51 protein-coding genes and 2 tRNA genes (1 of these 53 cut by a window edge) are annotated in these 56957 nt (G+C 63.9%); 17 read left to right on the top strand and 36 right to left on the bottom strand.

What is annotated here, in order from left to right; all coding sequences use genetic code 11:
• Positions 1 to 51 precede the first annotated feature (51 nt).
• The 8 genes from RMN99_RS07725 to RMN99_RS07690 form a co-directional block, all read right to left on the bottom strand.
• Positions 52 to 837, bottom strand: a complete 786-nt coding sequence (locus tag RMN99_RS07725) for a phosphoadenylyl-sulfate reductase (protein ID WP_309622723.1) — start codon at positions 835 to 837, stop codon at positions 52 to 54.
• Complete coding sequence (locus tag RMN99_RS07720) at positions 830 to 1258, bottom strand: DUF934 domain-containing protein (RefSeq protein ID WP_309622722.1); 429 nt, start codon at positions 1256 to 1258, stop codon at positions 830 to 832. Before RMN99_RS07720 ends, RMN99_RS07725 begins: the two co-directional genes overlap by 8 nt.
• The gene (locus tag RMN99_RS07715; RefSeq protein ID WP_309622721.1) at positions 1251 to 2879 is read right to left on the bottom strand and encodes a nitrite/sulfite reductase; all 1629 of its coding nucleotides are present in this window, start codon (positions 2877 to 2879) and stop codon (positions 1251 to 1253) included. The genes RMN99_RS07720 and RMN99_RS07715 overlap by 8 nt, the downstream gene beginning before the upstream one ends.
• Positions 2879 to 3175 carry a DUF2849 domain-containing protein gene (locus RMN99_RS07710; protein ID WP_309622720.1) on the bottom strand — a complete coding sequence of 99 codons (297 nt, stop codon included), beginning with the start codon at positions 3173 to 3175 and terminating at the stop codon, positions 2879 to 2881. Before RMN99_RS07710 ends, RMN99_RS07715 begins: the two co-directional genes overlap by 1 nt.
• On the bottom strand, positions 3172 to 3945 hold the full coding sequence (cobA, locus tag RMN99_RS07705) for a uroporphyrinogen-III C-methyltransferase (RefSeq protein ID WP_309622719.1): 774 nt from the start codon (positions 3943 to 3945) through the stop codon (positions 3172 to 3174). The genes RMN99_RS07710 and cobA overlap by 4 nt, the downstream gene beginning before the upstream one ends.
• A gap of 62 nt (positions 3946 to 4007) precedes the next feature.
• Positions 4008 to 5219 (bottom strand): cystathionine beta-lyase, encoded by a 1212-nt coding sequence (gene metC / locus RMN99_RS07700; protein WP_309622718.1) that lies wholly within the window; start codon positions 5217 to 5219, stop codon positions 4008 to 4010.
• A gap of 137 nt (positions 5220 to 5356) precedes the next feature.
• Positions 5357 to 6196 carry a 3-mercaptopyruvate sulfurtransferase gene (gene sseA, locus RMN99_RS07695; protein ID WP_309622717.1) on the bottom strand — a complete coding sequence of 280 codons (840 nt, stop codon included), beginning with the start codon at positions 6194 to 6196 and terminating at the stop codon, positions 5357 to 5359.
• A 112-nt stretch (positions 6197 to 6308) separates the two neighbouring features.
• Positions 6309 to 7511: a hypothetical protein gene (locus RMN99_RS07690; RefSeq protein ID WP_309622716.1), complete on the bottom strand. Its 1203-nt coding sequence runs from the start codon at positions 7509 to 7511 to the stop codon at positions 6309 to 6311.
• Positions 7512 to 7632: 121 nt separating this feature from the next.
• On the opposite strand from RMN99_RS07690, the gene queF reads away from it, so the two are divergent.
• Positions 7633 to 8082 (top strand): preQ(1) synthase, encoded by a 450-nt coding sequence (gene queF / locus RMN99_RS07685; protein WP_409035242.1) that lies wholly within the window; start codon positions 7633 to 7635, stop codon positions 8080 to 8082.
• Here queF and RMN99_RS07680 read toward each other — a convergent pair.
• The 10 genes from RMN99_RS07680 to RMN99_RS07635 form a co-directional block, all read right to left on the bottom strand.
• A complete protein-coding gene (locus RMN99_RS07680; RefSeq protein WP_309622714.1) occupies positions 8079 to 9182 on the bottom strand; it encodes a class V aminotransferase in 1104 nt (367 codons plus the stop codon). The two genes, queF and RMN99_RS07680, sit on opposite strands and share 4 nt — an antisense overlap.
• Positions 9179 to 9973: a tryptophan 2,3-dioxygenase gene (locus tag RMN99_RS07675; RefSeq protein ID WP_309622713.1), complete on the bottom strand. Its 795-nt coding sequence runs from the start codon at positions 9971 to 9973 to the stop codon at positions 9179 to 9181. Before RMN99_RS07675 ends, RMN99_RS07680 begins: the two co-directional genes overlap by 4 nt.
• A 317-nt stretch (positions 9974 to 10290) precedes the next feature.
• Positions 10291 to 11988: a DUF885 domain-containing protein gene (locus RMN99_RS07670; RefSeq protein ID WP_309622712.1), complete on the bottom strand. Its 1698-nt coding sequence runs from the start codon at positions 11986 to 11988 to the stop codon at positions 10291 to 10293.
• 79 nt (positions 11989 to 12067) lie between these two features.
• Positions 12068 to 13222 carry an acyl-CoA dehydrogenase family protein gene (locus RMN99_RS07665; RefSeq protein WP_309622711.1) on the bottom strand — a complete coding sequence of 385 codons (1155 nt, stop codon included), beginning with the start codon at positions 13220 to 13222 and terminating at the stop codon, positions 12068 to 12070.
• Positions 13219 to 14208 carry an acyl-CoA dehydrogenase family protein gene (locus tag RMN99_RS07660; protein ID WP_309622710.1) on the bottom strand — a complete coding sequence of 330 codons (990 nt, stop codon included), beginning with the start codon at positions 14206 to 14208 and terminating at the stop codon, positions 13219 to 13221. Before RMN99_RS07660 ends, RMN99_RS07665 begins: the two co-directional genes overlap by 4 nt.
• Positions 14209 to 14372: 164 nt before the next feature.
• Positions 14373 to 14825, bottom strand: a complete 453-nt coding sequence (locus RMN99_RS07655; RefSeq protein WP_309622709.1) for a hypothetical protein — start codon at positions 14823 to 14825, stop codon at positions 14373 to 14375.
• Positions 14822 to 15496, bottom strand: a complete 675-nt coding sequence (locus RMN99_RS07650; protein WP_309622708.1) for a hypothetical protein — start codon at positions 15494 to 15496, stop codon at positions 14822 to 14824. Before RMN99_RS07650 ends, RMN99_RS07655 begins: the two co-directional genes overlap by 4 nt.
• Before the next feature lie 191 nt (positions 15497 to 15687).
• A tRNA-Thr gene (locus RMN99_RS07645) sits at positions 15688 to 15763 on the bottom strand.
• A gap of 66 nt (positions 15764 to 15829) precedes the next feature.
• Positions 15830 to 16978, bottom strand: a complete 1149-nt coding sequence (locus tag RMN99_RS07640) for an alpha-hydroxy acid oxidase (protein WP_309622707.1) — start codon at positions 16976 to 16978, stop codon at positions 15830 to 15832.
• A complete protein-coding gene (locus tag RMN99_RS07635; RefSeq protein WP_309622706.1) occupies positions 16978 to 17847 on the bottom strand; it encodes a neutral zinc metallopeptidase in 870 nt (289 codons plus the stop codon). The genes RMN99_RS07640 and RMN99_RS07635 overlap by 1 nt, the downstream gene beginning before the upstream one ends.
• Before the next feature lie 82 nt (positions 17848 to 17929).
• Between RMN99_RS07635 and RMN99_RS07630 the strand changes: the two genes are divergently transcribed.
• The 5 genes from RMN99_RS07630 (at position 17930) to RMN99_RS07610 (ending at position 23566) form a co-directional block, all read left to right on the top strand.
• Positions 17930 to 18685: a 3-hydroxybutyrate dehydrogenase gene (locus RMN99_RS07630; protein ID WP_309622705.1), complete on the top strand. Its 756-nt coding sequence runs from the start codon at positions 17930 to 17932 to the stop codon at positions 18683 to 18685.
• A gap of 90 nt (positions 18686 to 18775) precedes the next feature.
• Positions 18776 to 20284, top strand: a complete 1509-nt coding sequence (locus RMN99_RS07625; RefSeq protein WP_309622704.1) for a M20/M25/M40 family metallo-hydrolase — start codon at positions 18776 to 18778, stop codon at positions 20282 to 20284.
• Positions 20285 to 20386: 102 nt separating this feature from the next.
• The gene (gene guaB / locus RMN99_RS07620) at positions 20387 to 21841 is read left to right on the top strand and encodes an IMP dehydrogenase (protein WP_309622738.1); all 1455 of its coding nucleotides are present in this window, start codon (positions 20387 to 20389) and stop codon (positions 21839 to 21841) included.
• Between the two features lie 7 nt (positions 21842 to 21848).
• Positions 21849 to 23018, top strand: a complete 1170-nt coding sequence (locus tag RMN99_RS07615; RefSeq protein ID WP_309622703.1) for an RsmB/NOP family class I SAM-dependent RNA methyltransferase — start codon at positions 21849 to 21851, stop codon at positions 23016 to 23018.
• Between the two features lie 38 nt (positions 23019 to 23056).
• Positions 23057 to 23566, top strand: coding sequence for a tetratricopeptide repeat protein (locus tag RMN99_RS07610; RefSeq protein WP_309622702.1), 510 nt, complete (start codon positions 23057 to 23059; stop codon positions 23564 to 23566).
• Between the two features lie 22 nt (positions 23567 to 23588).
• On the opposite strand, the gene RMN99_RS07605 is transcribed toward RMN99_RS07610, so the two are convergent.
• Positions 23589 to 24089, bottom strand: a complete 501-nt coding sequence (locus tag RMN99_RS07605) for an RNA pyrophosphohydrolase (protein WP_309622701.1) — start codon at positions 24087 to 24089, stop codon at positions 23589 to 23591.
• Between the two features lie 10 nt (positions 24090 to 24099).
• Entirely contained in the window at positions 24100 to 25044 is a 945-nt protein-coding gene (locus RMN99_RS07600) for an alpha/beta hydrolase (RefSeq protein ID WP_309622700.1), read from the bottom strand.
• A gap of 192 nt (positions 25045 to 25236) precedes the next feature.
• On the opposite strand from RMN99_RS07600, the gene RMN99_RS07595 reads away from it, so the two are divergent.
• The 3 genes from RMN99_RS07595 to RMN99_RS07585 all read left to right on the top strand — a co-directional run bounded on the left by RMN99_RS07595 (position 25237) and on the right by RMN99_RS07585 (position 30075).
• Positions 25237 to 27186 carry a 2-oxoacid:acceptor oxidoreductase subunit alpha gene (locus RMN99_RS07595; RefSeq protein WP_309622699.1) on the top strand — a complete coding sequence of 650 codons (1950 nt, stop codon included), beginning with the start codon at positions 25237 to 25239 and terminating at the stop codon, positions 27184 to 27186.
• A gap of 381 nt (positions 27187 to 27567) precedes the next feature.
• Positions 27568 to 28620 (top strand): 2-oxoacid:ferredoxin oxidoreductase subunit beta, encoded by a 1053-nt coding sequence (locus RMN99_RS07590; protein WP_309622698.1) that lies wholly within the window; start codon positions 27568 to 27570, stop codon positions 28618 to 28620.
• Positions 28621 to 28698: 78 nt separating this feature from the next.
• Positions 28699 to 30075, top strand: a complete 1377-nt coding sequence (locus tag RMN99_RS07585; protein WP_309622697.1) for a deoxyribodipyrimidine photo-lyase — start codon at positions 28699 to 28701, stop codon at positions 30073 to 30075.
• A 99-nt stretch (positions 30076 to 30174) separates the two neighbouring features.
• Here RMN99_RS07585 and RMN99_RS07580 read toward each other — a convergent pair.
• The 5 genes from RMN99_RS07580 to infA all read right to left on the bottom strand — a co-directional run bounded on the left by RMN99_RS07580 (position 30175) and on the right by infA (position 32292).
• Positions 30175 to 30250 (bottom strand) — tRNA-Phe (locus tag RMN99_RS07580).
• A 105-nt stretch (positions 30251 to 30355) separates the two neighbouring features.
• Complete coding sequence (yacG, locus tag RMN99_RS07575) at positions 30356 to 30520, bottom strand: DNA gyrase inhibitor YacG (RefSeq protein WP_309622696.1); 165 nt, start codon at positions 30518 to 30520, stop codon at positions 30356 to 30358.
• A complete protein-coding gene (locus RMN99_RS07570) occupies positions 30517 to 31476 on the bottom strand; it encodes a ribonuclease (RefSeq protein WP_309622695.1) in 960 nt (319 codons plus the stop codon). The genes yacG and RMN99_RS07570 overlap by 4 nt, the downstream gene beginning before the upstream one ends.
• Positions 31469 to 32044 (bottom strand): nucleoside triphosphate pyrophosphatase, encoded by a 576-nt coding sequence (locus RMN99_RS07565; protein ID WP_309622694.1) that lies wholly within the window; start codon positions 32042 to 32044, stop codon positions 31469 to 31471. The genes RMN99_RS07570 and RMN99_RS07565 overlap by 8 nt, the downstream gene beginning before the upstream one ends.
• On the bottom strand, positions 32041 to 32292 hold the full coding sequence (gene infA, locus RMN99_RS07560) for a translation initiation factor IF-1 (protein WP_309622693.1): 252 nt from the start codon (positions 32290 to 32292) through the stop codon (positions 32041 to 32043). Before infA ends, RMN99_RS07565 begins: the two co-directional genes overlap by 4 nt.
• Positions 32293 to 32497: 205 nt before the next feature.
• Here infA and RMN99_RS07555 point away from each other — a divergent pair, with 205 nt between their 5' ends.
• Positions 32498 to 35074, top strand: a complete 2577-nt coding sequence (locus RMN99_RS07555; protein ID WP_309622692.1) for a TonB-dependent receptor — start codon at positions 32498 to 32500, stop codon at positions 35072 to 35074.
• Between the two features lie 42 nt (positions 35075 to 35116).
• Here RMN99_RS07555 and RMN99_RS07550 read toward each other — a convergent pair whose 3' ends face one another.
• The 4 genes from RMN99_RS07550 to RMN99_RS07535 form a co-directional block, all read right to left on the bottom strand.
• Positions 35117 to 35554 (bottom strand): MAPEG family protein, encoded by a 438-nt coding sequence (locus tag RMN99_RS07550; protein WP_309622691.1) that lies wholly within the window; start codon positions 35552 to 35554, stop codon positions 35117 to 35119.
• A 15-nt stretch (positions 35555 to 35569) separates the two neighbouring features.
• Positions 35570 to 36001 carry an MAPEG family protein gene (locus RMN99_RS07545; RefSeq protein ID WP_309622690.1) on the bottom strand — a complete coding sequence of 144 codons (432 nt, stop codon included), beginning with the start codon at positions 35999 to 36001 and terminating at the stop codon, positions 35570 to 35572.
• Positions 36002 to 36012: 11 nt separating this feature from the next.
• The gene (locus tag RMN99_RS07540) at positions 36013 to 36444 is read right to left on the bottom strand and encodes an MAPEG family protein (RefSeq protein ID WP_309622689.1); all 432 of its coding nucleotides are present in this window, start codon (positions 36442 to 36444) and stop codon (positions 36013 to 36015) included.
• 72 nt (positions 36445 to 36516) lie between these two features.
• Positions 36517 to 37509, bottom strand: coding sequence for a pyridoxal-phosphate dependent enzyme (locus RMN99_RS07535; protein WP_309622688.1), 993 nt, complete (start codon positions 37507 to 37509; stop codon positions 36517 to 36519).
• 47 nt (positions 37510 to 37556) lie between these two features.
• Between RMN99_RS07535 and RMN99_RS07530 the strand changes: the two genes are divergently transcribed.
• The 5 genes from RMN99_RS07530 to RMN99_RS07510 all read left to right on the top strand — a co-directional run bounded on the left by RMN99_RS07530 (position 37557) and on the right by RMN99_RS07510 (position 43117).
• A complete protein-coding gene (locus RMN99_RS07530; RefSeq protein WP_309622687.1) occupies positions 37557 to 38768 on the top strand; it encodes a saccharopine dehydrogenase family protein in 1212 nt (403 codons plus the stop codon).
• 61 nt (positions 38769 to 38829) lie between these two features.
• Positions 38830 to 39219 carry a GxxExxY protein gene (locus RMN99_RS07525; protein WP_309622686.1) on the top strand — a complete coding sequence of 130 codons (390 nt, stop codon included), beginning with the start codon at positions 38830 to 38832 and terminating at the stop codon, positions 39217 to 39219.
• A 58-nt stretch (positions 39220 to 39277) separates the two neighbouring features.
• Positions 39278 to 40495 carry a carboxynorspermidine decarboxylase gene (locus tag RMN99_RS07520; RefSeq protein ID WP_309622685.1) on the top strand — a complete coding sequence of 406 codons (1218 nt, stop codon included), beginning with the start codon at positions 39278 to 39280 and terminating at the stop codon, positions 40493 to 40495.
• A 34-nt stretch (positions 40496 to 40529) separates the two neighbouring features.
• On the top strand, positions 40530 to 41774 hold the full coding sequence (locus tag RMN99_RS07515) for a serine hydrolase (RefSeq protein WP_309622684.1): 1245 nt from the start codon (positions 40530 to 40532) through the stop codon (positions 41772 to 41774).
• A gap of 152 nt (positions 41775 to 41926) precedes the next feature.
• Positions 41927 to 43117 carry a type III PLP-dependent enzyme gene (locus tag RMN99_RS07510; RefSeq protein WP_309622683.1) on the top strand — a complete coding sequence of 397 codons (1191 nt, stop codon included), beginning with the start codon at positions 41927 to 41929 and terminating at the stop codon, positions 43115 to 43117.
• A gap of 55 nt (positions 43118 to 43172) precedes the next feature.
• Here RMN99_RS07510 and RMN99_RS07505 read toward each other — a convergent pair whose 3' ends face one another.
• The 3 genes from RMN99_RS07505 to RMN99_RS07495 form a co-directional block, all read right to left on the bottom strand.
• The gene (locus tag RMN99_RS07505) at positions 43173 to 44498 is read right to left on the bottom strand and encodes an HlyD family type I secretion periplasmic adaptor subunit (protein ID WP_309622682.1); all 1326 of its coding nucleotides are present in this window, start codon (positions 44496 to 44498) and stop codon (positions 43173 to 43175) included.
• Positions 44495 to 46234 (bottom strand): type I secretion system permease/ATPase, encoded by a 1740-nt coding sequence (locus tag RMN99_RS07500; RefSeq protein WP_309622681.1) that lies wholly within the window; start codon positions 46232 to 46234, stop codon positions 44495 to 44497. Before RMN99_RS07500 ends, RMN99_RS07505 begins: the two co-directional genes overlap by 4 nt.
• A 102-nt stretch (positions 46235 to 46336) precedes the next feature.
• Positions 46337 to 49756, bottom strand: a complete 3420-nt coding sequence (locus RMN99_RS07495; protein WP_309622680.1) for an SdrD B-like domain-containing protein — start codon at positions 49754 to 49756, stop codon at positions 46337 to 46339.
• A gap of 444 nt (positions 49757 to 50200) precedes the next feature.
• On the opposite strand from RMN99_RS07495, the gene RMN99_RS07490 reads away from it, so the two are divergent.
• Positions 50201 to 51544 carry a TolC family protein gene (locus RMN99_RS07490; protein ID WP_309622679.1) on the top strand — a complete coding sequence of 448 codons (1344 nt, stop codon included), beginning with the start codon at positions 50201 to 50203 and terminating at the stop codon, positions 51542 to 51544.
• Positions 51541 to 52515, top strand: coding sequence for a cell wall hydrolase (locus RMN99_RS07485; protein WP_309622678.1), 975 nt, complete (start codon positions 51541 to 51543; stop codon positions 52513 to 52515). The genes RMN99_RS07490 and RMN99_RS07485 overlap by 4 nt, the downstream gene beginning before the upstream one ends.
• A gap of 84 nt (positions 52516 to 52599) precedes the next feature.
• On the opposite strand, the gene RMN99_RS07480 is transcribed toward RMN99_RS07485, so the two are convergent.
• The 4 genes from RMN99_RS07480 to murI form a co-directional block, all read right to left on the bottom strand.
• Positions 52600 to 54105: a DUF2853 family protein gene (locus RMN99_RS07480; protein ID WP_309622677.1), complete on the bottom strand. Its 1506-nt coding sequence runs from the start codon at positions 54103 to 54105 to the stop codon at positions 52600 to 52602.
• 133 nt (positions 54106 to 54238) lie between these two features.
• Positions 54239 to 55453: a 5-aminolevulinate synthase gene (gene hemA, locus RMN99_RS07475; protein ID WP_309622676.1), complete on the bottom strand. Its 1215-nt coding sequence runs from the start codon at positions 55451 to 55453 to the stop codon at positions 54239 to 54241.
• Positions 55454 to 55565: 112 nt separating this feature from the next.
• The gene (locus RMN99_RS07470) at positions 55566 to 56489 is read right to left on the bottom strand and encodes an MBL fold metallo-hydrolase (protein WP_309622675.1); all 924 of its coding nucleotides are present in this window, start codon (positions 56487 to 56489) and stop codon (positions 55566 to 55568) included.
• Positions 56486 to 56957 carry the 3' portion of a glutamate racemase gene (murI, locus tag RMN99_RS07465; RefSeq protein ID WP_309622674.1) on the bottom strand. Its footprint extends 323 nt past the window's final position, so the window shows 472 of its 795 coding nt (coding positions 324-795); the start codon falls outside the window, past its right edge; it ends in the stop codon at positions 56486 to 56488. The genes RMN99_RS07470 and murI overlap by 4 nt, the downstream gene beginning before the upstream one ends.

Genomic DNA, 56957 nt, shown 5'->3' with positions numbered 1-56957 from the left:
GTAACCCAGCCATGGCGCTGACCCGCATTGCGGTTGCCGCCGTGGCTGGATTTACAGGTAGGGTTCGTATCCGGGCGGCAATTTCTGCGCCACGCCATCGGCGTGGATGCCGCATTCGGTCTTGTCCCAGCCCTTCCAGCGGCCCGAGCGCGGGTCTTCACCTGGCGTAACCATGGTGGTGCAGGGCGAGCATCCGATCGAAGGATAGCCCTGCGCCACCAGCGGGTGTGCGGGCAGACCGGTGGCGGCGAAATAGCTGGCGATCTGGTCGCTGGTCCAGTCGGCCAAGGGGTTGACCTTGAGCCGGCCGGCCTGATCGGTCAGGTCGATCTCGAAGCGCGGCAACCCGGCGCGGGCCGCGTTCTGGAAGCCTTTGCGTCCGGTGAAAGTGGCGTCGAATCCAGCCAGCGCCTTGGCCAGCGGCTGAACCTTGCGAATCTCGCAGCAGCCATCGGGATCATAGGACCAGCGCAGGCCGGTCTCATCGCGCTTGGCCAGCGCCTGCGCATCGGGGGTCAGGTTGATCACGTTGGTCAGCCCCAGCCGCTGCGCCAGTTCGTCGCGGTAGGCCAGCGTCTCGGGGAAATGCTTGCCGGTTTCAAGGAACAGCACCGGCACGTTGCGATCGATATCGGCCAGCAGGTGCAGCAGCACCGCGCTTTCCGCGCCGAAGCTGGACACCGCGGCGATCCGCCCCGCCAGTCCTTCAGCCATTACTGCCGCCAGCATGTCGCGGGTCGATACACTGGCGAAGCGCGCATTGAGCGCGTCCGCATCGGCCTGTGTGAAACGCGCCGCGGTGTCGATCCGGTCGATCCGGCGGGCGGCTTCAGCCATGCCGCTTGGCCCAGATCGGGGCGCGGCCATCGGTGGTTGGCTGGTAAACTTCAGCAAAGCGCGCAAAGGCGTTTTCCGCATCAACCGGATTGACCGGCGGATCGGGCGCAAATGCATCGAACCCGCAGCGCCGCAGCAGCGCCAGGTGATCGACCGGCAATTCGCCCACGGCGCGCAGTTCGCCTGTATAGCCGGCCTCACGCAACACCCGCGCCGAGGAGAACCCGCGCCCATCGGTAAAGACCGGGAAGTTGACCTCGATCAGCTTGAGCCGATCAAGATAGGGCAGCAGATCGCGCGCGTCATCGCCGGGTTCGAGCCGGACTGCGGTGGCATTGGTCTGCGAACCAAACACGTCGACCGTTACGCCGGGATCAGCGACCGGCTCATCTTCGCGGAAGCGAAACTGGACGTCACCCATAGATCGCCTCCTTGAACGGGGCCATGCCGACACGGCGGTAGGTATCGATGAAGCGCTCCTCGCCCTGCTTGTTGACCAGGTAGACTTGCGTGGCGGTCTCGATCGCATCGACGATCCCGTCCTCGGAAAAGCCGGGGCCGGTGATCGTGCCGAGCGAGGTATCGTCGCCCTCGCATCCGCCGAGCAGCAGCTGGTAATTCTCGGTGCCTTTGCGATCGACCCCGAGGATGCCGATGTGGCCCGCGTGGTGGTGCCCGCAGGCGTTGATGCAGCCCGATATCTTGAGTTTGAGCTCGCCGATCTCGGCGCGGCGCGGGGCGAGCCGCGCGCTGAGCTTCTGCGCCACCGGGATCGAGCGGGCGTTGGCGAGGCTGCAATAGTCGAGCCCCGGGCAGGCGATGATATCGTCGATCGCATCAAGGTTTGGGGTGCCCAGGCCATTTGCCTCCAAAGCCTGCCACACTGTGTAGAGATCGGCCTTGCGGACATGCGGCAGCACAATGTTCTGGGCATGCGTAACGCGCAGCTCGTCGAAGCTGTACTTGAGGCCGAGATCAGCCATCAGCCGCATCTGGTCGGCGCTGGCATCACCCGGAATTCCGCCCACCGGCTTGAGGCTGATCGTCGCGATCATGTAGCCGGGTTGCTTGTGCGCGGCGCAGTTGCGATCCACCCACAGCGCGAAATCCGGGTCCGAGCGGTCGAGCTCATCGCTCGCGCCGGCTTCGTAGGCCGGATCGGGGAAATGCGCCTTGATCCGCTCAAGCTCAGCCAGTGGCGGCTCGATTCCTTGCGTGAGCAGGTGCGCGAATTCTTCCTCGACCTGGCGGGTGTACTCGTCTTTGCCGAGCTCATGGACGAGGATTTTGATCCGCGCCTTGTACTTGTTGTCACGCCGGCCGTAGCGGTTGTAGACCCGCAGGCAGGCTTCCGAATAAGTGATCAGCTGGTCGAGCGGGACGAATTCGCGGATCAGCGGCGCGATCATCGGGGTGCGGCCCATGCCGCCGCCGACGTAGAATGCCGCGCCGATTTCGCCCGCCGCATTCTTGACAATGCGAATGCCGATATCGTGCAGTTTCATCGCTGCGCGGTCGGTTTCGCTGGCGATCACCGCGATCTTGAACTTGCGCGGCAAGACGAGAAATTCCGGGTGGAAGCTCGACCACTGGCGCAGCAGCTCGGCATAAGGGCGCGGATCGACCAGCTCATCGGCGGCAGCGCCGGCATACTGGTCCGAACTGATGTTGCGGATGCAGTTTCCGCTGGTCTGGATCGCGTGCATCTCAACCTTGGCGAGCTCGGCCAGCAAGTCTGGGGTCTGGTCCAGCTGGATCCAGTTGTACTGGATGTTCTGCCGCGTGGTGAAGTGGCCATAGCCGCGGTCGTAAGTATCGGCGATATCGCCCAGCACCCGCATCTGCGCCGAGCTCAGCGTGCCATAAGGCACCGCAACGCGCAGCATATAGGCGTGCAATTGCAGGTAGAGCCCGTTCTGCAACCGCAGCGGCTTGAAGTGATCCTCGCTGAGGTGCCCCTCAAGACGGCGCTTCACCTGGTCGCGAAATTCCTCGACCCGGGTATCGACCATCGCCTGGTCATATGTGTCGTACTTGTACATCAGATCACCCAGTTGCCGGCTTCGGGATCGGCCGGCTTCAAAGTCAGGTCAGTGCGCACGGTCGGGCCGAGCGCGCGGATGCGGTCCTTGATGTGGGCCGGACGAACCCCGCGTTCATCCTTTACCGCGTCGATCGCATAGGCGGCGTTGACCCGGCGCGATGCCTGTTCGCGCGCCAGGATCGTATCGGCGTGCTCACCGACATCGACCGCGTCCTCGACGTGGAGCGACCACTGCACGCCGTCCCACCACGTAACCGCGCCGCTCTTCAAATCATTCCCGGTCAGGATCTTCACTGTGCAGCCTCCAGCGCCAATTCGCGCAAGGTGTTGAGTTCAGGTTCGCCCGCAGCTTCGCCGATCACGATCACTGCCGGGCTTTTGATTTTGCGCGCGGCAACCAGCGCGGGCAGGCCAGCCAGCGAAGTACGCAGCACGCGCATCTGAGGCCGGGTGGCGTTCTCGATCACCGCGACGGGTATTTCGGGGGCCAGGCCATCGGCGATCAGCTTGTCGGCAATCGCTTCCGATGTGGCCAGGCCCATGTAGATCACCAGCGTGCGGCCTTTGCCGGCCAGCCCGGTCCAGTCCTGCGCGCTCAGCCCTTTGCACTGACCCGCAACGAAACTGACCACCGAAGCGTGGTTGCGGTGCGTCAGCGGCATCTGCGCCGCCGCAGCCGCACCGATCGCGGCGCTGATCCCGGGGACCACTTCGACGGGGACACCGGCTGCACGGCAAGCCTCAGCCTCTTCGCCGCCGCGCCCGAAAATGAACGGATCGCCGCCCTTGAGCCGCACGACATCGCGGCCCGCCAAAGCTTCACGCACCAACAACGCGTTGATCTCATCCTGCTGCATGGTGTGGCGCGAGCGCTGCTTGGCAACCGAGATCAGTCGCGCCGTCGGCCGCGCAAGCGCAAGCACCGCGGGATCGACCAGTCCGTCGTGAACAATCAGCGCTGCGTTCATCACCAGCCGCGCCGCGCGCAGAGTCAGCAGATCGGGATCGCCGGGGCCGGCGCCGACCAGCCAGACCTTGCCGGGGGAGGGGGAATGCACGTTCATCTTGCCACATTTGGCATGCGGGGCCGGTATTGCCAGTCAGAATGGCTTGCCCGCGTGGAAGGTCAGCTTTGCGCCCAGGCGGCCAGGCCCCGTTCCAGATCGGCGATCAGATCGGCCGGGTCTTCCAGCCCGATCCACAGCCGGATCGCCAGCGCGCCTGCCGGATCGATCCCGCGCGGCGGCCACGGCATTGCGGTGCGATCGCGCTCGGGATGCACACCCAGCACCAGGCTTTCGAAACCACCCCAGCTGTAACCGATCCCGAACAGCGAAAGCGCATCGACCAGCCGGTCGCGCGCGGGCGCATCTCGGCCGGCCATGACCACGGTCATCAGCCCGCAACCGCCGGTAAAGTCACGCTTCCACAGATCGTGGCCGGGCGCGCCGGGCAGCATCGGAAACAGCACGGCGGCCACTTCATCGCGCTGCTCGAGCCATTCGGCGATCGCCAGGCCGGACACAGATGATCGTTCGAGCCGCACCCCCATGGTGCGCAGGCCGCGCAGCGCCAACGCGCAATCATCGGGCGATGCCTGCTGGCCCAGCATCAAGGAGCGTTTGCGCAGCCTGGGGTAGTACTGGGCGTTGGCGGTCACGCTGCCCAGCATCAGATCGGAATGGCCGCCGACGTGCTTGGTCAGCGCCAGGATCGACAGGTCTACCCCGTGGCGGATCGCCTGAAAGCCGGTCGGCCCGGCCCAGGTATTGTCGAGCAATACCGCGAGCCCGCGCGCCTTGGCAGCCTTGGCCAGCGCGGGCACATCGCAGACTTCCATGCTGAGGCTGCCGGGGCTTTCAAGCAGCACAGCGCGGGTCTTGTCCCCGATCGCGGCCGGAAATCCGGCCAGATCGAGCGGATCAAAAAACCGCACGGTGATGCCGTAATCGCGCAGCGCGTGAACGGCGATGTTGCGGCTGGGATCGTACGAATTGTCCGACACCAGCACCTCGTCGCCGGCTTTCAGCACGCTGAGCAGCGCCATCGCCGGGGCGGCGAGGCCGGTCGGGTAGAGCATCGTGCCCGCCGCGCCCGGCTCAAGTTCGGTCAGCGCATCGGCCAGCGCCCACTGGGTCGGCCCGCCGCGCGCGCCATAATGGAACAGGCCATCGGCATTGACGTGCCGGCCGGCTTCCTGCGCGGCGCTGTCTTCATACAGATAGGTGCTGGCCCGCCAGACCGGCGGGTTGACCGCGGGGCCGGTCCATTCGGGCCTGCGCCCCGCCGCAACCAGGCGGGTCGCGGCGGCGATGTCCTTGGGTGGTTGCTTCGCCATAACGCTCCAAAGTCCCACGCCCGCTTGCGGGTGGGGTTAGGGGTGGGCGCGCGGCCACAAGGTCGCGCTATCACATCGGCGTAGCTAGCCCACCCCCGGCCCCTCCCGCAAGCGGGAGGGGAGAAGCGACTGAGCGATCAGGCCTTCACAGCCTTGGGCGTATCAGGATCGGCACCCCATTCGGTCCAGCTGCCGTCATACAAGGCAGCGTCTTCCTTGCCGATCAGGGCCAGACCGAACAGCAGGACGCAGGCAGTGACCCCGCTGCCGCAGCTGGTGATCACCGGTTTGGCCAGATCGACCCCGGCAGTCTCAAACGCGGCCGTGATCCCGGCCTTGTCCTTGAAGGTGCCATCGGCGTTGAACAACGCCGTAAAGGGGACGTTGAGCGAACCGGGGATGTGGCCCGATGCGATGCCGGGCCGCGGGTCTTCTTCTGCACCAGACCAGCGCGCTGCGCCGCGGGCATCGACCACTTGTTCGTCCTTGCCATGGAGGTTAGCCAGCACCTGCGCCTTGGTGCGCACGTTGCCATCATCCTGCCAGGCGGTGAAATGGCGGTGGCGCAGGGTTTCCTTGCCTTGCGCGAGCGGGCGGCCTTCGGCCTTCCACTTGGCGATCCCGCCATCGAGGATCGCGACATCGTGCGCGCCGAACATCTTGAGCATGAACCAGGCGCGCGCCGAAGTTTTCACCGCGCTGTCATCGTAAAGCACGATCCGGCTGCCATCGCCCAGCCCCAACGACTGCATCCGGCTGGCGAATTTCTCCGCCGGGGGCAGCATGTTCTCGGTCGCGTGGCTGGTGTCGGTCAGGTCCGCGAGGTCCATGAACACCGCGCCGGGGACGTGCCCGGCTTCGTATTCGGCCAGCGGATCGCGGCCCGTGCCCGGCAAATGTTTGGTGCAATCGACAATCCGAAGATCGCTTGCGCCCATTTCGTTGGCAAGCCACTCGGTCGAAACCAGACTATCCATAATATTCGCGTCCTCCTCGCGCAGGTCGGTTCACCTGCCAGCGCCCTCTTTCGCTGCAGTTGCGAAAAAGACTAGCCGCGTGAAGGCCCCGCGTCGAGGGGGAGAATCGGGATTAACCGACTGCTTTCTGGCCGACCCGCGAATAGGTGCGCGGGCCAAGGTCAAGCCGGAACGGGCGCAGCGCCGCGCCGGGCTGCTCGGGCAGCTCGCCGACAACCCAGGTCTTGACCTGCACCACGGCTATTCCCGCCGCTGTGCTCGCCTCGATCCGCAGCCGCGCGAGCGGCACGAACAGGGCGGCATCGCCGGCCCGGATCGGCACCAGCGTTGCCAGCGGCAAACGAAAATCACCTATGAATTCAGCGCTTTCGCCGGGTCCCAGGGTAACCAGCGCGTGGCGCAGTTCAAGCCGCTGGGTGTCGCCGGCGATCTGTTGTTCGGCCGGCAGCGAACCATGTGCGGCGATCATATCGCCTTCGACCGCCAGCGCGGTCAGCGCCTGGTCGGTGGTGTTGGTCAGCGTCAAGGCATAGCTCAGCGTGGTCGCCATCAGCGATGCGCTCATCCGCCGCGCTTCAAGGGTGATCGTGAGCGCGCCGGTGTTGGCAGCGGCGGGAAGCGGCGCTGCCACGGGTGCTGCGACCGGCTGCGGTGCTGGCGGGGACGGTTGGGGTTGCGGCGAGGGTTGGCGCACCACCGGAGGTTCGAATTCGAAGACTGCCGTCACCGGCTTGCGGCGGCGCCACCACAATATCCCGAACAGCGCGGCCAGCAGCGTTGCCGCTCCGGCAAGCCACGGCCAGTACCAGCCCGATGGCGCCGCAGGTGCGTCATCGCTTGCGCTGGGAAGCGCGAAGGCATCGCTTGGCAGTGCGGCGGGCGTGGCGCCCTCGGCCGTGATGGTGGGTGTGGCCAATGGATCAATCGCGGGCGCAGCGGCGGTGCCGGGTGCCACCGAATCTGTTCGCGCAGCCGTTACCGGCTGAGCATTTGCCGGCTGGGCGGTGCGCGGCGCGGGGGCTCGGCCCGGTGTGGCGGCCGTGCCGGGGCGAGGCTGCGGCGCGGCCTTGCTTGGTGCGATGGTCGGAACGGGCACCGGCGTGAAAGTCGCCACCGCGCTCGGTGCCGGACGCGGAGTAGCGCGGACGACCGGGTTGTCATCATCAACCGGGCCTTGCGCGCGCGGATTGGCGGTCGGGCGCGCGGTCGGCACCGAAAACACCGGCGTATCCTGCGCAGGCGCAGGCACGGGGACAAGCGCCAGCATCAGCGCCAAGGCACCGCCGGCTCGCGTTATCCCCCCGAAGATGTTCATTGCTGTGTCCACATATGCGCTGGTGGCGGGCGATAGGCCCACTCGCCTTGAATAGGAAGTGAACCTTGCGCCGCCAACCGCTCACTTGTGCATTTGGCGCGATCGGGGCATGGCGCGTTGCATGGCAGACACACTTCACCTGGGGCAGACCAGCACGCTGCCCGCCTCGCCCGAAGCGGCCGTGCTGGACTATGTGCCCAACCCGCGGGCAGGTGCGCTCTATCTGGTCCGTTTTGCCGTTCCGGAATTTACCAGCCTGTGCCCGGTCACCGGCCAGCCCGATTTCGCGCATCTGGTGATCGATTATGCGCCGGGCGAAACGATCGTCGAATCAAAGAGTTTGAAGCTGTTCCTGAGCAGCTTTCGCAACCATGCGGGTTTCCACGAGGACGTGACCGTGGGGATCGGCCAGCGCCTGTTTGCCGAAATGCAGCCGCGCTGGCTGCGCATCGGCGGTTACTGGTATCCGCGCGGCGGGATCCCGATCGACGTGTTCTGGCAAAGCGGCCCGGCCCCCGAAGGGCTGTGGGTGCCAGAGCAAGGCGTGGCGGGCTATCGCGGGCGGGGCTAGGCGCGCAGTCGTCCGATCAGCGCGTCCACATCGTTCGCATCCTGATACAGTGCGAAGCCGATCCGCAAGACATCACCGCGCAAGTCGGTGACGACGCCCGCTTGGTTCAGCGCATCGTGGAGTGCCGGTGCCCGGTCTCCTTGCAGCGCCAGGAAGCGCGCTTGCGGCCCACTGATCAGGCGCAGATCAGGCCTAGGATCAGCGCTGAGAAACCGCGTCTTCAATGCATCACAGTGCGCGGAAATTGATGCCGTCGTCAGGCCTTCGCTGGCAAGCATCCGCTGCACCGCGTTGAAACGGTAGAGCCCGCTGGCATCGAACGTGCTGCCTAGAAACCGGCGTCCATCGGGGGCATAGCCGACTTCGCCTTGCCGCGCCGCCAGATCGTCGAAGGCCGCGTACCAGCCGGTTACTTCGGGGCGCGGGGCATAGCCGGGCGGAGCGTGGAGGAAGCACACCCCTTCCCCCGCCATCGCGTACTTGTAGCCGCCCGATAGGTAGAACGCCTGTCCGGCAATGGCCGACAGGTCGGTCGGGGTGGCCATAAAGCCGTGATAGCCATCGATCACCACCCACGGACCTTCGGGCCGGGCCAGCGCGGCCAGCCGTTCCAGTCCGCCCAGCGCCTGGCCCGAATTGAACTGGACCTGGCTTGCATAGATCAGATCAAACCCGCCCGCCTCGGCGGTTTCCACCACCTGGTCTAGTGGCACGGTGACCAGTTCTATCCGTCCGGCTTCGGCCCAGCGCAGCGACTGGCGGCGGAACGAGTGAAACTCGCCGTCGCTGGCCAGCACGCGCGGGCGTTCCATCGGTAGCGCGGAGACAATGCGGACCAGAAAATCGTGGGTATTTGGCGAAAAGGCGATCGTGGCCGGATCGGGCAAAGCCAGTTCGCGGGCAATGTGGCGCTGGGCCTCGGGGATCACTTCGGAAAAGATCCGGTCCCACTTGTGATCGGCCAGCATCGCGGCGTCTTCCCACGCTGCGATCTGCCCTGCGTAGCTCGCATCGGGCCACAAGTGATGGCTTTGCGCGGCGAAGTGCAGCCGGTCCGGAGCTGCTTCCAATGCGCGGCTGAACAGGTGCTTGAAGCTCACAGCGCGGTCCTCAGGCTCCACAGTTCGGGGAAAGCGCGCTTGCCGATTGTCGATTGCAGATAGCTTACGCCCGAGGTGCCGCCGGTGCCCATCTTGCCGCCGATCACACGTTCCACCGTCAGGACGTGCTTGTGCCGCCAGGTCGCCATGCCATCGTCGAGATCGACCAGCTTTTCGGCGAGCTGGTAAAGCTCCCAGTACTGCTCGGGCTGCTGGTAGACCTTGAGGAACGCAGCTTCGACCCCCGGGTTGGGCTGGTAGGCTGCGGTCACATCGCGTTCCAGCACTTCTGCTGGAATTGCGAGTCCAGCGCGGGCTGCGGCGCGGATCGCCAGATCCCACAGGCTGGGGGCATCGAGCGCCGCCTGCATCGCTGCCTTCGCAGCAGGCCGATCGTTCTGATAGGCGAGGAACCGCGGGTCCTTGAGGCCGAGCATGTATTCGATCGTGCGGAACTGGTCGGACTGGAACCCGCTCGATGGGCCCAGCACATCGCGGAAGCGGGTGTAATCGCTCGGCGTCATGGTCGCCAGCACGTCCCAACTCAGCGTCAGCACCGCCTGGATCCGGCTGAACCGCGCCAGCGCCTTATAGGCCGGGACCAGCGCGCCGCTTTGCACCTGCGCCGCCGCCAGCTTCAGTTCGCGGATCGCCTGCTTGAGCCACAGTTCCTTGGTCTGGTGGATGATGATGAACAGCATCTCATCATCGCAGTCCGATTGCGGCTGCTGGCAGGCGAGCAGCGCATCAAGATCAAGATAGCGCGCGTAAGTCATCGGGGCGTGGGTCATGCCAAAGGCATCGCCGCAACCGGTTTCAATTGCAAGCAGTTGCGGCGTGCCCAGCGAAAGGCAGGCGTGTTTGATAGAGCGGGATTACTGGTTCACGCAGAGACCGCAGAGGAGAAAGAGAGGCGCAGAGCTGGAGCGCGTGGTGCCGAAGGCGCGCTCGTCTTCGAGGGCAGCATCAACGGGATCGTTGGATTGGCAGGCGGCTTCGCCGCAAACACAAGCCCTCCGCGCCTCAATTTTCTCCTCTGCGGCCTCTGCGCGAACCATTGAAGCCTCACGCAAAAGCCGAATGCCTGCGCACAAACTCCACGCCCGATTCAGAACGCCGCCTTGGCGTCCTTTTCCGCCATCATCGATTGGCGCACCAGCGGGATTGGCGGGCCGCCATAGGACAGGAAGGTATCGTGAAACGCCTTCCATCCGGCGCGACCGCCGCGCGTCGCGGTCCAATCGGTGCGCAGTTTGCGGATCATCAGCTTGCCCAGCGTGTAGTTGAGGTAAGCGGGATCATAAGTCCCGCGCGCGGCCTGCTGTTCGGCGGTGCCTTCATCCTGGAAGCATTCGGTGATGAACAATTGCTTGGATTGTTCCTGCGTCATCCCGCGCGCGTGCATGCCGATCGCGGAGAGGTAGCGGCAATTGCGCAGCAGCGCATTAGACAGCTGGCCGATGTGGGTTTCCGCATCCTCCGCGCCGTATCCGGCCTCCCACATCAGCTCCTCGCTGTAGTGCGCCCAGCCTTCAGCAAAGGCATAGCCCACGAACAGCCGCCCGAACATCGACGGGCTGCGGTTGGCGTGGAGGAATTGCAGGAAGTGGCCTGGCATCACCTCGTGGACGCTGGTGAACAGCAGGTCCTTCTTGCCGGGGATATAGGCCAGCTGCTTTTCCATCGGCCAGCTCGGATCGGGCGCGGCGATGTAGTAGATTGAGGGGATGCCTTTTTCGAACGGTCCGGGCGGATCGATATAAGCGCCGTTCTGCGCATTGTAGGGCGGGCTCTGGCGGACCAGCGCCTGCTCGGTGCCGGGGATGGTGACCAGATCCTGCGCTTTGACGAACGCGGTGAGCTCAGGGATCTGGCGGGTCGCTTCGGCCACCGCGCCGCCATCGGGGCGGTTGGCGTTAAGCTGCACCATGCATTCGCCCACCGTTTTGCCCGGCGCGAACTTGCCGCATTCCTCGCTCAAGGCGGCCTTGTTGCGCGCCAGATCGTCGCGGCCAGCCTGTTCGAGCACAGCCAGCGGAACGTCGACGCCTTCGGTCGCGCTGAGCATCCGGGTGAACTTTGCTTCGCCCAGCACAAAGTCCTGCGTGGCGGTCTTTTCCTGACCCTTTAACCAGTCGGTCAGCCCCTGCATCGCGGCGGCGGCCTTGGTTGCGCTTGCGACCAGCTGCTTTTGCAGCGCTGCATCGGACACATCGGCAAACGCCTTGATCATGTCGCCCTTGTAGAATTCGGCATAGCCGCCAAACGCCGAAGTGCCGAACGCGATGAAGCTTTTGGGGAGCGGCGCCTTGCCCAGATTGGCCTGCACCTGTCCGGCCGCACCCGGCACCCCATCAAGGAACGCGATCAGCGCTTTCAGCCGGGTCGGGCGATCGGCATATTCGCGGGTCAGATAGACGTTGGGATCGAAATTGCCGACGTACCACGCCGGGTTCTTGTGCGGCTGGTCGGCCTCTTCCAGCCAGAACAGCTGGCCTTCGGCGGCCTTGACGATGTAATCGCGGGTGAAGGTGTCTTCGGGCGACAAGCCATCATAGCCCTTGGCCGAGGCAATCACGCCGCGCAGAAAATCGCCGCGTGCTTTCAGCCCGGTATCGCTCCAGTCAGCCCATTTGCCATCGAACTGGTGCGCGCCTTGATAGACCGCAAAGTAGGGATCGACTTTCAGCCAGCTATCGATCGTGTTTTGCGTGAAGGTGGTGAAATCGTCCTTTGGCGCAGCGGGCTGGCACCCGGCAATGGCCGTCGCGGCCAGCAGCGCCATCAAGGCGGGGCGGAATTTCATGTTTACTCTCCCAATCGATGCTCTGCAGCGCAGGCTGATCGCTTGAGTGGGATTGCGCAACGCTGAACCGACGAACGGCTTACCGCGTTCCAAGACCACGCGCGATGATCCCGCGCAGGATTTCACGCGTTCCCCCGCGCAACGACCAACTGGGGGCATTGTGAACGATGTTGGCCAGCACTCCGGCATAGGCCATCTGGCTGCGCGGATCAGGCTCTTCGTCCACCAGGGAGCGCGCCATATCGGGCAGCACCTGTTCCCACACCGCGCCAACATCCTTGACGATCGCGGCCTGAAGACCCGCATCCTGCTTGTGCTGCAGCATCCCCGCAACCGAGCGCGACAGGCGGCGCAGCACCGCCAGTTGCGCGGTTAGCCGCCCGATGGTGATCTGCGCAGCATCGCTGTTCCTGCCCTGCAGCATGGCGATCAGCTGGTACATCAACTCGATCGAGGAGAGGAACCGTTCGGGACCGGAACGTTCGAACGCCAGTTCGCTCATCACCTGGTTCCAGCCATCGCCTTCCTGCCCCAGCAGGTACCTGGCGGGCACTGCGGCATCTTCGAAATGCATTTCGTTGAAGTGATGCTGCCCGGCCAGATCGATGATCGGCTTGATCGTCAGCCCGGGGGTGTTTTTCAGATCGACCAGCAACTGGCTGGTTCCGGCGTGGCGGTCTGCGGGCGTGCCGCTGGTGCGGCAGAACAGGATCACGAAATCGGCTTCGTGGGCAAAGCTGGTCCAGACCTTGGTCCCAGTTACGCGGTACACATCGCCATCGCGCACCGCCTTGGTGCGGGTGGCGGCAAGGTCGCTGCCCGAATCTGGCTCGCTCATGCCGATCCCGAAGGCCAGTTCGCCCTTGGCTATGCGCGGCAGGATCGTTTCCTTCAGCTCATCGGTGCCAAACTTGATGATCGAGGGGCCGGACTGACGATCGGCGATCCAGTGCGCGCCAACCGGCGCGCCAAAAGCCAACGATTCCTCGACGATCACCGCGCGCTCGAATGCGCTGCGTTCATGCCCGCCATACTGCTTGGGCCAGGTCATGCCGAGGTATCCGGCCTGACCCATTGCAAGGCTGAACGGGCGGCTGAAACCGTACCAATTGTCGCTGCGCTGGCGCGGGGTGCGGTCGCCCAATTGTTGTTCAAGGAACGCGCGGAATTCGGCCCGCAGCGCGATCACTTCGGCGCTGTCAGCGGGCGGGGCGAGGAAGGGAATAGCACTCATAGCTGTGTCACCATTGGCCAATATCCGGCCTCACCGGCATCAAGCGCGGCCTGGCCCAGCAGTTTCGCCCACATCACCTGCCCGCCAAATTCGTCGCGCCAAGTATACAGGCTGGTGGTGTAAAGGTGGAGGCGGTGTTCGCGGGTAAAGCCGATTGCGCCGTGCATCTGGGTGGCGATGGCCGCGCCGTTGCCGGCTGCCTCTCGGGCCCGCAGCGATCCGGCGGCGACACCGAGCGGGTCGCCGCGCACGAGGGCTTCACCGGCGAGATCGGCGGCGGCCGTGGCGCAGGCCAGTTCGCCGGCCAGCTTGGCCAGTTCGTGCTGCACCACCTGGAATTTCTGCAGCGCCTTGCCGAACTGCACCCGGGTGGCGGTATGATCGAGCGTCATGCTGAGCGCCGCTTCGAGCGCGCCGGCGATCTGGTAGGCGCGCAGCGTAGCCCCTTCGGCCAGCGGGCAGTGCGGCAGCGCGGCTTCGCCATCGATCGCCCAATCGAGCGCCAGCGTCGGGCGCGGATGAAAGTTGAGCGCCGTGCCTTGCTCGGCAATCGACCAGCCCGAACGCGGCACCCGGTAAAGCGTATCGCCCACCGCCAGCGCCAGGCAATCGAGCTGCTCACCCCAGGCGATACGCGCCACCGTGCCGGTCAGCTTGCCCTGCTGGGCCGTGAGGTGATCTGCGCGGGCGAGGCCAGCGGCCCCTTCGGCCAGCGCCAGACCAGCCGTGGCGAACAGCCGGTTGGCGCCCATTGTTTCGGCCACCGGGAGCGGCATGGCGTGGCGGCCCAGCAGGCGCAGCGCTTCACCCTGATCGGCAGCGTCTAGCCCGAAACCGCCCTGCGCCTCGCTCAGCAGAGCGAGCGGCAAGCCCATTCCCTCAACTTCGGCCCACAGCGCCGGCAACCATTCACCGCTGCGGGCCTTGGCCTGGCCCTTATCGTCCAAATGACGATCGAGCAGCCGTTCGATCATTTCAGCAAGCATGGCGGTGCGCGCTTCCTCGTCTGGGGTCTGGTGCCGGCTAGAGGATTCGAACCCCTGGCCCCCTGATTACAAATATTAGAAAACAACGGTTTTCTGCGGGTTACAGCGTCCATTTCCTTCCAACATTAGGCGTTTTTGGGTCCATTGTTGGAAGGATCGGAAGCTCACTTTTTCTTTCGAAGGAGCTTGTAAGCTTTGTCGATATCAATTTGCAACTTGGTGATTGCACGATCGGTCGAGCCCCATCCCCAAGGGACCTTGAAGCATTCCCCAGGCTTGGAATTTCGGAGCATCTCTTCGATGTGTGGCCACCAGTAGAATAGGTAAGAGATTTGGACGTTGCGCTTCTGGCGAGGCCACTTTTGGTCGAGCACGATTAACCGGAGACCCGTTTCTCTGATCGCCACGATTTCGTGTGGCTTTCTCGTCATCTCGAAGTCGCCGCCTATGATGGCTTCGCCACCAGCATCCGCGAATTTCCGAACCCAAAATTGATCGTCAATCCCGCGAGCGCTATGGTCATCAACCGTTTCGAGAGTCATGTCCTTGGAGAGCAGCATTTCTCTCAAAAGCCCCGTAAGCTTCGGGGCTACGTTCTCATCGGCGCAGATCCTCAATGCAGCGGCCGCAACTCAAAACGGATCGCTTCGTCCACTTCCGACTCATCAACATCGAACCAATCGGCCACCTCGGCACTCTGGCGTTCGTTCGCGATCCAGAATTCGAATAGTGTTCTGGTTGGAATGAACCGATCGGAGATCACTGGACGGCCAAATGCATGCAGCGGCGACACCATCACGTTTGGAGCGATGTTCGGCACCGGCACCCACTTCTTGGCTAGGCCTGCGACCGTGAATTCCAGATCCCGAGCAAAGATGCTTTCGATAATGTCGTACATTTCGACTTGCTTCGTCATGAGGTTGAGCAGTCGAAGGTCACCTGTTTCCTCAGCGGTCTCGAGGAAAATCTGCTTGCGGTCCGTTTGGAACTTTGCGGTGCATGTGGCGAAGGGATGGGACACACCCAGTTCCGCCCTTGCTGTCTCAGCAGCGACGCGTAGCGACTGCAGACTGATCTTCGTTCTGCGGAAATGTTCCACAAATCGAATTTCGATCAGGTCCAAAAAGCTAACTTCATGCACGGGGCCAACGCGCTGGTAATCGCGCTCGATGACCGGTGCACCGCCTGAGCGGGTTGGCTCCAACCAGTTAACAACCCGGCGGCCGCTTTCCATGCCGAGCAGACGCGCCGCTTCGGTCAGCGTGTAAAACCCGCCGCTGACGTCCACGTTTTGTGCATCTGGTCGCATAATCTGGCGCTATCCAAGTCTAAATCTGAGTGCTGGCGAGAGCGAACAATATAGGTGCGCGGCTTAACATTTCGAGAACCATACGCTCCCTTTGTTGGAATTCCAACATGGAAGATGTTGGAAGGTTTGTTGAAATAAGCCGTCTAAACATTTGTAATATAACGAAATTATGGTGCCGGCTAGAGGATTCGAACCCCTGGCCCCCTGATTACAAATCAGGTGCTCTACCAACTGAGCTAAGCCGGCCCGTTTTCAAACCTGACCCTTGGTGTCGGACAGCCTTTGCGACAGCGCGCGGCAAAGGTCCAGTCCCTAACGCCAGCGCAGCCTGTCTGGACCCAGCTGATCGACGCGGGTCACGCCCATCAGTTTCATGCCGCGTTCGATCTCTTCCTTGAGGATTGTCAGCGCGCGTTCGACGCCGTCCTGTCCGGCCGCGGCAAGGGCATAGAGGTAAAGCCGTCCGCCCGAAGCCGCAGTGGCTCTGGCGCAGAGGCTCTTGAGCACATGGGTGCCGCGCCGCACCCCGCCATCGCAAATGATCTCGATCCGCCCGCCAACCGCATCGACAATCTCGGGCAACTGGTCGAACGGCGCGCGGCTGCCATCCAGCTGGCGGCCGCCGTGGTTGGACAGCATGATCGCATCGATCCCCATATCAGCCGCGCGGCGCGCATCGGCCGCGCTCATCACGCCTTTGAGGCAGAACGTGCCGCCCCAATCATTGCGGATCTGCTCGACCATCTTCCAGTCCATCGACTGGTCGAGCATTTCGGAAAAGTACTTCTGGATCGAGACCGATTGCGCGGTGCCCTCTTTCACGTGGGTATCGAGATTGGGCAGCGAGAATTTTTCGCGAAGCAGGTAGTCTAGCGCCCAGCGCGGCCGAAGCGCATAGGACAGCGCCGAACTTGCGGTGAACGTCGGCGGCGACGAAAAGCCCGAGCGCAGGCAGCGTTCGCGTTTTCCGCCAACGATGGTGTCGACCGTCAGCGCGATGCAATCGAACTTCGCCGCCCGGCAACGTTCGATCATGCTGGCGTTAAGCCCCTTGTCTTTGTGGACATAAAGCTGGAACATTTTGGGACCGCTGGTCAGTGCCGCGATCTCTTCGATGCTGACCGTCGCGAGGCTGGAAATGCCGCACCACAGTCCGAACTTGTCCGCTGCGCGCGCCACCGCACGCTCGCCCTGCCAGTGAAACACGCGCTGCAAAGCGGTGGGGGAAAGCACCAGCGGCAGTGCGCTTTTGCGGCCCAGGATCATGCACGACGGGTCGATCGTCTCAACCCCGGCGAGCACATCTGGTACAAGATCCGCCCGATTGAACGCCTCAGTGTTGCGCGCCATGGTCAACTCGTCGTCCGCCGCGCCGTCAATATAGTCGAACACCGGCCACGGCAGGCGCGCCTTTGCCAGCTGCCGGAAATCGTTGATATTATGGCAGTCAGTAAGGCGCATCAGCGCCTGAGGTCGGCAAAGGTGTCGCAGCTGTCTTCGTTGCCGGTTTCCATGCCGCGGCGCAGCCACTGGGTGCGCTGGGCACTGGTGCCGTGGGTAAAGGCTTCGGGCGAAGCGCGGCGGCCGGCGTTTTTCATCAGCGTATCATCACCGATCTGGTGCGCCGCGTTGAGCCCGCTTTCCATATCGCCGGGCTCCAGCCGGTCCTTATTCTTGGCCGCCCAGACCCCGGCATAGCAATCGGCCTGCAGCTCAAGCCGCACCGACAGATCGTTGGCGCGGCGCGGGTTTTGCGCCTGCAGGCTGCGCACCTGGCCCGACATTCCGGTCAGGTTCTGGAGGTGGTGGCCATATTCGTGCGCGATCACATAATCGCGCGCGAACGGCCCGGTCGCGCCAAGCTCACGGTCCATCGTCGCGAAGAAATCGGTGTCGAGATAGATCCCGGCATCTTCGGGGCAATAGAACGGCCCCATTGCGCTTTGCGCCGCGCCGCAGCCCGAATTGCCGCGCTGCGAATAGAACACCAGCTTCGGATCGTCGAACCGGAAACTGGTTCCGGCAAACAGCGGCTGCCAGGTCTTGTTGAGCGAGTCCAGCGCATCGCAGCTCTGCTTGCTGGCGGCATCGATCCGGCAGCTGGTGGATTCGTCGGTGCCGCCAGCGGCGCCGGCCTGTTCCTGCGGCACGCCTTGATCCAGCCCGCCGATTAACTGGCCCGGATCGACCCCGAATACCATCGAGGCGATCAGCACGATCACGAGGGTGCCGCAGCCCATCTGGCCGCCGCGCCCCATCGGAAAACCGCCGCCACCGCCGCGCTGGTCTTCGACCTTGATGGCATCGGGATCGAAATCGTCTAGGCGCATGCGCAAGCTCCCGATTGGCTGGACAGTTTGGCGTCCCGCCGTATTGGGCAATGCTATACCGCCGCAACCAGTGGAGTCGATTATGTTTCTTGATGGCAAACGCGCGCTCGTCACCGGATCGACCTCGGGCATTGGTCTCGCCATTGCTCGCGCGCTGCACGCCGAAGGAGCCAAAGTGGTGCTGTCCGGGTTTGGCGAGGCCGACGCGATCGCCGCGCTGTGCGAAGAGCTGGACGCGGTCCATGTGCCTGCCGACCTGTCCAGGCGCGCAGGTGTCGAGGCGCTGATGGCCGGGGCGGGGCCGATCGACATTCTGGTCAACAATGCCGGGATGCAGCACGTTGCCCCGGTCGAGGACTTTCCGGTCGACAAATGGGATATGATCATCGCGCTGAACCTGACCGCCGCGTTCGATGCCAGTCGGCTGGCGATCCCGCACATGAAGGCCGCCGGGTGGGGCCGGATTATCAACACCGCCAGCGCCCACGCGCTCACCGCATCGCCGTTCAAATCGGCCTATGTCGCAGCCAAGCACGGGCTTTCCGGGCTGACCAAGACGCTGGCGCTGGAACTGGCGGCCGACAACATCACCGCCAATTGCATCTGCCCGGGCTATGTCTGGACGCCTTTGGTCGAAGGCCAGATCCCCGGTACCATGGCGGCACGCGGGATGACCCGCGAACAGGTCATCAATGATGTGATGCTGGTGCGCCAACCCACCCGCAAGTTTGTTCAGCCTTCGGACATCGGTGAGATGGCTGTGTTCCTGTGCCGTGACGCTGCCGCCAACATCACCGGGACCAACATCTCCATGGACGGCGGCTGGACCGCTGAATAGCCGCGCAGGCGTTGCCCTGGGGCCACGCTGCGCAGGTTCCGCGTATCACCGCTTGCAGCGCAGCCTGATTTGGTGTGTGTCGGCCCGGCGATGAAGCGTATCGGACAAGCGATGAAGCGGATGACGGTGCTGCTGCTGGCGGCGGCGCTGACGCTTGATCCGCTCGCCGCTGCGTCGCGCCAGGAAAAGGCTTTGGCCGAAACCAAGGGACAGCTGCTTTCGCACATCGCGGTTCTTGCCAGCGACGATTTCGAAGGGCGCGAACCCGGGACCGACGGCGAATCCAAGACACTGCGCTACATCGGCAAGCAATTCTTCGATCTGGGGCTGGTTTCGGGCACCAACGATCCGGGCCATCCGTGGTTTGCGCCGGTCACCGTTCTGGGGCGTGAACCAGCGACAAGCCGCGCGACTTTCTCCCGCAAGGGCAAACGCGTGTTCGTGCTGCAGCAGGATGTGCTGGTCTACACCTCGGGCAAGCGCGCGCTGGTGGAAAACGCGCCGCTGGTGTTCGTCGGCACCGGCAAGACAATCCCTTCGCGGGCTGATCTTGCCGGGCGGGTGGCGCTGCTGCTCGAAGCCGGGATTGACGGGTCTGATCGGCAGACCGCGCTGATCCAGGCCGGCGCGGCAGGCGTGCTGACCGTGCTGGACGGCGATCACACGCTCGAAAACGTGGCCGGGCACCGTCAGCGGCTGGGCTATGCGCTGGGCGGCGAGGAGCTGGGCGGCGATCTTGATGCGTTCATTGCGGGCAAGGCGCTCGATGCGGCGCTGGCGGGCACCAAACTTTCGGTCAAAGCGCTGCAGGACCGCGCCGCTGCTGCCGATTTTGCACCGATGGCAGTCGATCTGGCGGTCTCGCTGGAAGCGACCACGCGCGAAACCAAGATCCACACGCACAATTTCATTGCCAAGCTGCCGGGCAAGCGCCCGGCGCAAGGGGCGGTGCTGCTGATGGCGCATTGGGACCATTTCGGTACCTGCGCGCAGCCGCCCGCGGAACACCTGATCTGCAACGGCGCGATCGACAATGCCAGCGGCGTTGCGGTGATGATCGAAGTCGCACGGCGGCTCGCCAAGGGCCCGCAGCTGGACCGCGACGTCTATTTCGTGGCAACCACGGCGGAAGAACTGGGGCTGCTGGGGGCCAAGGCCTTTGCCGAAAACCCGCCGATCCCACTCAGCCGGTTCGTTGCCGCCTTCAATATCGACAGTGTCGCGATCGGTCCGGCGGGGCAGGCCTTTTCGATTGTCGGTCAGGGGCTGACCCCGCTTGATGCAGATATTGCAGCGGTGGCCAAGCAGCAGAAGAAGAAGCTGCTGATGGACAACCGCGCCGAAGCCTTTGTCCGCCGCCAGGACGGCTGGGAACTGCTGCAACATGATGTGCCAGCGGTGATGGTGACCAGTTCGTGGGGCGATGTGACCCGGGTCGAGGCGTTTCTGGAGAACGATTATCACCGCCCCAGCGATGTGGTAAGTCCTCGGTTGGAACTGGGCGCAGCGGCCGAAGATGTCGATTTTCTGACCGCTTTGGTGCGCTGGTTCGCCGATCCCAGGCGCGTTCCCTATCGCTCCGCCGCCAAACCTGGCTGAAACGGTTGCGGGGCATCTTGAAGGGGGTCTAGCCCTTTGGCCCCAGTGCGGTTACATGGGCCGCCACGAATCGCACCCCAACCCAGAGGCACTGTGGCAATCATCGACATCCCGCTTGGTCTGACTTTCGACGACGTTTTGCTGCGTCCGGCCGAATCCGAAATTCAGCCGTCCATGGCTGACACCCGCACCCGGCTGACGCGCGAGATTGCGCTCAACATCCCGGTGATCTCCTCCGCGATGGACACCGTGACCGAAGCCGACATGGCGATCGTGATGGCGCAATTGGGCGGAATCGGGGTGCTCCACCGCAACCTGACGGTCGAGGAACAGGTTGCCGCAGTACGCGCGGTGAAGCGCTTTGAAAGCGGAATGGTGGTCAACCCGATAACCATTTCGCCCGATGCTACACTGGGCGATGCGCGCGCGTTGATGGAAGCCAACCGGATCTCGGGCATTCCCGTGGTCGAAAATGGCGGCAAGCTGGTCGGCATCCTGACCAACCGCGATGTCCGCTTTGCCAACAATCCGGCCCAGCCGGTGCGCGAACTCATGACCCACGACAACCTGGCAACCGTTACCGCCGGGGTCAGCCAGGATGAAGCCAAGCGCCTGCTCCATCAGCGGCGGATCGAAAAGCTGTTGGTGGTCGATTCGAACTATCATTGCACCGGTCTGATCACCGTGAAGGACATGGAACGCGCAATTACCTATCCCAACGCCACCAAGGATGGTGCCGGACGGCTGCGCGTGGCAGCTGCCACCACCGTGGGTGACAAGGGCTTTGAACGCAGCGAAGCGCTGCTGGCAGCCGAATGCGATGTGATCATCATCGATACCGCGCACGGCCACAACAAGGACGTTGCCCGCGCGGTCGAACGGGTCAAGCGGCTGTCCAACTCAGCGCAGGTGATCGCCGGCAATGTCGCCACTTATGAAGCCACCCGCGCGCTGATCGATGCCGGGGCCGATGCGGTAAAAGTCGGGATCGGGCCGGGCTCGATCTGCACCACCCGCGTGGTCGCCGGGGTTGGCGTGCCGCAGCTCACCGCGATCATGGATGCGGCCCGCGCGGCCGAAGAAAGCGGCGTGCCGATCATCGCTGACGGCGGCCTGCGCACCAGCGGCGATGCGGCCAAGGCACTGGCCGGCGGCGCTTCGACCATCATGGTCGGATCGATGCTGGCAGGGACCGAGGAAGCACCCGGCGAGACGTTCCTGTATCAGGGGCGCGCCTACAAGAGCTATCGCGGGATGGGCTCGGTCGGCGCGATGGGCCGGGGCAGCGCCGATCGCTATTTCCAGGGCGATATCAAGGACCAGATGAAGCTGGTGCCCGAAGGAATCGAAGGCCAGGTGCCCTACAAGGGTCCGGCGCGCGATGTGGTTCACCAGCTGGTCGGCGGGATCAAGGCAGCGATGGGTTACACCGGCAGCGCCACGATCGAAGAGCTCAAGGTGCGCGGCCAGTTCGTCCAGATCACCAACGCCGGGCTCAAGGAAAGCCACGTCCACGACGTGACGATCACCCGCGAGGCGCCGAACTACAAGCTGTGACACGCCGTTGACCCCGGCCGCGCGCCTCCAGTCCGCCATCGAAGTGCTCGACCTGATCTTGACTGCGGCCACCGACGGCGGGGCCAGCGGGGACAAGATCGTGGGTGACTGGTTCCGCAGCCACCGCTTCGCCGGCAGCAAGGATCGCCGCGCGGTGCGCGAACTGGTCTTCGCGGCGATCCGTGCCTGCGGGCCGGTTCCGGCCAGCGGGCGCGCGGCGATGCTGCGGCTGGCGCAAAGCGATCCAGCGCTGGCTGCCTTGTTCGACGGATCGCACTATGGCCCGCAGCCGCTCGCGCCGGGCGAACCTGCAGGCGAAGGCGGCACCGCGCCGCAATGGCTGGAGCAACGCTTGCGCGAAAGCGGGATCGAGCCGGGCGATTGGCCTGCCTTGCTGGAACGCGCGCCGCTCGACATCCGGCTCAATCCCTTGCGCGGCGAGGCGAGCTTGCCCGAACCGGGCGAAGCCCTGCACACGCCGCAGGGCCTGCGTTATCCCTCGGGCACCCAGGTTGAGCAGTGGGACGCGTTCAAGGCCGGGCTGATCGAAGTGCAGGATGCCGGATCGCAGCTTGCCTGCCTGGCGGTGGGCGCGCAGCCGGGCGAGACCGTGATCGATCTGTGCGCCGGGGGCGGAGGCAAAACCCTGACGCTGGCAGCAGCGATGGGCAACAAAGGCCGGCTGGTGGCCTGCGATGTTGATCGCGCGCGGCTCTCGCGCCTTGGCCCGCGTGCCGAGCGGGCGGGCATCGCGATCATCGAAGAGCGCTTGCTGAACCCGGGTCACGAGGCCGAAGCCTTGGCTGATCTTGCTGGCAAGGCCGATGCGGTGCTGGTCGATGCGCCGTGTTCGGGCACCGGCACCTGGCGGCGCAATCCCGAAGCGCGCTGGCGGCTGAGCCCCGCCGAACTGCAGCGGGTTGCGGCGCTGCAGGCGCGCCTCGCAGATCTTGGCGCGGCGTTGGTCCGGCCGGGCGGGCGGCTGGTCTTCGTCACCTGTTCGCTGCTTGATGAAGAGGGGGCCGATCAGGCCGAGGCGTTTTTGCAGCGGCACCCCGATTGGCGCGCTGTTGCCCCCGATCTGCCCGCCGGAACGCTGCGCGGGGGCGGTGTGCGCCTCACCCCGACGCGCGATGCCACCGATGGATTTTTCATCGCACGTTTTGTTTCGCCATGATAAGCGCCGGGCAAATGGCATCGCTCAAGGAGCAGATCATGCGTTACACCCCCGCCGCCGCCGCGCTTGCGCTGCTTTTCGCCGTTTCGGCCAGCACCAGTTATTCCGCGCCGCCGTCCCCGCTCGATCCGCGTGCGGCCAGCCTGGTTCAGGCCGGGCGCACCGCGATGACTGCGGGCAATGTCGACGAGGCGATCAGCGATTTCGAAGCCGCGCTGGCGATCCAGCCGGGGCACGTCGCGATCCTGCTCAATCTGGCTGAAGCGACCCGCAAGCAGGGCATGTTCGGCAAGGCGCTGCACTATTACCGCGTCGCGCTGACGATCGATCCCAACAACCAGTTTGCGTTGGCCGGCGAAGGCGAGGCGCTGGTTGAAAAGGGTGCGGTTGAAAAGGCCAAGCGCAATTATGACCGGCTGGTGCAACTGTGCGGCAACAGTACCTGCGTCCCCGCAAAAACGCTGGCCGCTGCGATCGCCAAAGGCCCGCCGGTGCAGGTGGTGACCGCCGCCCAGGTGGAAGCCAAGCCTGAAGTAACGTCGGAATAGCTCACGTCGTCCCGGATGACGATCAGATCAGATCCCTGAATTCATCCAGCACCGCGCGGTAGACGCGCTTTTTGAACGGCACGATCAGGTCGGGCAGCGCGTCCGGGCTGGCCCATTGCCAGTGACTGAATTCGGGCGGATCGTGGCGGGCGAGGTGGATATCGGCATCGTCTCCGGCAAACCGCGCCAAAAACCAGTGCTGGCGCTGGCCGCGATAACGCCCCTTCCAAAGCTTGCCGATCAGATCATCGGGCAGATCATAGAGCAGTTCCTCTGCAGTCTGCGCGATCAGGGTGACATGGCGTTCTTCCACCCCGGTTTCTTCCCACAATTCGCGCAGTGCCGCCGCGCGCAGGTCTTCGCCGTCATCCACCCCGCCTTGTGGCATCTGCCAATAGACCCCGCCTTCATCGGGCTGGCCGCGGGTATCAATGCGCTGGCCGACAAAGGCCAGGCCAGCGGCATTGACCATCATGATGCCCACGCAGGGGCGATAGGGGAGGGAGGTGAGGGGATCGTTCATCCCCGCGCCCTTAGCCTGAATTCTTCTCTAACATCAACTTCATCGCCGCCATGATCGTTTCGACGTCCTTCTGCGCGCTGGGCAGGGCCTTGCGGGTAGAGGAGAAATCGTGAGTCAGGCCGGGGAAGTGCAGGAACAGGGTATCGACCCCGGCGTCCACCAGCTTGGCCGCGATTCGCCGGCCCTGATCCTGCAGCGGATCGAGCCCTGCGGTGGCGACAATCGCCGGGCACATCCCAGCAGCGCTGGCATGCAGCGGGAACGCGCGCGGATTGCCGCTTTCGGGCAGGTAAAGCGAATAGAACCATTCCATCACGCCTTTGGTGAGCAAGTGCCCTTCGGCGAATGTGTCCATCGATCCGCCCTGCGATTCGTCAGTGGCGGGATAGAGCAGCACCTGCAGCACCATTGGCGCGGCGGCAGGCGTATCGCACAGCGCGCGGGCGGTAACCGTGGCAAGGTTGCCCCCGGCGCTGCCGCCGATGGTGATCAGGCCGGTGACTGTGCGGTCCAGCTCGACCGGGCTGGAGGCCAGCCAGCGCGTGGCGGCTTCGCAATCAACGGGCGCGGCGGGGAAGGGGTTTTCAGGCGCCAGCCGGTAATCCACCGCCAGCACCGGCAGATCGAGCACATGCGAAAGTTCGGTGCACAACGAATTGTGCGTATCGAGATCGCCGATCACGAACCCGCCGCCGTGGAAGAACAGGATTACCGGCGAGGGATCGCGGTTTTCACGCACGTCATAGAACCGCACCGGAATATCGCCGACGGGGCCGGGGCAGGTCAGATCCTTGATCACCGCCATGGGCCTGGGATCAGCCTCAGTCATCGCCTTCATCGCCAGATAGCCATCGCGCTGCTCGCCGGGCACCAGCGCTTCGGGCGCGGGCAGGCTGTTAACCAGGGCTAGAAAGCCCTTCACGTCTTCGCGGATGAAGGTCTCATTATCGGCCATCGGGAATCCTCTCGTCGCTGTTTAATCGACAGGTTAAATTGCCAATTGCCACTTGACTAGCCGCCTTCGCGCTTCTCTTGTCGATTGCGTTTGGACGCGGAAGAGAAAATCTTCATTGCGCCCAGAGGAGAGAGGGTCTTAGGGGCGCGGCAATGGCGCGATAGCGCGCAGCGTCCCCCGCAAGGATAGAGCATGGCTACCCAGATTGCCGAACCTGAAGCGTCCACCAAGAATCATCCCGAAGCCGTGGTCGTCCGCTTTGCCGGCGATAGCGGCGATGGAATGCAGCTGACCGGCGGGCAGTTCACGCTGTCAAGCGCGCTGGCGGGCAACGATTTCGCCACCTTCCCCGATTTCCCGGCGGAAATCCGCGCGCCGCAGGGCACGCTGTTTGGCGTCTCGGCGTTCCAGATCAATTTCGGCTCGACCGACATCGAAACCGCCGGCGATGCCCCCGATGTGCTGGTGGCGATGAACCCGGCGGCGCTGAAAACCAATGTCGATGCCTTGAAGCCCGGCGGGCTGATCATTGCCGATACGGGTGAGTTCACCAAGCGAAACCTCGAAAAAGCCAAGTACGAGGTCAGCCCGATCGACGATGGCAGCCTGGCCAAATGGCAGGTGCTGGCCTTTGATATCTCCGCGCTGACGGTTGAGGCGGTCAAGCCGTTTGGGCTGGGCAACAAGGACGCGCTGCGCTGCAAGAACATGTGGACGCTGGGTCTGGCGCTGTGGATGTTCGACCGTGACCGCGCGCCGCTGATCGCGTGGCTTAACAACAAGTTCAAGAAGAACCCTACTCTGGCCGATGCCAACGTGGCCGCGCTCAATGCGGGCCATGCTTACGGCGAAACCGCCGAGCTGGGCGGGCAGCTGCACAAGCAATATGTTGGACCGGTGGCAACACCGGCCGGGCTTTACCGGACGATCACCGGGGCCGAAGCGGTGGCCATGGGGTTGGTCGCGGGCGCGCAGCTGGCGCATTTGCCGATGTTCTTTGGCGGCTATCCGATTACGCCGGCCAGCTCGATCCTGCACTATCTGGTGGGGATGAAGGAGTTTGGCGTCACCACCTTTCAGGCCGAGGATGAAATCGCTGCAATCGCCGCCGCAATCGGCGCTTCTTACGCGGGCAGCCTTGGCGTGACCTCCAGCTCGGGCCCGGGCATCGCACTCAAGACCGAGGCTATGGGCCTTGCGGTGATGACCGAGCTGCCGCTGGTGATCGTCAATTCGCAGCGCGGCGGACCTTCGACGGGTCTTCCGACCAAAACCGAACAGTCAGACCTTTATCAGGCGGTCTATGGCCGCAACGGCGATACCCCGATTCCGGTGATCGCGGCCTGCAGCCCCGGCGATGCGTTTGACTGCGCGATCGAAGCGGTGCGGATCGCCACGCAATACATGACCCCGGTGATCCTGCTCAGCGATGGCTATATCGCCAACGCGGCTGAGCCCTGGCTGGTGCCTGATCCAGCGCGCTATGCCCCGTTCCCGGCCACGTTCCTGAACGAGCGCAACGGCCCCGATGGCACGCTGCTGCCCTATGCCCGCGATGCCAAGGGCGCGCGGCCGTGGATCAAGCCGGGCACCGCCGGGCTGATGCACCGGATCGGCGGGATCGAGAAGAACCCCGGCACCGGCAATATCGACTATTCACCCGAAGCCCACCAGACCATGACCGAAGCCCGCAAAGCCAAGATTGACGGCGTGGCGAAGAGCATCCCGGCGCAGGAAGTGACGCTGGGGAGTGAAGGCGGCAAGCTCGCCGTGGTCGGCTGGGGCAGCACCTTCGGCCCGATCCATCAGGCGGTCCGCAAGGCGCGGGCCAAGGGGCTGGACGTTTCACACATCCACGTCCGCCACATCTGGCCGCTGCCCGAAAACCTCGGCGATCTGCTGCACGGTTATGACAAGATTCTGGTCCCCGAAATGAACACCGGCCAGTTCAAGACCGTGCTGCGCGATCAGTACCTGGTCGATGCCCAGCCGCTCTGCAAGACCTCAGGCCAGCCCTTCGCCATCGCCGAGATCGAAGCCGCGATTGCGACCTATTTCGATGGCGTGCCCGGCAACGCCGGCGGCGATGAAGTGCCGCCCAATGCCAAGCAGATGCCCACGATCAAATCGGCCAATCCGTGAAAACCGCCTCTCCCTTCGCTCGTCATGCTGAACTCGTTTCAGCATCCATTGCGCCGTTCAGACCTGAGCGCCGTTCGGCAATCGTCCTTAACGCAAGGTCGCTCTCGTCATCCACCTTTGCCCGTGCCGAGGAATGGACCCTGAAACAAGTTCAGGGTGACGGGAGACTTATATGATGCAGGTTGTCGAACGCGATATCGAAACCGGTCTGGAGCTTTGCCGAGAAGAAAAGCGCCATCCTGAAGGTAGGAGTGCGACAGTATGGACTGTTTGGCTCGTTTCTTCCAACGGAAGGCGCCTCGGCATAGGCAATGGCGATCATGGCGACGAACAATCCATGAGGACGGTGTACAATTCCAAGCTAGTTGAATTGAGAAGCAAATGAACGCCATTTCCACCATCACCACCTCGCTCAAGGACTGGGAAACGGACCAGGAGGTCCGCTGGTGTCCGGGCTGCGGGGACTATGCGATCCTCAAGGCGGTGCAGCGCACCTTACCTGAACTGGGCGCGGATCCTGCCAACACCGTGTTCGTTAGCGGGATCGGTTGTTCCAGCCGGTTTCCCTATTACGTCGAAAGCTATGGCTTCCACACCATCCACGGCCGCGCGCCGGCGGTGGCGACGGGGATCAAGCTGGCCAATCCCCAGCTCGATATCTGGCTGGTCACCGGCGACGGCGACGGGATGAGCATCGGCGGTAACCACACGATGCACCTGCTGCGCCGCAACCTCAATTGCCAGGTGCTGCTGTTCAACAACGAGATCTATGGGCTGACCAAGGGCCAGTATTCGCCAACCAGCCGGATCGGCACCACCAGCCCGACCACGCCGATGGGCTCGGTCGATCGCCCGGCCAGCCCTTGCGCCTTTGCGCTGGGTGCGGGCGGACGGTTCATCGCGCGCGGGTTTGATGTATCGAAGAACCTGCCCGAAGTGCTGAAAGCTGCCTATCACCACAAGGGCGCGGCGTTCGTGGAGATTTTCCAGAACTGCATCGTCTACAACAAGGACGTGTTCGATGCCTTCGCCGCGCCCAAGGGGGCCGAAGATCATCAACTTTGGCTGTATAACGGCGAACCGATGGTGTTCGGCTCTGAAAAGTCTGGGGGCACGAAAGGCATCGCGCTCGATGTGGAAAAGCTGACGCTGAAAGTGGTCGATGTGTTGGACGGTGATTGGCAGGCGGCGGGGGTAATTGTCCACGATGTAACCAACCGTTCAATCGCGCACATGCTGGTCGAAATGCCGTTCGGCGCGTTCCCGATGGCGCTGGGGGTGATCTATGACGATCCGCGCCCGACTTTCGAAGAATCGCTGCTCGGCCAGGACGCCAAGATGCGCGAAGGCAAGAGCGCCGATCTGGGCAAGCTGCTGGCCAAGGGGCAGACCTGGACCGTTACCGAGGATCAGGGCCCGCTGTCGGGCGTTTGAGCCACCGTCCAACCTGCTGATAGAGCGTGGCCCAAAAGCCATGTCGACCGGCGGTGCGCGGGCGCTAGGGGTAGTGCGATGACCGGTCCCACAATCCTCTGGCTGCGCCGCGATCTGCGACTGGCGGATCAGGCCGCGCTGGTTGCCGCTTGCGCCGCTGGGCCGGTGGTGCCGGTCTATGTGCTGGATGATGAAACCCCAGCGCACCGCGCGATGGGCGGAGCCAGCCGGTGGTGGCTGCACCATTCGCTGGCGCGGCTGGATGCGGCGCTGAAGGCCAGGGGATCGCGGTTGATCCTGCGCAATGGCCGCAGCGAAGCCGTGCTGGCGTCGCTGGCCGAGGAGACCGGCGCGCGCGAAGTCTACGGGCTCCATCATTACGAACCGTGGTGTCGCAATGCCGAGCGCGCAGTGGCCAAGGCGCTGACGCTCCATCTGCACCATGGCAACTACCTCGCTCCGCCGGGATCGGTGCTGACAGGCAGCGGCACCCCGTTCAAGATCTACACGCCGTTCTGGCGCGCGCTGCAGCAGCAACAATTGCCGCCGCCTGCGCCTTTGCCTGCACCGGACACGATCCCGGCGCCCGCTAGCTGGCCAGCTAGCGACCGGCTGGAGGACTGGCACCTGCTGCCCACCAAGCCCGATTGGGCCGAGGGCTTTCGCGCCGAATGGTCCCCGGGCGAGGCTGGCGCGCTGGACCGGCTGGAGCAGTTTGCCGGCCGCACTGCGCGCTATGCAGATCGGCGCAACCTGCCCGCGGTGGAAGGCACCAGTCGCCTCTCCCCGCACCTCGCCTTTGGCGAGATTTCGCCCGCTACGATCTGGCACCGCGTCGCTCGGGCGGGCGGCTCTACGGGCACGTTTCTGGGCGAACTGGGCTGGCGTGACTATGCCCAGAACGTCATCCTCGCGCTGCCGGGCTACGGCGCCAGCAATGCCAAGGCTGAATTCGATGGCTTGCATTGGCGCAGCGGCGCGGAGGCCGAAGCCGATCTTGCCGCCTGGCAGCAGGGCCGCACCGGCTACCCGATTGTCGATGCCGGAATGCGCCAGCTGTGGCACTCGGGCTGGATGCACAACCGGGTGCGGATGATCGTCGCCAGCTTTCTGATAAAGCATCTGCTGATCGATTGGCGGCGCGGCGAACAGTGGTTCTGGGATACGCTGCTGGATGCCGATTACGGCCAGAACGCGGTCAACTGGCAGTGGAGCGCCGGCACCGGGGTGGATGCCAACATGTTCGTGCGGATCATGGCCCCGCTCAGCCAGTCGGACAAATTCGATGCCGGCGAATATATCCGCGCCTGGGTGCCTGAACTGGCGCACTTGCCCGGTGCCGCAATCCACGATCCGCCGTTGCCGGTACGCGGTTATCCCAAGAAGCTGATCGGCCACGCCGAAGGCCGCGCGCGGGCGCTGGCGGCCTGGGCTGAACTGAAAGAACGGGTTTAGCCCGGAACCGGTAGGTCTGGATGGAGAGCGTGCCCCTTCGCTTGCGCTCGGGAGCTTTCTGGATGACCGGCCCCCGGACGGTCGTTTAATCCAGAAAGCTGGTGCCCGAGGGCGGATTCGAACCACCGACACGCGGATTTTCAATCCGCTGCTCTACCAACTGAGCTACTCGGGCAGCGCTTCGGCCAGTGTCTGAAAAGGACGCCTAGCGACTGGAAGCGCGCCTATGGCGAACAGGCGCGCGCTTGGCAAGAGGGTTTCAGTCTTTGCCGGGCAGGCTTCAGGCCTTGCCTTCCTCTTCATCGATCGCCGGTGCGCCGGGCAGGGCATAGCCATCGGCCAGCCAACGCACCAGATCGCGGTCTTTGCAGCTCTTGGAACAGAACGGCGTGAATTCGGCGCTGCGTGGGCGGCGGCACAGCGGACATTTGCGGTTGAGGGTCATAGCGGCACCGCCTGGGCAAATCCGGCGGAAAGGGCAAGACCAGGATCGGCCTTGATCCGCAGTTCCCGGCCCGTGCGGCGGGCCAGTTCGTCGCGCCATTCGCTGCGCAGCGCGGTTTCGACCGGCGGGGCGCAGGTCAGCAGCAACGCGCCGGGCGCATCGACCAGCCCGGCCTGGCGCAGCAGCAACCTGGCAGCAGCGCCGGCGCGGTCACGCGCCAGCAGGTGCAGCAGCGACGGCTGGGTCAGCTTGGCCACCAGTTGCACAAAGCCGAAGCCGTTCATCGCGGTGCGCTCGATCGGCAAATCGTCGAGCGCGAGTTCAAGCGCGCTGTCGGCCTGCTTACGGTCACCCTTGTCAGGCAGTGTCGGAAAATCGATCCCGATCGATCCGGCAAGATCGAGCCTGGCTAGCGCGGCGGCAATCGGCTCCATCGCGGCGAGGCACAGATCACGCGGCGGCAGCGTGCCGTCGATATCGATCAGGGTCATCGCCGGGGTGGGCGTGATGGTCAGCGCGCCGCCGGCAAACGCCGCCTCGCCCGACCAGGCATCGGCAAACACATCTTCCCACAGGCCTGCGGGAAAGCGGTGCACCACCCGTGCGCCAAGGTCTTCGGCCAGCGTCGGGGCCGGGCGGGGTGCTTCCTGCGTGGGGCGGGCCTGCGCGCGTTTCAGCCGGCCGCGTTCGGCCATCGCGCTGCGGGTGACGATCAGGCGCAGCGCGGTGCCTTCGCTGGTCTCGTGCGGCAATTGATCGACAAGCGCTTCCTCGCCGCTGGCAAAGCGCGCGGTACCGCGCCGCGAATTGGCGGTGCGGGCGATCAGCTTGGCATTCTCGACCAGCCCCGGTTCCAGCCCGCCGGGCCAGCGCAGGCGGGCGGCGATCGCTTCGCCGCGATCGACCAGCATCGCGCGTTCCTCGCCGATCCCCTGTTCAACCAGCCACTCAGCCAAGGGGAAATCCAGCCGCCTTGAGCAGCGCGCGGGTTTCGAACAGCGGCAGTCCGACCACGCCCGAATGGCTGCCCGAGATCCACGCGATCAGCCCTTCGGCGCTGCCCTGGATGGCATAGCCGCCAGCCTTGCCGTGCCATTCGCCGCTGGCGATATAGGCATCAATCTCTTCACGGTTGAGCGTTTTGAACCGCACCACCGTCTCTGAAAGGCGTTCGCGCACGGTGCCATCAGGGGCCTTCAGCGCAATTGCGGAGAGCACGGTGTGGCGGCGCCCGGACATAAGTTCGAGGCATTTGCGCGCCGTGGCCTCATCCTCGGCCTTGGGCAGGATGCGGCGGCCCAGCGTCACTACCGTGTCGCCCGCCAGCACATGGGCATCACCGGCGGCCACGGCTAGCGCCTTTTCGCGCGCCATGCGCGCAGCATAGGGGCGCGGCAATTCACCCTTGAGCGTAGTTTCGTCGATATCGGCAGGCGCAACCCCGGCGGGCTCAAGCCCCAGCCGCGCGATCAATTCGCGGCGGCGCGGGCTGGCAGAGGCAAGGATCAGGCTTGGCGCGCTCAAGCGCTGAATTGGCCGGGTCCGCCGCGGCCGGGCATGAAGCGATAGGTGATCCGGCCCTTGGTCAGATCATACGGGGTGAGTTCAACCAGCACTTCATCGCCCACCAGCACGCGAATGCGGTTCTTGCGCATCTTGCCGGCGGTGTGACCCAGAATCTCGTGGTCGTTCTCAAGGCGCACGCGGAACATGGCGTTGGGCAGCAGTTCCACCACCGTGCCCCGCATTTCGAGCAGTTCTTCCTTCGCCATCCGCGCTTACATTCCTTCGGGTGTCACAAATTCGTGAAGTGAGCGCGCCCATAGCCCTCCCATGGCCAAAAGGGAAGCCTTGAGAGCGGGCGTCACCGTTGGTCGATGGCCATGGCCCGCCTGACAATTTGTTACACGGCCAAGCCTTGTCAGTCACGGCCCGCACCGCCACTGCCAACTGCGCGTATTCAAACAGGTTTTGATAATGAAGCGATTGATCCAATACTGGCCGTTACCTTTGGCTTTGGTTGCCAGCCCGGCCTTGGCGCAGGACCCGGCCGCGCCTCCGCCGCTGGCGCCCGAAGCAAGCCAGGTGGAGCAGGACGCCGATCCGGCCGCAACACAGGAAGACCTCTCGTCCGCGCCGCGCCCGGGTGAACTGGTGGTGGTGGGCGACCGTCTGCGCGGCCAGCTGGAAACGCCGCAGCAGCCGATCGCGGTGCTCAACGAAGGTGATATCCAGGCGCTGGGCGTCGGCTCGATTGGTGAACTGGTGGCGCGGGTTGCGCCGCAGACCGGCTCGGGCCGCGGCCGTAGTGATGGCCAGCCGGTGATCATGGTCAACGGCCAGCGCATCACCAATTTCCGCGAAATGCGCAATTTTCCGCCCGAGGCGATCCAGCGGGTTGAAATCCTGCCCGAAGAAACCGCGCAGCGTTATGGTTATCCGCCCGATAGCCGGGTGATCAACCTGATCCTCAAGAAGAAGTATCGCGCCTTTGCGGTGGAAGAGGGCAGTTCGTTTCCCACGGGTGGCGGGTATGTCGGCGGTTCGCTTGAAGCCACGCTGACCCGGATCGACGGTCCGGGGCGGCTGAGCCTGACCGGCACGCTTTCGGCGCAAAGCCCGGTGTTTGAAAGCGAGCGCGATCTGGCACCCAATCCGGGCAACACGCCCACCGTGGCGGGCGATCCCGATCCGCAGCGCTATCGCACGCTGATCGGCCAGTCGCGCAATTACGGCGTCAATTTCGCCTGGGTCAAAGGGTACGGCAAGGACGGGATGGACGGCACGCTGACGTTGAGCGCGGCGGCTAACCGGGCTGACACGCGGTCGCTGCAGGGGCTGAATTCGGCGTTGCTGACAGATCCCGGCGGGGCCGTGGCGCTGCGCACGCTGCCAGGCGCGATCGAACAGACCGCCAATGTCACCACTGTGCAGGCCGGGGCAGGGTATAGCCGCCTGCTGGGATCGTGGCAGTTCAACGCCACGCTTGATGTCAGCCGCGGCGAAACCCGCACGCTGACCGATCGCCGCGCCGATACCTCGGGGCTGGTCGCCGCTGCTGCTGCGGGCACTCTGCCGATCACTGCGCAGCTTCCTGCGCTGCCCGGTGCCGGGCAAGACCGCGCCACCAGCACGTCGAACCGGGTTGAGAACCTGGTCACCCTGATCGGCCGGCCGGTGCGCCTGCCGGGCGGCGATGTGACCACAACGGCCAAGAGCGGGTTCACCCTGATCGGGTTTGACAGCGCCGATCAGCGCAGCTTTTCTGGCCCCGTTTCGCTCAACCGGTTCCGGGTGCTGGGCGGGCTCAATCTGGCGATCCCGCTGACCAGCCGGCGCGAAGGGTTTCTCGCCGGGATTGGCGATGTCACGCTCAACCTAAGCGGGGACGTGAGCCACCTGTCCGATTTCGGCATGGTCAACGGGTGGAGCGCGGGGCTGACCTGGGCCCCGCTGCAAAAGCTCAACCTGCAGGCCAGCTACATCGTCAACCAGACCGCGCCGTCGATCAGCCAGTTGGGCAATCCGGCAACCTCGATCGCCAATGTCCCGCTGTACGATTTCTCGCGTGGGGAAACTGTGCTGGTGGGTCTCACAACGGGCGGCAATCCGCTGCTGCGCAAGGAACAGCAGCGCGATTTCAAGCTGGGGGCAAACTGGCAGCTTCCGGTGCTTTCGGGATCGAGCCTGCTGGTCGAATATTTCCGCAACCGGTCAGGCAACGTCACCGCCAGCTTTCCCTTGCTGACGCCGGAAATCGAAGCGGCTTTCCCCGGCCGCGTGACCCGTGATGGCAGCGGGCGGCTGGTGGCAATCGACCAGCGCCCGGTGACTTTCTACCGCCAGGAAAGCGCACGGCTGCGCTGGGGGGTCAATCTGTCGGCCGGGTTTGGCAAGGCTGAAGGCATGGGCGGCGCTGCGCCCGCTGCTGGCGGTCCGCCGCGTGGGCCTGGTCCTGGCGCGGGCGGTCCGCGTCCGGGCGGCGCTGGCGGCCCGCCGCGCGCGGGCGGTGGCCGGGGCGGCGGTGGCGGCGGAATGGGTGCGCTGTTCGGCGGCGGGGCCGGCGGCCCCCCGGGGCGATGGAGCTTTGGGCTTTACCACACGGTGCAGTTCGAAAACCGCGTGACGATCTCGCCGGGCGGACCCGTGCTCGATCTTCTGGGCGGCGACGCGCTGTCGGCCAGCGGCACGCCGCGCCACAGCCTCGAATTCAACGGCGGGCTGTTCTACAAGGGGCTAGGCACCTTTGTGCAGGGCAGCTGGAGTGCGCCGACCACGGTCAAGTCGTCAGGTGCGCCGGGCACCAGCGATATCCGCTTCGGCAGCCAGAGCAGCATCAATCTGTTCATGTTTGTCGATTTTTCGGCGCGGCCCAAATGGGTCCGCGAGGTGCCCTTCCTCAAGGGTATGCGCGCCGGCTTGCGGGTGGAAAACCTGTTCGATTCGCGGCAGCGCGTCACCGATGGCAGCAGCCAGGTGCCGCTTTCGTACCAGAGCGACTATCTCGACCCGCGCGGGCGGGTGATCGGTTTTTCGTTGCGTAAGTTGTTCTGATGCGCGGCCGGGACGAGCGCTGCGTTCGCCCCGGCCGGCAGATCAGTGGAACAGCGCCAGGATCAGGTGCAGCGTCAGCGCCATCAGGCACAGGCTGGACAGAACGAACAGCATGAAGCGCGGCATCACCTTGTTGACCGTCGCCTGATAGACCGAATGGACGATCCGCAGCGCCACATAGGCCCAGGCGATCGTGGCGTTCATCCCGTCACCCTGGCCAATCATAGCCAGCGCCAGTGCTACTGCATAGAACACCGTAGGTGCTTCGTGCAGATGATTGTAATTGTGCGCCTTCCACTGGATTTCGCGCGGGATCAGGCTTTCCAGCATGGCCCCGGTCCAGCCCTGATCGGCACCGGCTTCGGTCGGCTTGGGCAGCTTGTTGATCGCAGGGATCCGGGTTGCGTACATCCAGATCCACATCACCATGGTCCAGCCCGCCAGCACGGCGAGCGGCCTCAGAATATCGGCTTGTATCATGTTCAGTCCCCTCCGTTATTTCAGTAATGCGCAGCCAGCGCTGATCACCAGCGCGGCGATCACGAGCTGCGACGCGACATAGACGGCAAGCCGCCAGATCACCTTGTTCCACAAAGTCTGGATCAGCGAATGCACCACCCGGAGCGCGAAATAGAGCCAGGCGAGTGCCGCATTGAGGCCATCACCGTGGCCCATCACAGCCAGACCAAGCGCGACCGCATAGAACACAGTCGGCGCTTCGTGCAGGTGATTGTAGTTGTGCGCCTTCCACTGCACCGCATCGGGCACGACGCCTTCGGCATTGCGTCCGGTGCCGCCGCGCAGCTTGCCCAGTTTCACCCCGGCGGCCCGCAGCGCTGGCAGCCTGGTCACCAGCATCCAGCCCCAGATCAGGATCGTCCAGCCTGCCAGAGCAATGACTGGTGTGATGATTTGCGCGGTGTTCATGGCCGAATGCCTCAGGCCAGTACGGTCTGTTCAAATGCGTGGATTGCCAGCAGCAGCAGACAGATTGTGGACAAGATGAACAGCGAGAAACGGACCGGGATCGTGTTCACCGTCGCCTGCCAGAGCGAATGGGCGATGCGCAGCGCGACATAGGCCCAGGCGAGCAGGATCATCCCTGCGCTGGCGCCGGTCAGGGCCAGGATCACCACCGTCGGGTAGAAGATCGTCGGCTGCTCCATCAGGTGGGCGTAATTGTGCGATTTCCATTGCACGCTATCGGGCAGCACACCTTCAAGGTTCTGGCCGCGCCCGCCGGGCGCTGCGGTCTTGATATCGGTGCCCAGCTTTTTCATCGCCGGAAGGCGGGTGGCTGCAGTCCATGTCAGCATGATTAGCGACCACAGCACCAGCACAGCGGCCGGCGCGAGCATTTTGGCTTCCATTGTTCTCCCCCTCGTTCGTTATGACCCGAGGCGGCGGAGATTCTTCGTTTTGCAACCGATTGTCAAATGCAACTAATCGCTGCTGGCCAGTACCTTGGCAAAGTCGGCGGGATCAGTGTTACCGCCCGAAAGCACCACGGCGGTGCGGCCGTCAATCGGAACCTTGCCCGCCAGCACCGCCGCCAGTGCCGCCGCCCCGCCCGGTTCGACCACCAGGTGCAACTGGGCAAAGGCCCAGCGCTGCGCTGCGCGCACTTCTGCAGCGGTCACGGCATAGCCACAGGCCACCCTCGCTTTAAGAATCGCAAAGTTGATTGGCCAGGTGGCGGGGGTCTGCAGCGCATCGCACTGGGTAGGGAATTTGAAGTCCGGCACCGGCACGATCTCACCCCTTTCAAGGCTGAGCCGGACATCGTCCCACCCTTCGGGCTCCACCGGCACGATCTCGGCATCGGGGCAGGCGAGCGCGAGCCCGGCAGTGAGGCCGCCGCCGCCGCACGGACAGACGATCCGCGTTGGCCCGGCAAGCCCGCGTTCGGCCAGTTGCGCGGTGATCTCGGTGCCGGTGGTGCCTTGTCCCTCGATCACCCACGGATCGCCATAGGCGTGGACCAGGATCGCGCCGCTTTGATCGATCAAGTCTTGCGCCACCGCATCACGGTTCTCGCCGCCGGGGCGGTCATAGAGCACCACAGTGGCACCGTAGCCGCGCGTTGCTTCGATCTTTGTGCGGGGGGCATCGACCGGCATGACGATAGTCGCGGCGATCCCCAGCCGCTTGGCCGCCCAGGCCACCCCTTGCGCATGGTTGCCACTGGACACGCCGACCACCCCGCGCGCGCGTTGTTCCTCCGAAAGGTCGGTCAGCCGGTGCCAGGCGCCGCGGATCTTGAATGCGCCGACCGGTTGCAGGCTTTCCGCCTTGAACCACACCGAAGTGCCGTTCACCGACGCTTCCAGCAGGGGTGTTTTCGGCAGCAATTGCGCTATCTTGCCAGCGGCTACCGCGACTCCATCCGGAGTCGGCACCCGCAGCAGAAGAGTGGGCATTTGTTGTGCGGTCATGAAACAATCCTATATGCGCGCCAAAGGCTGGCAAGGAGATTCGAGACGTGAGCAAGGTTCTGGTGATTGGTGCGGGCGGGGTCAGCTCGGTTTGCATTCATAAAATGGCGATGAATGCGGAAATTTTCAGCGAGATTCACCTCGCCAGTCGGACCCGGTCAAAGTGCGATGCGATCGCCGCTTCGGTGCTGGAACGCACCGGGCAAACCATTTCGACCTACGAAATCGACGCCGAGGAAGTGCCCGCGCTGACCCGGCTGATCCAGCAGATCCAGCCCAGGCTGGTGGTCAATCTGGCGCTGCCCTATCAGGATCTGCCGATCATGGACGCCTGCCTGGCGGCGGGCGTGCACTACCTCGACACTGCGAATTATGAGCCCAAGGATCAGGCCAAGTTCGAATACTCATGGCAGTGGGATTATCAGGACCGGTTCAAGCAGGCTGGCCTGATGGCGCTGCTGGGCAGCGGGTTCGATCCGGGCGTGACCAGCGTGTTCGCAATGTGGCTGCGCAAGCACAAGCTCAAGACCATCCGCCAGCTCGACATTCTCGATTGCAACGGCGGCGATCACGGCCAGGCCTTTGCCACCAATTTCAACCCCGAAATCAACATCCGCGAAGTGACCGCCCCGGCGCGGCACTGGGAGCATGGCCAGTTCGTCGAAAGCCCGGCGATGGGCAAAAAGGTTGCTTTCGACTTTGAAGCGGTCGGCCCCAAGACCATGTACATGATGTACCATGAGGAGCTGGAAAGCCTGGCCAGGTTCATCCCGGAACTGGAACGCGCCCGGTTCTGGATGACCTTCGGCGACGCCTATATCACCCACCTCACCGTGCTGCAGAACGTCGGCATGACGCGGATCGATCCGGTGATGTACCAGGGCAAGGAAATCGTCCCGCTGCAATTCCTCGCCGCAGTGCTGCCCAAGCCCGAAACGCTGGGGCCGACCACCACAGGCAAGACCAACATCGGCGATATCGCCACCGGCGAAGCGCTCGATGGCAGCGGTGAAAAGACCTACTACATCTTCCAGATCTGTGACCACGAAGAGGCCTATGCCGAAACCGGCAATCAGGCGATTTCATACACCACCGGCGTGCCCGCGATGATCGGCGCAGCGATGATGCTGACGGGCGCGTGGGAAGGGCAGGGCGTGTTCAACATCGAGCAGTTGGACCCCGATCCGTTTATGGACATGCTGAACGAGCAGGGGTTGCCGTGGCAGGTCAAGGAACTGGACGGGCCGGTGGCGTTTTGAGGCAAAGTCAGAATAGTTCACGCAGAGACGCGGAGAAGGAAATCGAGACGCGGAGGGGCTGGTGATTCCAATCGATGAGTTGAGTTCAATCATCCTGGAAGAGGCTATCGCAATTCACCGGGAGTTTGGTCCGGGTCTTTTCGAATCCGTCTATGAATCCGTTCTCGCTGGCCGCTTACGGCGACGTGACCTCAAGGTTGATCGGCAGCTTCAGGTGAAGGCCGTCTTCGACGGCGTAACCTACGATCCGGCCTTCAAGATAGATCTGCTGGTGGATGATCGGCTTGTCGTCGAAATCAAGGCTGTCGAGAAGCTCAGCCAGACTCATGCCAAGCAGCTCCTGACCTATTTGCGGCCACTGAAGCAGCCCGTCGGGCTGCTTCTGAATTTCTCCGAGGCGACGATGAAGGACGGCATCCGCAGGGTGGTCAACGACTACAAGCCGCAGTAACTCTCTGCGCCTCCCTTTCTTCCTCCGCGTCTCTGCGTGAACTAATTGGACCTAGAAAATGGAAACCAGAGCCGGCGATCCGGGTGCATTTGCCCAGTTTGACCTTCAGCGCGTCGATAGCCCTGCGTTCGTGGTCGATGCCGCGCGGCTGCGGCAGAACCTGTCGATCCTTGCCGATGTCCGCGACCGGGCCGGGGTGAAGGTGCTGGGCGCGCTCAAGGCGTTTTCAATGTGGTCGACTGCGCCGATCATCGGGGAATATCTCGACGGGGTCTGCGCCTCGGGGCTGTGGGAAGCGCGGCTGGCGTCTGAGTTCTACGACGGCGAAATCGCGACCTATTGTGCGGCCTACAAGCCGGAGGACCTCGACGAAATCCTGCGGCTGTCGGACCACGTGGTGTTCAATTCGCCTGATCAGATTTTGCGCTGCTCGGCGATCATTGATGCGGCGCGCGGGCGGGGGGAGAGCTTCGACATCGGCCTGCGCCTCAACCCGCTGCACCCGACGGGCGAAGTGCCGCGCTATGATCCGTGCGCGCCGCACTCGCGGCTTGGCTTTCCGATCGACCAGCTGACCGAAGAGCATATGGAACTGGTCGACGGGATCCACATGCACACGCTGTGCGAACAGGATTTTGAGCCGCTGCGCCGCACCTGGGACGTGGCGTTTGATGCGCTCGAGCCCTATTTCGGCCAGTTCAAATGGATTAACCTCGGCGGCGGACACCACATCACCCGCAGCGACTATCAGCGCGACGAACTGGTCCAGTTCCTGATCGACATGAAAGACGATACCGGGGCTGAGGTCTACCTTGAACCCGGCGAAGCGGTGGCGCTCGATGCCGGGATACTGATTGGCACCGTGCTCGATCTGGGCTGGAACGGGATGCCGGTGGCGATCACCGACATTTCCGCCACCTGCCATATGCCCGACGTGATCGAGGCGCCCTACCGCCCGGCGATGCTGGGCGAGTTGCCGCAGCTTGATATCGAGATCGATGAAGCCGCAGGCGGGGCAGTGCGGCCCCCTGAAGCTGTAAGATTGGGCGGGCCGTCGTGCCTGGCCGGCGATGTGATCGGCGATTACCGCTTTGCCGATGGGCCGCGTGTCGGCCAGCGTTTCGCGTTCCTCGATCAGGCGCATTATTCGATGGTCAAGACCACCACCTTCAACGGGGTGCCGCTGCCCTCAATCTGGCTGTGGGACAGCGAGAGCGATCACCTCGATTGCATCAAGCGGTTCGGTTACGAGGACTTTCGCGACCGGCTGTCCTGAGGCATGCTCTGCGTGAACAATGCCGGAGAGTCTTATGTCAGATAAAATCCTCGACGCCCATACCTCCGATCCCGTCACCATGGGCTGGATGGAAGGTCTGCCCCCGCCCGAAGCCAGGCGGCTGGCGTGGGAGCGGGCGGATCACATGCGTTTCCCCACGCACCGCTATGCCTTTTCGCACATGCGCGAATTCCTGCCGACGGCGCGGGTTTCGCGCGGGTCGGGCCCGGTCTGTGATCTGCCCGAGGCGCCGCGCGATGATCTGGACGGCGTCAGCTTCAAGGCGCTGGACAGCGGTCAGGCACTGACATGGGAACAATCGCTGGCGGTCAATTTCACCGATGCGGTGCTGGTGATGCACCGCGGCAGCGTGGTCTATGAACGCTATTTCGGCGTCACCCGGCGTGATACCCCGCACATCGCCTTTTCGGTGACCAAGAGCTTCGTTGGCACCTTGGCCGAAATGCTGATTGCTGAAAGCCGGCTCGATCCGGCCGCGCCGATCGGCGATCTCATCCCCGAACTGGCCGCCAGCGGCTTTGCCGATGCCACACTGCGGCAGGTGCTCGATATGACCACCGCACTCGATTTCAGCGAGGAATATACCGATCCTTCCAGCGGTATCGGAGCGATGAGCAATGCGCTGGGGCTGACCCCGCGTCCGCCGGGCTATGCCGGGGCGAGCGATGTCTATGCCTTCCTCCCCACGATCAGGAAGGCTGGCGAACACGGCGCGCGCTTTACCTACCGCACCTGCAACACCGAAGTGCTGGGCTGGCTGGTCGCGCGCACCGAGGGCCAGCGTCTGGATCACGTGCTGTCGGCGCGAATCTGGCAGCCGCTGGGGATGGAACAGGACGCCGATTTCCTCACCGATTCGACCGGGATGCCTTTTGCCGGTGGCGGGCTGAACCCGGTTCTGCGCGATATGGCCCGATTTGGCGAAGTGATGCGGCTGGACGGAACCGGGCAGGGCGGCCAGGTCATCGCCCGCCCGGCCGTTGCCGCGATCAAGGCCGGCGGCAGCGCCGAGGCTTTTTCCCCGGCCGGATACCAGTGGATCCCGGGCGGCTCCTACAACAGCCAGTGGTGGACAATAGGCGGAAATCACGGCGTTTTTTCCGCGCGTGGAATCCACGGCCAGGCGATCTGGGTTGATCCGGTGGCCGAAGTGACGATCGTCCGGTTCGGCTCGCATCCGGTCGCAGCGAACGGCGCCTTCGATCCAACCTCGCTGCCGGCCTTCCGTGCGGTGGCCGATCACCTGATGCAGAGGTGATTTCGGGGCCGAGAGGCTTCATTTTCACTTGCGGTTAAGGCGCGAATCTTTATAGGCACCTCCGCTGCCCCATGGGGACTTCCAATAACCGCAAGGCAGCCTTCGACTATCGTGTTGTACTTGGCCGAAAGGCCTATTGGGGGTCCCTTGAATTGCACCATTATCCTGATGCATCGGCTGTAGTTCGCGCTCTTTCGCCCGACGAACCCGTTATCCTGAACCGCCCGCACGCCGCCGCGCGCGCCGCCCGCTTCTTTGCCGAGAAGTTTCCGGGCAAATCGCTCTATGCGGTCAAGGCCAATCCCTCGCCCGACCTGCTGCAGGTGCTGTGGGAAGCCGGGGTGACGCATTACGACGTCGCTTCGATCGCCGAAGTGCGCCTCGTCCGCTCGGTGCTGCCCGGGGCGGTGCTGTGCTTCATGCACCCGGTGAAATCGCAAGGCGCGATTGCGGAAGCTTACACGGTCCACGGCGTGCGCGTGTTCAGCCTCGATAGCCACGAAGAGCTGGCCAAGATCGTTGCCGCCACCAGCCACGCCGAAGACCTGTCGCTGTGCGTGCGCCTGCGCGTCTCGTCGGACTATTCAGAGCTCAGCCTCGCCTCGAAGTTCGGGATCGATCTGGCCGATGCCGCGCCGCTGCTGCAGGCCACCCGCCAGGTCGCAGACAGCCTCGGCGTGTGCTTCCACGTCGGCAGTCAGGCGATGACCCCGTTTGCCTATGTCCAGGCGCTGGAACGCGTCCGTGCGGCGATTGTCGATGCGGCGGTCACGGTCGATATCGTCGATGTCGGCGGCGGCTTTCCTTCGATCTATCCGGGCATGGAACCGCCCCCGCTGGAAGATTATTTCGGTGCGCTCCACCGCGCCGCCGAATCGCTGCCGGTCAGCTATTCGTCGGAACTGTGGTGCGAGCCGGGCCGGGCGCTGTGTGCGGAATACTCCTCGCTGGTGGTCAAGGTTGAGCGCGGCCGCGGTGACGAGCTCTACATCAACGACGGTGCCTATGGTGCGCTCTACGATGCTGCCCACGTCGGCTGGCGTTTTCCGGTGCGCTGCATCTCGGCGGGCCGCGGCGAAACGCTAAGCGCGTTTTCGTTCTACGGCCCGACTTGCGACGATGCCGACTTCATGGAGGGACCGTTCATGCTGCCGGCCGATATCGCGCCGGGCGACTATATCGAAGTCGGCATGCTGGGTGCCTATGGCGCGGCGATGAAAACCGCGTTCAACGGCTTTGGCCAGGCGCGGGTGTTCGAAGTGGCGGATGAGCCGATGGCCAGCCAGTACACCGGCCAGCGCACCGATCCGCGCGCCAAGGACAACGTCGTCTCGCTGCGCTGAATAACCCGCAGAATGACAGACCGGCGCGCGCGACCAATCGTGTGCGCCGGTTTGTCTATTCCCTGAAGGCGTTCTCTTTCAGCTTGGTGATCGGCGAGAACAGGTACGACAGGATCGAGCGCTTTTCGCCCAGCAGATTGATATTGGCGACCATGCCGGGGCCGATAACCAGCACCTTGCCATCCTGCCCCTTGAGCTGCGAGGTGGTGCGCACTTCGACCAGATAGAACGATTCCCCGGTCTTTTCATTGGCAACTGCATCGGGCGAAATGCTGGTCACATCGCCTTGCAGCATGCCGAACACCGAGGCGCGATAGGCAGTGATTTCAACTTGCGCCTTCTGCCCCAGCCGGACGTTGCCGATATCCTGCGGGCGGACCATCGATTCCACATAAAGCGCGTCTTCGGTGGGGACGATTTCGGCCACCGGCATGCCGGCGGACACCGTGCCGCCAACCGTGGTCACCAGCACGCGGTTGACCCGGCCGGTCATCGGCGCGCGGATGGTGGTGCGATCAACCTTGTCGGCCAGCGCCACGGTGGTGCTTTCGCGCGCTGCCAGTTCGGCCTGGGCGGCGGCCAGTTCGCTGCCAGAGCGGCTCAGCCAGTCGCTGCGGGCCTGGCCGGTGGCGGCACTGGCCTCAGCCACTCCGGCCTGCGCGCGGGCAATGGCGGACTGGGCCGCAGCAACTTCGCTCTGCGCGACGGTGACGGCGTTCTGCGCGCGCACCAGATCGACCTTGCTGACGATCTGCTTGGCGGCGAGCGGCGTCAACATATCAAGTTCCTGCTGTGCCGAGGCGAGGTTGGAGCGGCGCGCGGCCAGCATCGATTGCGCTTCGCCAACTGCGCGCTCGGCCTGCACCACGCGGGCAGACCCGGCAGAGGACATTCCTGACAATTCGGCACTGCGGGCGCCGTGCAGCGCCCGTTCGGCCGAGACCGCGCTGGGCGAGATTCCGGCATAGTTGGGCTGCACGCCGCGCACTTCGCCGTTAAGCCGCGCTACCTTGGCGCGCAGGGCATCGATAGAGGCTGCGTTGCTGCCAAATTCGGACGTCGACAAGGTGGGCGAGAGGCGCACCAGCACATCGCCCTTTTGCACCACCTGTCCCGGCTTGACCGTTATTTCCAGAATCACCCCGCCTTCAAGGTTCGATACCACCTGCATTTTCGAGCTTGGCACCACCCGGCCAATCCCGTGCACCGTGCGATCGACCTTGGTCAGCGCGGCCCAGGTAACGGCCAACACGAGAAAGCCGATGATGATCCACAATATCCAATTGGCCGATTTCCTGGGTGCAAAGGCATCTTCGCGAGTTTCGACCGGATCGCCATTATCGTCCGATCCATCGCCTTTGAGGAGACTGAAGTAGCTCATGACACCATCCCCGCTGTTGTCAGCTTGCGCACTTGCCCGGTGATCTGTTCGGGCGTTCCATCCATTACCACCCGGCCCCGGGCCATCAGGATAACCCGGTTGACCAGTTGCAGCAGCGATGGCCGGTGGGTGATCAGGATCAGCGTCCGGCCTTCGAATTCGGTCTTGAGGTTCTTGATCAGCTGCGCCTCGGTATCGGTATCGACCGAGGAAGTCGGCTCATCGAAGATCAGCAACGGCGGACTGCCGGCCAGCGCCCGCGCCATGGCAATCGACTGGCGCTGACCGCCCGAAAGCCCGTCGCCGCGATCGGCCAGCCTCAGATCATAGCCGGTCGGGAACTGCGAGATGAATTCGTGCGCGCGGCTGAGCTGCGCGGCGCGGACCATTTCAGCATCGTCGATATCCTCGCGCCCCAGCGTGATGTTTTCGCGGATTGTGCCGGTCAGCAGGACATTGTCCTGGAACAACGCGCCGACCTTGGAGCGCAGCGCCAGCGGGCTGTATTGGCGGATATCGGTGCCATCGATCATCACCAGCCCGCTGGTGGGCGGGTAGAGCCCGATCAACAGCCGCGCGATGGTCGATTTGCCCGATCCGATCGGCCCGATCAGCGCCACGTGTTCGCCCGGCTGAATCCGGAAGCTGACATTGGTCAGCGCCAGTTCCGACGCGTTGGGATAGCGGAAATCGACATCGCGAAATTCCAGCCCGCCGCGCACCGTGCCCAGTGCCAGCCCGCTGCCGGCGGGGCCTTCGGGCGGCTTTTCCATCATCACGTTGATCTGGCGGTAGGCGGTGCGGGCGGCGTTCATCCGCGTCAGCAAATGGGCGATCGTGCCCAGCGGCGCCACCGCGCGGCCCGACAGGATCGAGCACGCGATCAGTCCGCCCATGGTCAGCGTCTGGTTGGCAATCGCATAGACCCCGAAAATCACCACTCCGGTATAGGCCATGGTCTGCACCGATCCGGCGGTGTTGATCGCAATGGTCGAAATTACGCGCTGGCGCAGCGAAGCGGTGGCGTGGCCCGATACCGCGTCGTCCCAGCGTTCGGTCAGCATCGCCCCGGCATTGGCTGATTTGACCGTTTCAAGGCTGCCGATCGTCTCGACCAGCACCGCCTGCTTGCCCAGCGCTTCGCCCAGCGCCTGCGCTGAAAGCCGGTTCATCACCGGCTGGGAAAGCAGCGCGGTAATCACCACCAGCGGGATCAGCGCAATCGGCACCATGACGATCCAGCCGCCGATCAGCGCCATCACTGCCAGGGTGATGAATATAAACGGCAAGTCGACCAGCGCGCTCATCGTCGCGCTGGCGAAAAAATCGCGCAGCGTCTCGATCTCGCGGACCAGCCCGGCCAGGCCGCCGGTCGATCCCTTGCCCAGGTCGAGCCGCATGTCGAGGATCTGCTGGAAAATGGAACGGCCGATATCCCGGTCAATCTGCGCCCCGGCAATGTCGACGAAATAGGCCCGAAGCGCCTTGAGGATGAAATCGAACACGATAACGATGCCCAGACCGATAGTCAGCCCGATCAGCGAATCGGTGGCATTGTTGGGGACGATGCGATCATAGACCGTCATCGAGAACAGCGAGGTGACCAGCGCGAACAGGTTGATCACCGCTGCGGCAACGCCGACCTTGAAATAGGTGGCACGGTTCTTCCGCAAAGGGCCAGAAAGCCACGGTGCGAGGCGGCCCTTGGGGAGTTCAACATCGGTATCAGATTGCACGATCAGCCCCCCCTGTGGCGATTAGAGCGGAGCCTGCTGCGCAGACCCCGCTCCTGTCAATCGCGTTAACCTCGAAACGAAGTCAACGTATTTCCCTGCGCCTCAGGCAATCACCTGCTGCACCGCGAACATTGCATCCGGATTGTCCCGGTCACAGGTGAACTCTACGCCCGCGATCACGCCGGTGTTGTTGTAGCCATCGAGCGAACTGTGGATCGTCGATCCCGAATGATCGATGTCCTGGAACGGTTTGGACCAGGCATCTGCACTCGTCTTGATCGCGGCATCGCTAATCTGGAACATCGCCTGAGTGTTGCCGGCATGGTAATTGTTGGCAAGATTCTGCGCGGACGAACTCGAATTCTGGTTGCTTGCGAACTGCTGCATCCAGTTGATTGCATCCTGCAGGAAGTGCATCGGATTGATGCCATCATCGCTCGTGCCGGGCCGGTCGATGGACGATTTATCGCCTTCTGAACCGCCGTTTGCCAGGTAGTTGAGCCAGGTCGCAACCATATCGCGGCCAACCTTGTATTTGGCGTCCTGCTGCTCCTTTTGCGAAGCGTTGATGAGGGTTGTGGCATTGCTCAGCGTGATGAACAGCGTGTCTTCGCCTGCATCGGTGATGCCGTTGTGGTTGTAGTCACCGATCAGCAGGCCCTTTTGATCGGAGGCGTTGACAACGCCGTCCTTGTTCGAATCGACTGCATAGAGCAGTTCGCCATCGGCAAAGCCCGGATCGCTGTCGCCCTTAACATTGGGATCGCCAACGTGCGATTCGTTGCCCGCGATGCCGTCCCAGAACTTGGACCCGTTGTTCGACCAGAACCCCGGAGTTCCCACGCCCACGCAATCCTTGCTCGGAAGCACGTAGTAGTTGGCATCGTCGTTGTCGGTAGTCGATGCCCCGCCAAACATCGCGGTGGCGGTTACGACTGCGGTATTCTCATGCTGGCCGAGCAGCGAGGTCAGCGAGTAGTAGATATTGAGCGAGCCGCCCACCGCGAGAGATACGCTATCCAGCGTGCCGTCATGGTTGGCATCGAGCGTTACCCAATCTTCGCCGGCATCCTTCACCTGATCGCCGTCGAGATCGACCCAGGCATTGTAGGCAGGGTCATTGTAGTCGATGGTTTGCGGCGCACTTGCCGTTCCATTGACCGTGTGGATTACGCTGTCGCTCAGGTGGATCGCCGTCAGCGTAACGTTGCCGGAGTTCTGCAGAAGCACCATGAAGTTGACAGTGGTGCTGGTGCTGGCGATCGGCCCATCGGGGTTGTTGGCGTCCTGGAACCCGCCGGACTGGTCGGTCTTCACATACTTAGTTAGATTGATCGACGGGGCCGGGACGATCGGTGCCACCGCGCTGTCCTGGACCGCGTCGGTCTGCAGCGAGTCGGCGGTCGCGGTGTTGTCGATGTCGCCATCGCCGCCGCCGTTGTTGTCGAGATCGGCCTGGGTCAGCGTGTAAGTGGTGTTGTAGGTCTGGCTCGCTCCCGGCGCGAGGGTCACGCCCGAGATGTTCTGCCCGGTCAGCGGATCGACCACGGTGACGTTGGTCAGCGTGACGTTGCCGGTGTTGGTGACCTTGACGGTGTAGTTGGCCACATCGCCGGCGGCATTGCCGATGGCATCGCCGTTGCCGCCCGACCAGTTGACGAAGGTCTTGTCGATCGCAATTTGAGGCACGACCGTAATCGGCGCCACCGCACTGGCCGAAGCCGGACCGGTCTGGCCCGATGTCGCAGTCGCGGTGTTCTCGATCGAACCTGAGAGGATGCTGTTGACCTCGCTCGTGCCGTTCGAATCGAGATCGGCCTGCGTCAGCGTGTAGGTTTCGCTGAGCGGCGCGCTCGAACCACCGGGAGCCAGCGTGCCGACGTTGTAAACGTTGCCGGTCAGCGGATCGGTGACCACGACACTGGTTAGCGTGACGTTGCCGGTATTGGTGACAATGATGGTGTAGTTGGCCACATCGCCGGCGAAATCGCCGATGGTGTCGCCGTCGCCGCCCGACCAGTTGTTGAACACCTTGGTGATGGCAATCGAGGGCGCGCGCACGATCGGGGCCGCCGCCGCATCGGTGGCGGTAACCGTGTTGCTGGTGCCCTGCTGCGTGGCGACGACAGTCGCGGAGTTGTCCTTGTCGCTATCGCCGCCGCCGTTGGTGTCGAGATCGGCTTGGGTGGCGGTCTGGGTAGCGGTGTAAAGCCAGGTTTCGGCAACATCGAGCACGTTGTCGCTGTCGGTATCGCCCGAATTGAAGCCGCCGGTCTTGAGCACCGCGACCGCGCCCGAATCGGACAGCGTATCGGTTACCACCACGCCGGTCAGCGCGGTTTCGCCGTTGTTGGTCACGGCGATAGTGTAGTTGGCCACATCGCCCGCACCGTTAATCACGGTGGTCGAGGCGCTGCCGGCATCGGGCCCGTCGGTGATGTTCACGAAAGCCTTATCGATCGAGATGTTGGGGATCGGGTAGTGGTTGCCGATTGGGGCGATCACGTAAGTGCCGTGAGTGCCGGCCTGGTTGCTGGAAATCGTTATGGTTTCGAAAGCCCCCGTGGTCTGCGTCGAGCCTGCGGGGATTACTTCATCGATCTGGTAAGTGCCGGCTGCAGTGCTGTAGAAGGTATAGTTGCCATTGCTATCGGTGACCGTAGAACGTTCATCGGCATCAAGCACACCATCCTTGTCAGTATCGATGAAGACGGTAACTCCGCCAACACCGACTTCATTCGCATCGCGCACGCCGTCGTTGTCAAGGTCATTGAACTTTGTGCCGACAAGGGTGACGGCATCCTGGAGATTGAATTCCTCAAAAGTGGAGCCCGCGACATAGTCGCCCCCGGCGAAGCCCAATTCCGCGTAGATATAGAAATAGGTCGTGGCAGGGTCGGCTCCGCCGAACTTCGAAACCGGGATGAGTATCGAATAATCGTCGTTGCCGCTGCCTGCCGATTGCGCGTCACTGAGCAAAATCGAAATATCACCGCCGCCGTTGTCGTCGATGTCGAAAATCTTGGTTTGAGCGAACAGCTGCGTAGTGCTCTCGATCGCATTGCTCGTCGAGGTGTAGACTTTAAAGGTATCGAGCGAGATCAGCGCATTGGGGACGTTGTTGGCATCGTTGATATCGATCCGGACTTCGTAATACTGGACGCCGTTGATTACCGTGATCGGAACATTGGCGAGCAGCACGGTATGAGTCTTGGACTGGTCGATGTTGACATTGGTGGCGTCGATTGGAGGCGTGTCGTCGGAATTGAAGCCGGCTTCGTTGCCGTCGTTGTCGCCGATCGCGAGGAAGGTATTGTAGACACCGGTGCCAGCGTTGGTGGAAGTGACCGCGCGGAAAATCACGCCGTCGATCACGGCACTCGATCCTGGGGCCGTAATGACCACGTCGAGTTTGGAGTCTGCGTCATTGGGCACATCGGTGATTGTTGGTAGCGTAACCGTGGGATCATTAAGTTCCTGATCGAATGTGCCGTTGCCGTCTGTGTCCACACGAATAGCCATCTCAACTTCTCCACAAAAGAGCACGCGCAAATCACGCACGCCGTCACCTGGCGCAGAACTTAAATCGAATTTTGTGTGGCTTTTCGCCAACCCAGCCGGGTCAAGGTGAGCGCAAACTTGGCGCAACAGCCCCGACGAATGAGTGCGACCTCGATTCGTTAACAGAACGTTTACCACTGCAACTAGCGGAGTCAAAGGGGCTTTTCCGACTCTGCGAACTGTGCGACATCTCCGCCGTTCCAAACGGCCGCGTGGGTCGCATCCGGAACTTGGCGACGGTCCAGCCTTCCTTCGGGAAAGCCGCGGCAACGAGAGCGTCAGGCGGTTGCGGTGGCTTGGTATGGTGATGCGGCGCGCTAATACGATTTCGCTGCGAAAGGTCTGGCAAGAGGGGTTTTTCCGAGGAGGAGGGATCTGCACCGGGCACACTGTTTGGAGGGGCCAATGAAGTTCAATCGGGCAATTACAGCCGTGGCAGGCCTGTTGGCATCAAGCGCGCTGGTGGTTCAGCCGGCGCTGGCCGAGACGCTGAGCCTGGCGCAGGCGGTCGAACGGGGGATCGTGCGCAGTCCAGAATTGGGACAAGCCCAGGCCCGGCGCGAAGGGGCCGAAGCGGTGCGCGATCAGGCGACTCGCGCGTGGTATCCCTCGGTCGATGTGACCGCGGCAGGGGGGCGGCGCCATCTTGAGAATGATGCCCGGGTGCAGCTGGGCCTTTCGGCGATCGACGAACGCCCGCTTTACGCCACGATCAGCGTGCAGCAGCCGGTGCTCGATTTCGGCCGCCGCGGCAACGGCATCCGCTCGGGCAAAGCGCGCCTGGCTGCGGCGGAATGGAACGAGCGGTTTGCCGCCGAACTGTCCGCGCTGAACATTGCCCAGGCTTATCTACAGGTCTTCATCCAGCGCCAGGTTGCCGCTGCCGCCGAAGCCAACCTTGGCTTTCACCGCGATCTGGTGAGCGATGTCGATGAAGGCGTGCAGCGCGGTGCGCTGAGCATTTCCGAACTGCAGCAGGCCAAGGAACGCCAGCAATCGGCGCAAGTGGCGGCGGACCAGGCCCGTAGCGAGCTGGCCATGGCGCAGACCGAGCTGGCGCTCCTGGTGGGGACCAGCGATGTCGACGTGACCACGCCGCCCGATGCGAGCGCGGCCATGCCGGCCACGCTCGAAGCGGCGCTGGCGATTGCCCAGTCTGGCGATCCGCGGCTGCGCGGTGCCGAACAATCGTGGAAGGCCGCGCAATTCACCGCCAAGCGCGCGCGCGGTGAATACTGGCCGACCGTGGGCTTGCAGGGATCGATCAAGGCGGGCAGCGATTTCGAGGGCTATCGCGGCACCACCCGCGATTACGAAATGCTGGTAATCCTGCGCTGGAACCCGTTCAACGGCGGCGTGACTGCGGCCCGGGTGCGCGAGGCTGACAGCGGAGCCAAGGAAGCCGGGTTCACCTTTGTCCAGGCCCAGCGCGAAAGCGAACTGTCTGTGCGCAAGGCCTGGATCGCCATGGAGAACTGGCGCGCCAAGGCCGCAACGCAGCAGCAGCGGCTCGAAGTGGCGCGGGGTTTGCTCGATTCATATCGCGCGCAGTTCGGCATTGGTCGCCGCTCGTTGCTCGATGTGCTCGATGCCCAGAGCGCGGTGTTCAATGCCGCGGTCGAGGCTGATATCGCAAAAGCCGGGCTGCTGCTGGGGCAATATGGTCTGCTGGCACAGATCGGACAGCTCACCACCTTCCTCGGCGCGGGCCGGCCGGTGGTCGATCCGGGCCTGTACGGTCCGCGATGAGTGCCCGCGCGACCAGACTTGGCGACCTGTTCAAGGGAGGCTGGCGCTATGGTGTGGTGGGTTGCCTGGTTGCCGCCAGTGCTTCGGCATCGCTGCTGGCACCGACAGCATCGCGCGCAGTGATGCACGATCCGCAGGCTGTGATGGCGGCACCTGCAGGAACGATGCAAAGCCTGATTGCAATCACCGATAATGCCACGCCGCTGGTCGCCAATATCGATGCGGCGCGCGCCGCCAATGCGGCGTTGCCGCTGGTCGCTGGTGCCTTGCAAAGCGCCAATCCGTTTGGCTTGCCCGATTGGGTTGATCTGTCGACCGCCGATCGCGCGCAGCAGTGCCTGGCGCTGGCGATGTATTACGAGGCGGCATACGAAGGCTCGGGCGGCCGCCGCGCGGTGGCGCAGGTTGTGCTCAACCGGGTCCGGCATCCGGCTTTCCCGAACGATGTCTGCGCGGTGGTGTTTCAGCGCTCGGCCGGAAACGTCTGCCAGTTCACGTTCGCCTGCGATGGGGCCATGCGGCGGCCACGCGATCCGCTGCTGTGGCGCCAGACGATTGGCGAAGCCACGGCGGCGCTGCACGGCGCGGTCTATGCCGAAGTGGGCATGGCTACGCATTACCATGCCAATTACGTCTTCCCCTATTGGGCCCCGCGGCTTGAGAAAGTCGCGGTGATCGGCGCTCATGTATTCTACCGCTGGCCCAATGGCTGGGGCAAACGGTCAGTCTTCACCGATCCCTATGCCGGGCGCGAACTGATGCCGGCCTTGTCCGAAACGGCCGAAGAACTGGCCGAGATGCCCCCGCTGATCGAGGTGCCCGCCGAGCTGCAGCAATATGCCGCCGAACCGGTGCCCGCGCGGGTGGAAGCCGATGGCGGCTATGTCGATACGTCAAAAGGCTGGACGCCGCGCACCGCGCTGCCGCGCGAGCGGCCCGCGGCAAGTTCAATTCCGTCGCCGCAGCCCTGATCCGGCGCAAGCAAAAGCCCGCCGGGTTGCGGCGGGCTCAGGCTCAGGACGTCGGGCCCGCTGAGGGCAGGCCCAGCTTCTCCGTTATTGCACCGTCACTTCGACCCGGCGCGCGGCTTCCTTGGAAACCGAGCCATCGGCGCTGTTTTCGGGCTTGACCAGCAGCGCGGCATCGGCCGCAATTCCGGCGTCGACCAGCGCGGTCTGGACCGCCTGGGCGCGGTTCTTGGACAGTTCGGCATTGGCCGCAGCATTGCCGCTGGGATCCGAATAGCCCGAAATCGCCAGCTTGCTGCCGGGGTTGCTATCAAGATAGCTCTTCAACCCGGTGGCTGTGGCGACAAAGGCAGGCACCACCTCGGTCTTGCTGGTGTCAAAATAGACCTTCACCACCGGCTTGCCATCGCGCATTTCGGTGGTCACCCCGGCGCCGGCCGGGATGGCCACGGTGCCTTCAGCAGGTGCAGCGGCGAGATCGGCTGCTGGTGCTGCAGGCGTTCCGCCGGCCACGCCATCAAGCGTGGCGGCGGCTTCGGTCGGGGCGGCGTTGGTTGCCATATCGTCATTGCCGCCGCGCCCGAACATCCACCACAGCGCGAACAGCAGCAGCGCTGCAGCCAGCAGCCACAGCAACCAGCCCATTCCGCCATCTTCGCTGTCAGAGCTTGAGGGCTTGCTGCCGGGTGCGAACAGCGTGCTGGCCTTGTCGGCCGCTGCGCTGGCGGCATTGCCCACCGCGCCCACGGCCGCACCGGCGGCAACGCCAACCTTGTCGGCGGCATGGCTGGCCGCACCAGCGACTGCGCCGGCGGCATCGCCAACCGAACCCATCGCCTTGGCTGCGGTATCCTTGGCCGCATCGGCCGCGCCCGAAGCTGCGGCAACCGCCGCACCGGCCACGGCTGCACCAGCGGCAATCGTTCCGGCAACCGCGCCGGTGGCAGGCTTTTCAGCCTTGGGCGCGGCCTTCGCCGCACTGCCCATCAGACCCTGCTTCTTGGCCGGAGCCTTTTTCGAGGTAAGTTTGGCCGCGGCCTTGGCCGGCGCGGCTTTGGCAGCTGCAGGCTTGGCGCTCGCGGTTTTTGCGGCGGGCTTTGCTGCAGGTTTGGCCGCAGCTTTTGCAGCCGGCCTGGCACCGGCCTTGGCTGCGGCAGCAGCACCGGCCACGACAGCGGCAGCGCCGGCGGCCTTGGCAGCGGTCGTGGCGGCGGGCTTGGCCGGAGCCTTTGCTGCAGGGGCCTTGGCAACCTGAGCTTTCTTGGCATCGGCCTTCACAAACAGACCCAGCTTCTTGTATTCGGCGGCGAGCAGATAATAGACCGTTACGCGGTTCTTGGTCCGGTCGGCCTTCATTGCTTCACCGACCTTGGCGATCGCCTGGTCGAGCACCGTGTCGGCCTGGGTCAGCCCGAGCTTTTTCTTGAGGAAGTTGGTGCGGACTCGGTCGGTCTCGGTCTTGTCGCTGAACGAGACCAGCGACGAATCCCGGTTGCGCAGCGCGATCCCCAGATAGCGGACGATCCCCGCGATTGCCGCATCATCGGCGTTGGCGACATATTTCTTGACGTCTGCGGCCCAATCGGTTGCCATTTCCCACTCCCTCACAACCCGGCAACCAATCGATTGTCCCGGTGAAACCTGCGCGCTGCTGCGCGGCGCAAAGTCGTAACGGATTCTTGCCGGTGGTCCAGCGCGAATCCGCGCCGGTGCAGACCAAAAATATTCAGGCGGCGCGCCGCAGGTCCATCCGCTGCCAGATTTCGGTCAGTGCAGCGGTCAAATCGCGCATCATCGCTTCGGTATGCGCTGGGCCGGGGGTGAAGCGCAGCCGCTCGGTGCCACGCGGCACGGTGGGGAAGTTGATCGGCTGCACATAGACACCGTATTCGGCCAGCAGGACATCGCTGATCTTCTTGGCCTTGACCGGATCGCCGATCATCAGCGGCACGATGTGGGTGGTCGAATTCATCACCGGCAAGCCGGCTTCGCGGAACATGGATTTGAGCATTGCGGCATTGGCCTGCTGGGCCTCACGCTCGGCGCTGGAAGCCTTGAGGTGGCGGACCGATGCCAGCACGCCCGCGACCAGCACCGGCGAAAGGCTGGTGGTGAAAATAAAGCCCGGGGCGTATGAGCGGATCACGTCGATGATCCGGTTGTCTGCGGCGATGTAGCCGCCCATCACGCCGAACGCCTTGCCCAGCGTGCCTTCGATGATGTCGATGCGGTGCGCGGCCTCGTCACGGTCGGTGATCCCGCCGCCTCTGGGCCCATACATCCCCACCGCGTGAACCTCGTCGATATAGGTCAGCGCGTTGTACTGTTCGGCCAGATCGCAGATCGCGTGGATCGGGGCGACATCGCCTTCCATCGAATAGACCGATTCAAAGGCGATCAGCTTGGGCACTTCGGGCGCTTCGGCAGCCAGAAGTTCTTCAAGGTGCGCCAGATCGTTGTGACGGAACACGCGCTTTTCGCAGCCGGCATTGCGGATCCCGGCGATCATGCTGGCGTGATTGAGCTCGTCCGAAAAGATCACGCAGCCCGGCAGCACCTTGGCGAGCGTCGAGAGCGTGGCATCGTTCGAAACATAGCCTGACGTGAACAGCAGTGCGCCGTCCTTGCCATGGAGATCGGCCAGTTCGGCTTCAAGATCGACATGGTAATGCGTGTTGCCGCCGATGTTGCGGGTCCCGCCAGAACCGGCGCCGACATCGTGCAGCGCTTCTTCCATCGCTGCGATCACCTTGGGGTGCTGGCCCATCGCGAGGTAATCATTCGAACACCACACGGTGATGTTCTGGGGGCCGTTGTGCCCGGCAAAGCAACGCGCGTTGGGATAGCTGCCCTTGTTGCGCAGGATGTCGATGAACACGCGGTAGCGGCCTTCGGAATGAAGGCGCTCGATCGCGGTATCGAAGATCTGGTCGTAGTTCACGTGTTCCAAGTCCCCCGCACGGGCCCATTCCGGCGCAAACGAATCTGCCCCCGGTCGGGCGGCCTCTACGCCATGCCTAAGCCTTTTTCCAGCGCCTATTCCTTGCGCTGGATCAACTTCCCCTATGGGCAAAGCCGATTACCATTCCGCCGTTGTTCTTGGGATCGAGCAGCCATTCGAAATCATGACCGGGCACCACCACCAGCGCAGGAACCTGCGCCTTGAGGTCGCGGATCGCGGCCAGCCAGCCAAACACCTCGGCGCGGTTCTCGGGCGCGAAGAACAACTGCACCAGCCGCGAGCGGCCGCGCTGTTCCTGCCAGTTCTGGGCAAAGCTGGAAATATCCCCGACGAACAGGAATTCGCGGCCATCGCCGGTCCGCACGAAGATCATCTGCGCGCCCGGCGTATGACTGCCCGGTGCAGGGATCACCACCACGCCGGGGGCCACCGCCACCAGCCGGTTGCCGGGCAGCCGCGCGGGCGGCACCTGGCCCGCCTTCCACTCCAGCCGTGCGGCGAAGGGTGATGGCGGCAACTGCGCCGGGTTAAGCAGCGTCTTGTCCATTAGCGCCGGCCCGCCATGCGCCGCCAGCGCGCCAAGGTGATCGGCATGTTCGTGCGTCACCAGGATCAGCCCGGCCAGATCGAGCTCCGCCTCGATCCGCGCCTGGTTGTTCGCGTTGAACCGTTCGGCCCCGCCGGTGCTGGCGTCGGCCGCAGTGATCCCGCTTTCGATCATCACCGGTTTGCCGCCTGGGACCGGCAGGCGAAACGCCATGTAGCAGACCAGCTTGCGCTTGATCCCCGATCCCGCAACCATCAGGTTGCCCGGCACGCGGCGAAAGCCCGCACATTCCACCTCGACCCCGCTGGGTGCCGCGCCTGCCTGGCTGGCGGCCAACTGGCGCAATGCGGCAATGTCGATCCGGTGGGCCGGGGCGGGGGCATGATGGTTGTCGATCAGCAGCCAGTAGAACGGACCGCCCAGCAGCAGCGCCAGCGCCAGCAGCACAAGATTGAGCCGGTGAGTCACAGCGCCTCCATCCGTTCCAGACCGTAGCGGGCGAGCGCGGGGGCCAGTGCGGCCAGATCGGGATCATCGCGCGTGAAGAGGGCAAAGTCGGGGCGGGTGCGGACAAAGTCTTGCCCCTGGGTCAAATGCGTAATCCGCCGCGCGATACCGGCCGCGCCGTCGACGAATTGCACCTGCGGTCCAAAGGCCTGCTGCAGTTCACCCAGCAACAGCGGAAAGTGGGTGCAGGCCAACACCACGGTATCGATCTGCTCCCCGTCCGGTGATCCACGCAGCCCGGCGGCGGCGCGGGCACAGACTGCAGGATCGACCGGCTGCCCGCGCAGCTTCGCTTCGGCCGCACCGACGAGTTCGCCCGCAGCGAAACGCAGCAGGCGCTTGCCGCCCGCAAATTCAGCCTCCAGCCGGTCAACATAGCCTTGGCGGATCGTCGCTGCGGTGCCGAGCAGGCCGATCACGCCGCAGCGG

Source organism: Novosphingobium sp. (genome assembly GCF_031417815.1).
In the GTDB taxonomy this organism is placed as follows: Bacteria; Pseudomonadota; Alphaproteobacteria; order Sphingomonadales; family Sphingomonadaceae; genus Novosphingobium.
This window is presented reverse-complemented; position numbering and strand designations above follow the sequence as displayed.

What these genes read in the sequence shown, in the direction of transcription:
- RMN99_RS07725 (WP_309622723.1), bottom strand. Translation starts at nt 837, where the DNA reads ATGGCTGAAGCCGCCCGCCGGATCGACCGGATCGACACCGCGGCGCGT.
- RMN99_RS07660 (WP_309622710.1), bottom strand. Translation starts at nt 14,208, where the DNA reads ATGCTTGCTGAAATGATCGAACGGCTGCTCGATCGTCATTTGGACGAT.
- RMN99_RS07555 (WP_309622692.1), top strand. Translation starts at nt 32,498, where the DNA reads ATGAAGCGATTGATCCAATACTGGCCGTTACCTTTGGCTTTGGTTGCC.
- RMN99_RS07540 (WP_309622689.1), bottom strand. Translation starts at nt 36,444, where the DNA reads ATGGAAGCCAAAATGCTCGCGCCGGCCGCTGTGCTGGTGCTGTGGTCG.
- RMN99_RS07515 (WP_309622684.1), top strand. Translation starts at nt 40,530, where the DNA reads ATGTCAGATAAAATCCTCGACGCCCATACCTCCGATCCCGTCACCATG.
- RMN99_RS07610 (WP_309622702.1), top strand. Translation starts at nt 23,057, where the DNA reads ATGCGTTACACCCCCGCCGCCGCCGCGCTTGCGCTGCTTTTCGCCGTT.
- RMN99_RS07675 (WP_309622713.1), bottom strand. Translation starts at nt 9,973, where the DNA reads ATGACCCACGCCCCGATGACTTACGCGCGCTATCTTGATCTTGATGCG.
- RMN99_RS07535 (WP_309622688.1), bottom strand. Translation starts at nt 37,509, where the DNA reads ATGACCGCACAACAAATGCCCACTCTTCTGCTGCGGGTGCCGACTCCG.
- RMN99_RS07585 (WP_309622697.1), top strand. Translation starts at nt 28,699, where the DNA reads ATGACCGGTCCCACAATCCTCTGGCTGCGCCGCGATCTGCGACTGGCG.
- RMN99_RS07495 (WP_309622680.1), bottom strand. Translation starts at nt 49,756, where the DNA reads ATGGCTATTCGTGTGGACACAGACGGCAACGGCACATTCGATCAGGAA.
- queF (WP_409035242.1), top strand. Translation starts at nt 7,633, where the DNA reads ATGGCAGACACACTTCACCTGGGGCAGACCAGCACGCTGCCCGCCTCG.
- RMN99_RS07550 (WP_309622691.1), bottom strand. Translation starts at nt 35,554, where the DNA reads ATGATACAAGCCGATATTCTGAGGCCGCTCGCCGTGCTGGCGGGCTGG.
- RMN99_RS07670 (WP_309622712.1), bottom strand. Translation starts at nt 11,988, where the DNA reads ATGAAATTCCGCCCCGCCTTGATGGCGCTGCTGGCCGCGACGGCCATT.
- RMN99_RS07485 (WP_309622678.1), top strand. Translation starts at nt 51,541, where the DNA reads ATGAGTGCCCGCGCGACCAGACTTGGCGACCTGTTCAAGGGAGGCTGG.
- RMN99_RS07490 (WP_309622679.1), top strand. Translation starts at nt 50,201, where the DNA reads ATGAAGTTCAATCGGGCAATTACAGCCGTGGCAGGCCTGTTGGCATCA.
- RMN99_RS07665 (WP_309622711.1), bottom strand. Translation starts at nt 13,222, where the DNA reads ATGAGTGCTATTCCCTTCCTCGCCCCGCCCGCTGACAGCGCCGAAGTG.
- RMN99_RS07720 (WP_309622722.1), bottom strand. Translation starts at nt 1,258, where the DNA reads ATGGGTGACGTCCAGTTTCGCTTCCGCGAAGATGAGCCGGTCGCTGAT.
- metC (WP_309622718.1), bottom strand. Translation starts at nt 5,219, where the DNA reads ATGGCGAAGCAACCACCCAAGGACATCGCCGCCGCGACCCGCCTGGTT.
- RMN99_RS07630 (WP_309622705.1), top strand. Translation starts at nt 17,930, where the DNA reads ATGTTTCTTGATGGCAAACGCGCGCTCGTCACCGGATCGACCTCGGGC.
- RMN99_RS07480 (WP_309622677.1), bottom strand. Translation starts at nt 54,105, where the DNA reads ATGGCAACCGATTGGGCCGCAGACGTCAAGAAATATGTCGCCAACGCC.
- sseA (WP_309622717.1), bottom strand. Translation starts at nt 6,196, where the DNA reads ATGGATAGTCTGGTTTCGACCGAGTGGCTTGCCAACGAAATGGGCGCA.
- cobA (WP_309622719.1), bottom strand. Translation starts at nt 3,945, where the DNA reads ATGAACGTGCATTCCCCCTCCCCCGGCAAGGTCTGGCTGGTCGGCGCC.
- RMN99_RS07520 (WP_309622685.1), top strand. Translation starts at nt 39,278, where the DNA reads ATGGAAACCAGAGCCGGCGATCCGGGTGCATTTGCCCAGTTTGACCTT.
- RMN99_RS07715 (WP_309622721.1), bottom strand. Translation starts at nt 2,879, where the DNA reads ATGTACAAGTACGACACATATGACCAGGCGATGGTCGATACCCGGGTC.
- RMN99_RS07545 (WP_309622690.1), bottom strand. Translation starts at nt 36,001, where the DNA reads ATGAACACCGCGCAAATCATCACACCAGTCATTGCTCTGGCAGGCTGG.
- RMN99_RS07605 (WP_309622701.1), bottom strand. Translation starts at nt 24,089, where the DNA reads ATGAACGATCCCCTCACCTCCCTCCCCTATCGCCCCTGCGTGGGCATC.
- RMN99_RS07625 (WP_309622704.1), top strand. Translation starts at nt 18,776, where the DNA reads ATGAAGCGTATCGGACAAGCGATGAAGCGGATGACGGTGCTGCTGCTG.
- RMN99_RS07600 (WP_309622700.1), bottom strand. Translation starts at nt 25,044, where the DNA reads ATGGCCGATAATGAGACCTTCATCCGCGAAGACGTGAAGGGCTTTCTA.
- RMN99_RS07595 (WP_309622699.1), top strand. Translation starts at nt 25,237, where the DNA reads ATGGCTACCCAGATTGCCGAACCTGAAGCGTCCACCAAGAATCATCCC.
- RMN99_RS07505 (WP_309622682.1), bottom strand. Translation starts at nt 44,498, where the DNA reads ATGAGCTACTTCAGTCTCCTCAAAGGCGATGGATCGGACGATAATGGC.
- RMN99_RS07690 (WP_309622716.1), bottom strand. Translation starts at nt 7,511, where the DNA reads ATGAACATCTTCGGGGGGATAACGCGAGCCGGCGGTGCCTTGGCGCTG.
- RMN99_RS07640 (WP_309622707.1), bottom strand. Translation starts at nt 16,978, where the DNA reads ATGCGCCTTACTGACTGCCATAATATCAACGATTTCCGGCAGCTGGCA.
- RMN99_RS07590 (WP_309622698.1), top strand. Translation starts at nt 27,568, where the DNA reads ATGAACGCCATTTCCACCATCACCACCTCGCTCAAGGACTGGGAAACG.
- RMN99_RS07635 (WP_309622706.1), bottom strand. Translation starts at nt 17,847, where the DNA reads ATGCGCCTAGACGATTTCGATCCCGATGCCATCAAGGTCGAAGACCAG.
- infA (WP_309622693.1), bottom strand. Translation starts at nt 32,292, where the DNA reads ATGGCGAAGGAAGAACTGCTCGAAATGCGGGGCACGGTGGTGGAACTG.
- yacG (WP_309622696.1), bottom strand. Translation starts at nt 30,520, where the DNA reads ATGACCCTCAACCGCAAATGTCCGCTGTGCCGCCGCCCACGCAGCGCC.